Raw genomic sequence first — 57,671 nt, forward strand, 5'->3', positions numbered from 1 at the left:
TTGCCCTTCCCCTTTCATTTTCTCTTTGGTACTTTCGCCGTTAATGTCAGTAAGACGACCACGAACAATCGGATACCCTTCTGAGCGGTCTAGCTTTTCATTATCTAATTTTTGCAAATACTCTTGTTGCTCATAAGGGGCAATGTTCATCGCAAATACGTTTGGTGCATCTGGCGGAAGCGTTTGTTGCCAGTCACCCAATAAATCGGTTCTTACTAACCAAATCACCGCAACTAGCATCAACGAGCCAGACAACGCAGCCAATTGCATCATGCTGTTTTTTGGCGAACGCTTAATACGGCTAAGCGCTAATGTCATGGCAGGGCCCCATTTAAAGCGACCAAATAAATACACTAAACCATAACTAATGCCAGCGAGTAAGATAAACAACACCACTAAGCCGACAGAGACCATCCAGACTAAACTGTTAGTGCCATACATCAATAAAAAGGCAACGATTGGAACAGCAACAAGCCATAAACCCTTTTTAGAACGATTGGTTGTTTGAGATTGAAGAACCGCAATCGCAGGGGTATCTAATAAACGTAATAGAGGGATGCCCAATGCAGGTAAACCAATAAATAGCGCGACTACAGAGCCAAATACAAATGGTTGCCAACCGTAGCTTGGTAGGTTCTCAGGTAAGATCCCCGCCAATGGAATACGTAATAATAACTCTAGCCCAAGACCAATAAGAGAGCCCGCCACCACACCAGTAAAGAACATCAGCCCTACTTGGCTTAATAACCAACGCTTCAACCATTGCTTACTTGCACCCATGCTTTTTAACATGGCAACCGTATTGGCACGGCTGGTCGCATAATGTTGACACGTTAACACCAAGGTGACCGATGCCATTAATATCACCATCAAGATAGTCAGCGATAAATACTGCTTGGCTTTTTGCATTAAATCGGCGGTTCGACCTTGCGTTTCTTCGCTTATCCACCGCTCTCCTGCCGCTAATTCATAATCACTTTGCAATAAAGAAATCGCACTGTCGTCCCCTTTAAATAGAGTTCGATATTTCACACGACTCCCAAGTTGGATCGCGCCGGTTTTGTCTAAATCAGATTGATGAATAAACACACTTGGCATGGTTCTGAATGGGTTAAACGCTAACTCAGGTTCAGATTCAATTACACCACTGATTGGCAACTCTGCATCACCAATGGCTATCACATCTCCAATATTAAGTTCGAGTAATGATAAAAGACGATCTGCAATCCATACTTCACCTTGTTGAACGTGAGTATGTATTTCATTGTTAGCTCCATTCAATAAAAGCTCACCGCGAAGTGGGTAATTACTTTCAACGGCCTTTACACTGACCAATTGCATTCCTGTATCACTGAATGCCATGGTTTGAAAGCGCACTTGAGAAGATAAAACTAAATTTTGGTCATGCGCTTGTTGCAAAATAAACTCGGGGGTTGGGTTAGCCGAGCTGAATACTAAATCAGCCGCCATCATAGAACGACCTTGTTCTGTCATGACTTTTTCAACACGGATAGCCAAGGCTGACAAGGCAACCACACACGCAACAATTAAGGTTAACGCCGCCATCACCGGCCATAACTGACCTTGCCAAATCTCACGCCAACTCCAGCGTAACACCATTTTATTGCCTGATTTTTTTCCTTGCTGCGACGCTTGATTTATTCCCATTACGACACTTCCTTAATGCAACCTGCATTAATCGTTAATGTTCGGTCACATCGTTCTGCAAGTTTAGAGTCATGCGTGATTAAGACTAATGTTGTGCCGTGTTTCTGGTTCATATCAAACAACAACTCAATGACATTTTCAGCCGTTTGTTGATCTAGGTTTCCTGTTGGTTCATCCGCAAATAAAATACGAGGCTGAGTCATAAACGCACGAGCCAATGCTACACGTTGCTGCTCACCACCAGACAGTTGAGAAGGAAGATGGGTTTCTCTACCAGAAAGACCGACAGAATCTAATAGCTGTTTTGCTTTAATCATATCTTCCCCTTCACCGCGTAAAATTGCAGGTAACGTGACATTTTCAAGGGCGATTAACGAAGGGATAAGTAAAAAGCTTTGAAAAACAAAACCAATAGATTCACTGCGAATTTTCGCACGTTCTTCATCGTCTAACGTTGATAGCTTTTGGCCTAATAATTCAATTTCACCAGAGCTTGGGACATCAAGCCCAGCCAATAAGGTCATTAATGTCGATTTTCCTGCCCCTGAGGTGCCCACGATGGCAATACTTTGGCCAGAAAGGACATCAAAGGAAATGTCATTTAAAATAGTCAGTTCGGTCTCATTCGAAATAACGGATTTACTCACGCCGTTAACAGTAATTACTGATGTCATATTCATATCCTTTGAGTCTATTTTTATTATTTGAATGCTATGTTTGCATTGTATACCTAAGCACTCGACCGTGAGCAAACTCATTTACACTTCTTTAACCAAATGTTACTAAATTCTTTTTCTTTGCTTTACGCTTAAATAAAGGTTGCAAAGTGTCGCTAACTTTTTCATTGTTACCTTAATCCACCTTCATTATTTCAAGGATGACCATGCGCCGTTTTTTTACTTTCTGTTTCTTACTTATATCCAGTTTTCTACTACCTTTAAAGAGCGCCTATAGCCAAACGTTATTGATTTTAGGCGACAGCTTGAGCGCCGGTTATAACATGCCCATTGAGCAAAGTTGGCCTTCATTATTACCAACACAATTAGCGGTTTTAGAGAAAGACACCACAGTAATTAATGGCAGTATCTCTGGCGATACGACGGGCAATGGATTAGATCGACTTCCCGCGTTATTAACGCAACATAGCCCTGATGTCGTATTAATTGAATTAGGTGCAAACGATGGCTTACGTGGTTTTCCGCCACAAAAAATTAATTCAAATCTAGAGCAATTAATTAAACTGATTAACGCCTCAAATGCCCAACCGCTATTGATGCAAATCCAAGTACCGCCTAACTATGGTAAACGTTATAGCCAAGCGTTTGGTTCACTTTATCCTAAGATCAGTGAAAAACATGACATTCCTTTGGTTCCTTTTTTCTTAGAGCATGTCATCATTAAGCCAGAGTGGATAATGAAAGACGGCTTACACCCAACGCCAGAGGCTCAACCTTGGATTGCTGAATTCATGGCAAAAGAATTATCCCCTTACTTATAAGCAATAAAATAAAAAGTAACAGTTTTAGAATCTACGGAGAAAGTATTAATGGAACAGATCAATGTTAGCTTCATTGGCTTAGGCGTAATGGGCTACCCAATGGCTCGCCATCTAAAAAATGCAGGTTTCTCAACCACGGTTTATAACCGCACTGAAGCAAAAGCAAAACAGTGGGCAGAAGATAATCAAGGACAATCAGCAGCGACTCCACGAGAAGCCTCTCAAGGCTCAGACATCGTTTTTGTTTGTGTCGGTAATGATGACGATGTTCGCAGTGTCATTTATGGCGAAGATGGCGTATTAGCAGGCTTAAAGCCGGGCGCTATTTTAGTCGATAACACCACAACCTCTGCAACGCTAGCGGTTGAATTAGCAAAAGCCTGCGAAGCACAGGGCAATACGTTTATTGATGCTCCGGTTTCTGGTGGCCAAGCTGGCGCAGAAAACGGAGCATTAACGGTAATGTGTGGGGGAGATGAACATACCTTCGCTACCGCAAAACCTGTGATCCAAAGCTTTGCAAAATCAGTGACGTTACTGGGTGAAAATGGCCAAGGTCAACGTTGTAAGATGGCAAACCAAATCTGTATTGCTGGCGTATTGAAAGGGTTAAGTGAAGCCCTTATTCTTGCCGAAAAAGCCAATTTAGATATCGATTTAGTGGTTGATACTCTGAAACACGGCGCGGCAGGTTCATGGCAGATGGAAAATCGCGCAAGCACAATGGCACAAGATAAATTCGATTTTGGTTTTGCGATTGATTGGATGAGAAAAGATTTAGGCATTTGCTTAGATGAAGCAAAGACACACGGTATTTCACTTCCACTAACAGAAGAAGTAGATAAAGAATACCAAGGGTTACAAGAGCAAGGCTTAGGCCGAATGGATACCTCTGTATTAATCAAAGCGATTAAAGAAAGAGTATAACTTTGCGTCCAATCTCTGATGTTCACTAAGAGACAAACAATAAAAAGGAGATCTCATGATCTCCTTTTTTTATACCTAATAGTTAAAGCAAGTGTGTTACTTATACTTTAAAACGAGACAATGATTGTTGAAGTGTTGACGCCAATTGCGCTAATTCAACACTTGATTGCGCGGTTTGGTCAGCACCTAGTGCCACTTCACTTGCAGACAAACTCATGCTTTGAATGTTACGACCAAGCTCTTCGGTTACCGAATCTTGCTCACTACATGCACTTGCAATTTGAATACCCGTATCAGCAACTTTCATCATGGTTTCTTCAATCATTTGAATTGATTGACCCGTTTGAACACTTTGCTCTACACAGATACGAATTTTAGAACAGCTTTGATCCGTTGCGATCTTCGCGTGAGCAGCACTTGCTTGTAGCTTCTCAATGATATCGACAATTTCACTGGTTGATGCTTGAGTACGACCTGCAAGAGAACGAACTTCATCTGCAACAACAGCAAAACCACGCCCTTGCTCACCCGCACGCGCGGCTTCAATTGCGGCGTTTAATGCCAATAGGTTCGTTTGATCGGCAATTCCACGGATCACTTCAACCACAACACTGATGTTGTTTGATTCACGTTCTAACTCTTCAACCAATTCACCGGCTTGTTCAATATCACGAGATACAATTTGAATCTGCTCGATATTTGATTGAACGTCTTGGTTACCTTGTTTTGCTTCTTCCGATGCTTCTAATGCTGATGTAGACGCGGTTTCTGTGTTATTTGCCACTTCTGCAACCGTCGCTTTCATCTGCTCCATAGCTGCCGCTACCGTTGTAATATCAGATTGTTGTTGTTGCATGCCACGAGACGATTGCTCTGAAATCGCACTCATTTCTTCTACTGCTGCAGAAAGCTGAGTTACTGCAGAAATTGTGTCTTCAATAAGAATACGTAACTGGCTTTGCATTTCAATATTCGTATCGGCTAATGCACCCAATTCATCATTTCCAATTTCATTACGTTGAAGTTGGAATGTTAAATCACCAGAAGCAATTGCTTTTGATTGCTCTACAACAAGGTTCAATGGACGACAAATTTGACGCGCCAAGAAGAACGTAATAAAAATCATGAAGGCGATTAGTGCAGAGAAAGAGACTTTTGTAATGGTAGATACGTTCGCAATACTCCCCATCATAGATACGCGATTATCTGTAACAAACGTTAAGTTTAATTTCAATAATCCGTCCATTGCAACACCAACATCTTGAAACTCTTTGAATGAACCTAGTAAGTTCTTCTGTGCTTCCGCTCTGTTATCTGCACTGACTTGAGCAAGGAAAGGTTCAAGTGGAGCCATATAAGCTTTCCAGCTGTTGTTCACGCGGTCAAAAACTCTTTGTTCACCATCGCTAACAACCGTTGCGCCATACGCCGCAATTAATTTCTCAACATTTCTCTCTTGTTCTTTTAGAGAAGTAATCAGTCCCGGAAGTAGATTTTTAGGATAGGTTAGTGCTGCGTATTGATTTCGACGCAGCGTGTTCATTTCAAAATTAATATCTTCAACCGAAAGTAAACTTGGTACCGTAGAGTCCGTAAAGTTTACTACCGTATCTTCTACGTTTTTCAACTCTTGTAACAAGAAAATAGCAAACGCTATCATCACTAAACCAATTGCTGAAAATACAACGGCAATTTTGGTTCTTACTGCTAAATTTTTGTAACTCATGATGTTTTACAACCTTAAATAATGTTTATAACTCATCCATGAGTGCGTACGCCGAATTAATGTTTCTTGTAATTATGTTTATCGGCAGGATCGCGACAAAATAAAATAAAAAAGATCAAAAGTCATATATTTTAACACCACTCAAAATGTTAATGAACACGGTAAAATGTGAATAAAATTGCAATACATTTCATTACTTACATTTAAAGCGTAAAAAAAGTGGCTATTGAATTACTTATTATCGCAATTCAATAGCCACTTAATTTATAACATTGTTAAATCAGTCTTTAACGGGTTCAATCGTCAAAATAATACCGTCAACAGACACGACACAAACCATGGTTCCTTTTGAAATATTTTCAAAACTTTTTGCCGACCATGTCGTATCGCCTAGCTTAATTCGACAATTCCCGGCAAGCACATCGTCATCTAAACGTGTTATTTGTCCCAATAATTGTTTGTCTTTTTGATTCAACTGGCGTGTAGAGTCCGATTTAATGTCTTTTTTATGTTGATAACGCCACCATAACCACGTTGAAAACAGTGAAAAAACAGAAAAACTAACCCATTGTAACTGCCAACTCATTGGAATAAATGAATATAAAATACCAACCGTTACCGCAGATAAACCAATCCAAAGAAAGTAACCCGCCGTTCCTAGCAACTCACCAGCAAGCAGTAATAACCCTAACGTTAACCAATGCCAATGATTCATTTGTTCAAAAAATTCCATCATGAACTCCTATTTAGGACCCTCTTTGTCCACTTTAAACATCTCAGCAATACCCGCAATTGAGCCCATTAAACCTGACGCCTCTAAAGGCAGCATAATGATCTTACTGTTCTCAGCTTGCCCTATTGATTTTAGCGCCTCGGTGTATCCTTGAGCAATGAAGTAATTAACAGCTTGCATATCACCTTGAGAAATTGCCTCTGATACCATTCTTGTTGCATTAGCTTCTGCTTCTGCTGCACGCTCACGCGCCTCGGCTTGTAGAATAGCGGCTTGTTTGTCACCTTCAGCTTTTAAGATCTCACCTTGTTTGTGACCTTCTGCTTTTAAAATCTCAGCTTGACGCTTACCCTCAGCTTCTAGTACATCGGCACGCTTATGACGCTCGGCCTTCATTTGTGCATTCATTGCCGCCGTAAGATCCGCTGGTGGCTGAACATCTTTAATTTCGATACGAGTAACTTTGACACCCCAAGGGTTTGTTGCTGCATCAACAATGGCCAATAGTTTCACGTTAATCATGTCTCGTTGGCTTAGCATTTCATCTAATTCCATCGAACCTAGAACAGTACGCATATTGGTTAATGTTAAATTACGAATTGCGTGTTGCAAATCGCTCACTTCATAAGCCGCTTTTGCTGCATCGACGACTTGAACAAAACACACCGCATCAATAGTAACGTTTGCATTGTCTTTTGAGATCACTTCTTGAGCTGGAATATCAAGAACCTGCTCCATCATATTGATTCGTTGTCCAATGTTATCAATAAATGGGATGATTAAATTTAGGCCCGGTTGTAATGTTTGCGTGTATCGACCAAATCGTTCTACCGTCCAATTGTGGCCTTGAGGTACGGTTTTTACACCAAGTGCGATTAATACCAGAACTACAAAAACCAGTACACCAATGGTTATTAACGTGTCATATGCCATTATTTTCTTCCCTTTTTAATTGATAATTTTCTAAATATATCTATGTTTTATAAATAAAAATGGTTATTTTCAATCATACCTAATTATTAACATAAATGTATGGATGCACTAGGCAGTTATTAATAAAAAATAAGACTACTTCATCGAAATAGCCTTATTGATATTTGTATAACGTTAATAACCGTTAAATATTAATATTTCACTTGGTAATTCAGCGTATAAGTACGTCCTCTGCCTTTATAATCATAAGCCGCTGCATCGTAGTGACTAGAATATAAAATTTGAGCACGTTGTCCCCATGCCGTTGTATAGTCATTATTTAATAGGTTTTGAATACCAAATCCAAGACTACCCACGGGTAACTCATAACTGCCGACTAAATCCAGTACCGTGTAGCCAGACAATTTATTGTCTTTTGCATCTTCATAATCAAACATCGTTTGGCTTTGTACTTTAAGAGCAAGATCTGATTCATACCAACCAATCCACGAATTGGCTTTTGATGTACTTGCCTCGCCTGCGCTCAAATCATCCCACTTACCGTCTGTTTGTAATTCAGAAATAACATAATGACCTGACGCACCCACTTGAAGGTTATCCATTACCCAGTAAGACACCAACGCTTCTGCCCCATATACGCGTTTCTTATTATCGACATCTTCAATTAATAACGTATTTTTATTGTATTTAACCGACTTGTCCGATTGAGAATAATACGCGGCAGTTTGGAAGCTCAACGCATCTTGCTCTGTTCTAAAACCAATTTCATAGCTGTTGGTTTTTATCCCTGACATCTTAGAATCAGATACGTTAATGCTATTTTGAAGCGCATAATGCCCATTAGCATCTGCGGCGCCATAACTGCCTTGACCGTAATACTTTGCCGGATCAGCAAGATCGAAGCCTTGAGAGAAATTCGCCCATACTTGTGAATCAGAAGTCAGCTTATAAATGGTACCAAGGTTAAATAAACCCACAGAATAACTGGTTTCGCCACCCGGAACCGCATCAGCCGATGATCCCTTACCTGCTGCAATTTTCTTTTGAATTTTATAATCAACAAAATCATCGACCTTATTGTTCATGTGTTGGTAGCGGTAACCCCCTTCAATAGACCAATCCTCTGTGATATTGAAATCCGCTTGAATAAAACCGGCGACAGAACCAACCTCAACTCCCGGGTAACGACCTACTTCAGCGTACGTTTCATTCACTAAGTTACCCGAATTATTGGCTATTGTTGGATCAAATAAGGCCTGATTACTGTCAAACTTATCCATATAAGCATCCACACCATAAACCAAGTTCACTTTACCAAACGACTTAGCTAGAGCAGTTTTTAACGAGAATACGTCCGTCGTTTGTTGTGATGCACCTTGGTAATACGGAGTATAAGTTTGATCTTCTTTACGATACGACGCTTCTACCATTAGTTGCTGACCCAAAAACGCAGAATCATTATAAGCCGCACTTAACATGACCCGTTCTGTGCCGTGCTGACGATCAGATTCAAACCCTTTCCTTACATCAACAAAATCACCATTCACAATGTATAAACCATAAGGAGAGTCTTGTTGGCTGTCATAGTATTGCGCTAAGAAGTTAATGTTTTTAGTGTCCGATATCGTCACACCAACCGTACTTTGCAAATCGATAGTTTTGTTATATTGCAGAGAACCTTGGGATATATCAGGCGTAATAATGTCGCCATCTGCATCAAAATAGCCTTGAGTTTCGGTATAAACAGCAGAAACACGAGCGGATACATTGTCACTTCCTCCAGAAACAGATTGTGCAACTTTATAATCAAAGTCATCCCCTCCATTCAAACCAGAAGAACCGCTTACGTAACTTTCAAATTGCAATTCATCACTGTCTGCTTTCTTGGTAATAATATTAATCACCCCTCCCGTCGCCCCTGCGCCATAAATAGACGTAGAGCCGGAAAGAACCTCAATTCGTTCGATATTAAATGGGTCTATCGAATCCAATTGACGGCTAATAGGACGAGAGGATTGAAGCGATACCCCATCAATCATCACCAACATGGCACGGCCACGTAAATTTTGACCATAATTCGTTCTTGCGCCACTGCTCACATCCAAAGATGGAATGGTCGCAGATAAGATCTCGCCTAATGTTTTACCGCCACGGTATTCCTGTTCGATTTGCTCTGAATCCACAAACCAAACCGTTCCTGGAATTTCACTGATCGCCTTTGGTGTACGGCTCGACACCACCACCATAGTTTCTTCTGTTGAAGAATAGTCCTCAGCTTGAGCCGATAACGTAACAAACGTCGTTGCTGATGCCACTGCGATAGCAACCAATGTGAGCGGATAATTCCCTTTTTTAGCGTTCATTTCTGTTCTCTTTTTTATATTTATATTGCACTCAAATAAATACGAATGATAAAAATCCGTATTCAACTATTTATTTTTGATAAAAAAACACTTGGTTTAATGACTCAGCTACACTTCAACAAGATCATTAATAGTCGATGCTGAAATCCATTCAATCATTCCTTCACCCGATCGAATGTCGTATAACTCTTCTTCTGATAATCGATTAATAATACTGGCACTTCGCCACGCCATTAAACTGAGTTGAGGCTCTGCAATACCATGACTGTGCATACCGGCATTCACAGCAAATATTTTATTTGTGTTACTGCCTTTCCATTTCAATTCAAAATCAGGAGTCAATTGATAACGACCTTGATCATCTAACTCTAATAAAGGAAGTATTGAATTCAAACATGCAGGGTAAGGCGATTTAAACCCAGTCGCTAAAATCACAATATCGGCGTGATGAACTTCGGCTTGTTGGCTTAAGGCATTATGTATATCTAATGAGAATCCAGACGCGGTTTGCTGTAATTCATTCATCGTACGATGAGGCAATAAACGCACCCATTTGTCTTCTTTCATCACATCAAAACGATGGTATAACTCACGATAAATATCGAGCAACGCCAATTGCGTAATGCCATCGGATGTTAATTTTTGAGCCGTAATTTCAGAATGTTTCACTTGCGGGTTCAATTGCACAAAGGCGTTAACATAATCAGGCGTAAAGAACTCATTGGTGAATGACGCTTCATCTAATGGTTGAAAATTAGAACGACGTGATACCCAATCTAGTGACGATACTTTTCCCCATTTTTCACGTAACACATTTAAAAATATATCCGCACCACTTTGACCGCCCCCTACAATCATGACCCGCTTACCGGTAAAATCGCGATCTCTTAATCCCATTTCAGCGGCATGAAATACCTTAGGCCCAATATGAGGAATAGCACATTCAGGCACAAAAGGAACTTTGCCTGTGCCTATACATAAATTCTTAGCTTCATAGGTTCCGTTTGTGGTTTGTATCTCAAACGCATCCCCATTAAATTCAATATTTTCCACCGTCGTAGAAAACTGAACATTACTCAGTTGTTGTGCAACCCAAGATAAATAATCTGAAAATTCATGACGACTAATACAACCCAATTCTGCCGATAAAAAACGATAAAACTTTTTGTTTTTAACCAAGTAAGACAGAAAGGAATACGGACTTTCAGGGTAAACCGCACTGACTAAGTCTTTTAGATACATCGTTTGCATATTGGTGTTATCCAGTAATAAACCCGGATGCCACGCAAACGACGCTCGGCTTTCAAAAAACGTCGCTTTAATTTGTGTTTTTGGTTCTAAAAGCGACGCAACACTCAGGTTAAACGGACCAACGCCTATACCTGCCAAATCCAATTTGACGTTCATATTATTATTCTCCATTTAATATTATTGTTATTGATTAATAGCCAGGTATAACGGGTTATCGACTTTATCGTCCATATCTGGAAGCATACGAGAAGCGCTAGAATCCGTACTGTGTTTAAACTTGGCTAAATTAAGGCCGATACGTAAGATCCTTGGTTTAAACAGATCCAACCGTTCAAATCGGTCTTGGTATTCAGGGTTCGTTTGCATATACGCTTTTATACGTAATGCGAGTAACTGATAAAAATCCATTTCAGGTAGCCCTAGCTTTTCAACCAACGGCGAAATGAAACGCAACACGGTAACAAAATGCCCTGTTTGTAAGTCATGAATAATCAACTCTTCAGGCAATTTAACGGTCACATTTTTAACCATTTCATTGAGCGTTTCTTGCTCTGCAATATCACGGTCAACTAAACGCATATCTCCTTGAAAATCTTTTAACAAAATACGTTTAGGGTGTGAATTTTCCATTACTAATGTCACATTTTGTCCGTGAGCAATTAGCGACACCCCATATTTACAAAGCAAATGATAAAAAGGGATGACTACGGCATCAAATAACTTATTAAGCCACGCTTGTGTCGAAAGCCTTGAGGCGGTGATGTATTCAGAAATAAGAGGAACACCATCAACATCCGATTCCATGAGCGCAGCCATTAATATCGCCGTTTCACTTGTCGCAAGTTTAGATTGTGCGGACTCTCGCCATATCACACCTAATAATTCATGATAGCGATAAGGGGCATTGATTAAGGATTTATAATCGGCTTGAGCGACAAACCCAGCCGCCGGTTCTTGCAGTATTTCGGCATGTTTCTCGACAAATAACGGGTCTGTTTTGAATACAGAATCAAGCCAATCTGAGGCAATCGGCCCTGCTAATATATAACGCCCAGGAATACCTCGATAACATGAGGTATTCATTATAGTTAAAGGCAATTTAATGTCATAACTGTTCGGTCTTGTCATGTTGCTGAGTGTACGAATAGACAGCTGAGGCAAGAACTCATCGCCAAACTCACCTAAATAAATGAGGGTTTTCTCAGCCATTTCTCGAACAAAAAGAATCGACAACTTCTGATGCCACTGCCAAGGGTGAACAGGCACAAAAGTATAGTCACTGATATCAAGATTAAAAGACGATAATACCGCCTCCATATTATGCAATTCATTGTCACTTACCGCAGAAAGAACCAACTGCTTCCAATCCACTTCTTCACTTGTCGCTTTCTCTAAAATAGAATGATGCACCGCAACCCAATTAAGTTGAAATGATCGATCTGCTTCTGGCGCATACAAAACAAGATCATCACTCCCCCAACCTCGGCGACCTTTATTAAACGCAAATTTTGGGTGCCCATCAAAGAAAAGCTGTTGTTGTTCGCAAGACAAAAACGCCAACTCTTTGGCTGACCAATTTTCTTTACGTAAGGCCAATTTGCAATCACCCAATAACGTCGCGTTCAAATCTTCAAAATGCTCCGCTAACGCATCGTCGCTCATGCCAATCAAGCTCTGAACGTCACGCATAAATTGCGTCGCTAAAATATCAGAATCCAACCCATTTTCATCTTTACGAATTAATGAACTCGGCTCTATCACCACTTGTCCCCAAATATTGCGTTTACCTGAAAAATGGTAATGAATATTTTCGGTCAGTGTTAATGACAAATCAGTAGGATTCTCTTCAATCTTAAACGCCTGCTCGTAGGCTAATTCACTGATTAGTTTCGCCACCATTTTACGGTTTGCACTTGACCAATGAGAATGCAATGCTATTTGATCCATTACCATTGCTCCGTAAAAAAAGCGTCTCGTTCAAGCATCATTAATGCTGAACGTTTATGAGGGAAATTAAATTCAAAACACTTGCGGTAACCCACCTCTTGAATACGAGTAAATAAGCGTTGATTATCCGCTCTTGGCTCTAATACGATTCGTTGAGTTCTCGCATCATCAATAAACAGATAATGGCTGATCGCTCTCATCCAACAATTAAAATAATGCGCACCTCGAAACTCCGATTCGCCGACTAAAAGATGAATACCACGATCGTACGGTTGCACATCAAAATACGGACTTAATCTGTCTTCACTGACCCAATACGCTTCGACATAACCAAAAGGTTTGCCGTTAAACTCACCGATTAATGGCATAATATGATCATCATTAAGACGTTCTTGAGCAAAATCCGTCAGTTTTTCCTTACTCCACGCTTGCTCCCAGAAATGAGCAACTCTAGGATCATTCATCCACGTTGTGAGACGATCCATGTCTTTTTCAATATCAAACACTCTAAAGCTAATCTCAACATCAGCATCATGATCATAGCGTTGATACACTTTGCCTTTTGGCATTTCAGGACGTAAAGGATGATGGCGATATTGCGGCAACGACTGTACTTCCATCAATGGAAATAACGTTGATGCCGTGTGTAAATGCCAAGGCTTTGTGTATTGATAAAATCCTTGGCGTGATAAATGGCATTGATAGATAGCCGGTAAATACTGAGCTAACACATCAGGAACATCAGAGGCAATATGGAGTACATCAATCATTTTATGATGACTGAATACATGATCAATTTCTTGAAGGCATTGAGTAATAACCGATTGCTCTTCAATATCTTGTGTCGACAAGGTAAAACTCATTGTTGGCTTAAGATCTAGATTCAGAATTAACGTCGTATAATTAAACATTCATAGCATCCTTTACATGAACTAATGGATTAGGTAAATCAAAGTAGATCACAGCAGGATCAAGGATTGAATTCTCATTCATGTTCTGTAAATAACAGTAGAAATTTCCTTTACAACACAAGGCATCGCTGTCTAAAACATAATCTAAACACTGGGGATCGTTAACCCCCTTATCTCTCAATATTTCTAATTGTTTACGAAGCTCCTTCATTAATGTTTTTTCGCTCACGTCACAATAAGCCGCGATGGATGCGATCACATTAAAGGTCGAGTTTATAACTAAATAATACGCAAAATAACGTCGAACTTTCTCATCATTCCAATAGTTTTCAATATCTTGCTTAGTTTGATTTAGGGCTTCAGGAAAGCGTTCAAATGCAAGATCCGTATACCCTGTTCCTTGGCAATCTCGATAATACATTCCAATAGGAAACCCTTTTTTTAACTGCATAACAATATTCTGCTGATGAGCTAAAAAGACAACGCCATAATTCGCCTGAAGAGTAAACAAAGGCACCACTGCATATTGGCAATACGCACTGAACCATTCCTGAGCAACTAACGATAAGTTTAATTTACTCGACTCAGCGTATTGCTTTATTCTTTTTGCTAATAGGCTTTCACCACCATAAGGATTCTGCTGAGTTAACGTTGCCAGCACTACCGCTTCTTCTTCAGGCTTAGCACTTAATGGATTTTCACGAAACGCCACAAGACTCTCGTCTATCACTTGCCCTTCTTTAGTCATTAACCCTAAATAACTTGGCTCTTGCATCACTTGAAAGCCTTGCTTATTGCCTAATTCTTTACTTATGTCGGTGTCATTAAATAACTGATTTAACCGTGTTCCACGAACCACTTCTTTAAGAGATAAATTACGAATTGAATTTGTCAGCTTAACGCTGAGTGAAAACTTAAGCATATAAGGAAGTGACGGAGAATAAAGAGAACGCGTCGATGAGGTTGGATACCACGTCGAGCCAAAAGCGCCTAGCTCTCGAATTAAGCCTTCATTTAAATACGCCTGAATATCCCCTCTCTCTTGCAGAACCTTCCATTGCCATGGATGAACAGGAAAGACAGTTTCTTCTTTTTTCAGCGCACAACTAAGATCGATGAATAGCGCTCGATCTTGAAAGACTAATTCATCTAATCGCTCTTGAGCGGTTTGCTCCCCAGATGAACCAGAGATAAGAATGGATTGATTTACCGCCAACCAACACAGTTGAAATTGACCACCAAGTTCTGGTGAATAGGTTTTTGCATCCTCATCCGTAAATTGCTCTCTGCTTTTAGGCGCAGGATGGAATGAATGGCCGATAAGTAAACCTTGCTCTGCTTGCTGAAAATTAAGTGATTGGGAAAATAACCTCTCCGCATAAGGGCTTCTGCTCACCCCAACGTACGTATTTGTATAACTCTCTGTCACCCGCTCTAAAAAGATCGCTTTTTGTTCTTTAGAAATAATACCAACCAATGCAGGTTGCTCTAAGACTCGTAACAATACTTGCTCAAAGCCTAACGTAGTCGCTTCATCTCCATACAAAACAGCAGGAAAACAATATTCATGCAAACCAACTGAAGAGACATAATTAAGTGGTATTTGAATTTCATGCCCACCACTTAGGGGGATAAGATAATAAGCATCATATTGATCCTCTACAATTTGAATTGCCGAGCATTCTCTTGCTAAAGAATTCAGGAAACATGCCGCAGGCACATCATTACCACTGTTTATTATACTGTCCAATTCACCATTAGTTTTCATAACATTTCCATTGTTTTTAAATAACAAATACGAATGCTAATGATTCTCAATTAAGAGATCAACTACTTTTTACTGAATTTATAAAATAAAAACTTCTTTTATAGAACTAAATGTCCTAGCATTTAAAAATGTACCTAAAGAAAATAAATATGTTATTTATCAATAAGTAAGTAAAATTCGTTATTTCCTCATAAGATACAAGAAATACGCCCCACCAATTAACGATGCCAATAACCCCGCCGGGAACTGCCATGGAAACCACACCGTTCTTCCCACCCAATCAGCAAAAACCAGTAAACTGCCACCGATTAAACTGGCAGTTAACAATTGGTGAGACGCTCGATATTGATGAAGTGAACGTGCCATATGAGGTGCCAATAAACCAATAAAACTGAGTGGTCCAATAATGATCGTACATAAGGTCGTCAATGCCGCAACAAGGAGCAATAAATACAACCTAACTCGCCGACAAGACAAACCGACGCTGCGTGATGTTGTCTCTCCTAGGCTAATAATATCTAACCATCGATGGCTGCACAGTGCTAACAGACCGAATATGACAACCCCCGTCCCCAGTAGAAACACATCCCCCATACTCACTAAATACGTCGACCCTGAAAGCCATGTTAATAGCGCCATTATATTATCTTGCCCGGATGACATTGCGATACGTAAAAAGGCATCTAAACCGGCGCTAAGCGCAATGCCAGTTAATAGCATTTGTGTAGGGGCAAAATTTTGTTTTCGTCCCATCAACCAGATAATAGCCGTCACTGATGCGGCGCCAAGCGTACCTAGTAACATTTGCTCGTGTCTTTCTACGGCAATACCAAATACCGCCCCTAACACTAAAGCTAATGCCGCCCCAGAACTGATGCCTAAAATTTCAGGGCTTGCCATTGGGTTGGTCGAAACACGTTGAATCACCGTCCCCGCAATCGCCAGACCTATCCCGGCAAGAAAAGACACCAACACTCGTGGAAGTCGAAGCTCTAAAACCGAAGGGTTCAACGACAATAGCCACCCGTTTTGTCCTTTTCCCAGCAATAAAGCGACAAAAAACAACACAACAATAAAAAAGCAAAGTGGCATCAACACGGAGTATAGCGTTCTATGTTGATAATTAATTTGAGTACTTTCTCTGGCTTTCATATCAGATTGAAATGCATTTTTGTTTAATAACCAAAGAAGAAACGGAGCCCCAAGCAAGGCGGTCATTGCGCCTGTCGGTAATAGCTCCCCACCAACGCCAGAAAAAGGTTGAATGATCAAATCAGAAAACAACAACATGACACTTCCGACGGCCCCACTACTCAAGATTTGAGCCGTTAACTTACGAGCACCAAACATACGAGCAATCGCCGGTGCGACAATACCAACAAAGCCAATCAATCCGACTTCACTGACCACCGCTGCGGTAATAAATATCGCCAACGTCAGTGAAATAACCTTTATATGCTTAACATTCACGCCAATTGAAGACGCCACACTGTCTCCTAATTGAAGCGTCGATAATGGCTTAGAAAGTACTAATATCGCAATAATAGGGACAGTAATAAGGGGGATTAGTGCCGTTACACTCGACCAATCATTTTGATTTAGCGTCCCTGCTCCCCAAACAAAAACACTGGCTAACTGTTGCTCATTTAACAGTAATAACATGGTATTTAAAGAACCAAAAAACAGGCTTATTACCATTCCCGCCAGAACCATATGAACCGGAGAAAAGCCGCGTCTGGCTGACAATAAAAAAACAATACAAGTCGCAATTCCTCCTCCTAAAAACGCAGGAATAAACCCATTAATGGCACTGTTAACGGGAAGAAATAAAATACCCAATACCATCCCGAGTTCAGCCCCCGCCGCAACACCCAGTGTGGTGGGTGAAGCAATAGGATTACGCAAGACAAACTGCATAACACAACCAGCCACAGCTAAAGAAAAACCGCATAACACAGCAATAACAAGACGTGGAAGATAAGTAAGATGGGTAATTAAATGTTGGTAATTAGCAGAATCATAATGCGCGCTCGTTTGCCACAATAAATTCAAACCTTGTGAATAAGGCGCGGTCCATTGCAACAACCCTAAAACAACAACCACCACAACAAAAATAAAAAGGCTGAGACGTAATACTATCCCTTGTGGTTTTTCAACCTCATTAACGACCATTATTGAGTTAACTGCTGAGTAATATGATCACTGAAACGTTGAGCTGAAATCAAGCCACCAAACGTCCAAATAGCAGGCAATTCATAAACCGAATCGGTACGAGTAAATGCCATCGCTTGCCATAATGCAGAGTGAGTTAATTGTTTTCTTTCCGTCTCTTTTAGAGGTCCAAAAATCAACACATTGGATTGTTGATACTGCGCTAACTTTTCGACACCTGTGGTGGTAAATCCCCACATATTAGTCGGTTCATGCCATGCGTTAACTAACCCCATCGCATCAATCGTATCTTGGGTCAGCGATCCCTCACTGTGAATTCGAACCGTTTTATCATTAACAAAACGGAGAAACAAAAACGGTTTACTGTTAGATTGAAGACGATGAACGTTATCTCCATTAGCAAGCAATCGTTGTTCTGTTGCTGCTATCACTTTAGCCGACTGCTTTTCTTTATTAAACAAGACGCCCAATTGAGTCGTAATGTCTTTTGCTGAAGACAACGGTGCCTTCTTATCATTGTAAATGGTGTACACCAATGTAGGCGCAATGGCATTTAATTTCTCATACATCGCAGACATATGTTGGTTTATCAAAATCACATCAGGGTTTAATTCCGTCATTAATTCTAAATTAGGCTCTCTTCTTGATCCTACATCCATAACAGATTGATTGAGCTTTGGTTCCATCACCCACGTTTGGTAGCCTTCTACATCGGCAGCACCTAACGGGACAATCCCTAAGCTAAGTACGGTTTCCGTTAATGCCCAATCTAACACCACCACTTTTTTAGGCGTTTCCGTAAATTGAGTCGTACCCAGTTCATGCTTGATTTCCATCGCTTGAACGGAAGAAATAAAAAATAGAATGATAAAGCCAATGAATTTGTTCATGTTGCTTTCCTTGCGGTTCTTTTTATATTGTTGGAACTTAAGGGATATAACTGATCGGTTGACCTGTTTCAGGATGTGAAAATAACGCCAACTCCATGCCATAGATCCGCTGCAATGTTTCACTGGTCATTAACGCATCAGGAGAACCTTGCGCGATGACTTTACCCGAATGTAATGCAATTAAATGATCGCTAAATTTGGCCGCCATATTGACATCATGTAAAACCATGATCACAGTTAAGCCTAATGTCGTATTCAATTCTCGGATCAACGCTAACAGTTCATATTGATGGGCAACATCCAACGCAGAGGTGGGTTCATCCAATAAAATACAATGACTCTGTTGAGCCAATAACATCGCAACCCACGCTCTTTGGCGCTCTCCACCAGACAATGTGGCAACAAAACGATCGTTGAATGAAGTGAGGCTCACTTTCTCGATGGCTTCATCAACCAACTGGTAGTCAGCTTTGGTGTAACGACCAAATGCGCCTTTCCATGGATAACGGCCAAAGCACACAAGCTCACGCACTGTTACACCATCGGTGATTGGAGGGTGCTGAGGAAGATAAGCGACATTAAGCGCAAACTCTTGGGGAGAGAAATGACTCGCGGCTTTTTCATCAAATAACACCGTTCCTGTCGTCGGGTTATGGTGACGGCTAAGTAGCTTAATCAAAGTAGATTTACCACAGCCATTATGACCCAGTAAGGTGGTCACTTTGCCTTTAGGAAAAAGCAAATTCGTGGGGTAAAGGATAGTTTTTCCGTCAATTTCAAACGACGCATCGACAAGTTGATACATGAGATGAGCTAGATAATCGGTCCATGAATGATGGAAAGAACTTTAACACAAAGAAATAGTAATGATAATTGTTTTTATTCGCATGAAATGTACGTAGGATGTGAACCACTCGTAAATTAAAGCCGGAAATTAGAATGCCTCTTTTTAACAAAAGAAAACAAACCCCCCTCCAACTCACGATGATTGGCTTAATTGCCGCCTTGATGGGAATTGGCCAAAATGGATTACTCGTTTCTTTGCCTTTTTTAGTTACGCATTCCGCTTTTTCTCTACCAACCTGGTCTATTGTTATTGCTATTGGTAGTTTTCTTTTCTTACCCGCCGCCCCATTTTGGGGACGATACAGCGATAAAAATGGCCCTAAAGGCGTTGTATTTCAAGCGCTCGCAGGAATGAGTATCAGCTTTCTACTTCTACTTACTTTCGCCTTTTTAAGTAATGGTTACCCTGACTTGGCTCACTACTGGTTAATTGGTCTCATTGTCGCTCGACTTATCTATGGTTGTACCGTGGCAGGAATGGTACCAGCAAGTCAACATTGGGCCATCCTTTTATGCGGACAAAACAACCGATTAAAAGCCATTACCTCCGTCAGTATAGGATTGAGTTTAGGGCGACTGGTTGGCCCTATATTATCGATTATTTTATTAAAAACGGGGCCTTTTGCTCCGCTTGTCATGATGGTTATATTCCCCTTTCTCGCACTATTAGGCGCGTTGTGGTTACCAACCCCTCATCGAGAAAATAAACCAGAAGGCACGCTCACAACAAAACGTCCGTTAATTCCAAGCCTCACTCTTGCTCCGTATTTACTCACCGGTTTATCTCTTTGCTTAACCATTGCTTTATTGCAATACAGCTTTTCTCCTTTGATAAAAAGCATTACCGATTGGCCAACAGATAAAATCAGTGACGCCATTGGCCTATTACTTACCATCAGTGCCGCTATCACGTTAATCACACAGATATTAGTCATCAAAAAGAAGAAGCTTCAGCTTTCAACAATGTATCGGTTGGGATCTTTATTTTTGTTGGCAGGATTTTTCACCTTCTTAATCTCCAACCTTTGGACATTGGGATTCGCGATGGCACTCAGTGCCTGTGGTGCAGCCTTATTAGTGCCCGCATACACATCTAAAGCCACATCGATGGATCCAAGCAATCCAGGCGCGGTTGCTGGTTACATTTCCATGTCACATACATTGGGCTATGGCTTTGCTTCGCTACTGGCTTATACATCGACACTGTCGCCACTGTATCCTATTTATATTTGTGTTTTATTTTCAGGAGGGATAATGGCCATTGCTTTTATGAAACCTCAAATAGCTGAAGTCACAAAATCGTCCTATTAGCGTTTATTATTTGGGTGACGAGGACAATCTTCACATAATTTACGACCCTCGCATTTGTAGACAAGGCAACAACTCGTACGTACTAATTTTAATTGATTTGTTAGTAAGTCTACTTTCAAGCTCGCCAAATGCTTACTTGGTAATCCAAACGCATTTAACCATAACAACGCTTGTGCTAATAAATACTCATTGGATAGTGTTGGTTGATGTACTTGAAGTTTGGTAATGCAATTGAGTAAACCATCGGCAATAAGGTGATTTGTAAAGCCGGGGCGAATACGAGTCCATTCAGACATACTTTCACGATATGACGTAAATAATGAGCTTAATTGTGTTCCTATTAACGGGATGATCTCATCACTCGAACCAAACGTAAGATCCACGTTATGAAAAGTAAATCCCGCAATAAAATCAGACTGGACCGATTGGCTCATGTTTTTGAAATCAGGAATAGCATTAAGTTGATAAACAGAAATGAAAGCAAGGTAGATAGGTTGCCAACACAATAAATCCCACGTGCGCGTTAACCAATAGGCATTACCGGCTTCTTTTGAGCTTTGTGATAAACGATCATAAAGCGCTTTAATAACCTCACTATTATCATGAGAAATATGAATATCGGTGTTGCTGTCTGATAACACGATATCCGCTACTTGGCCTGATAAATAAGGCGTAACTTGCTTAGAAAGGGTAAACAGTGATTCGAAATATTCATTATTCTGCATAGCGGAACTACATAACACCAACTAACTTAGGGGCAGGTAGAATAATCACCCAATAACAATAATGCAAACGATTATCAATTAGATTTAATTATAGCATCACACTTTACACAATCTCGTCCCGATTTTTTAGCGTCATACAATCGGTCATCGGCAATACTAAGGAGTTCAGATATAGTGACTTTAGGATCTGTGATCGTACTTATGCCCATGCTGCACGTCATACTTAATTCGATATTTTCAATTGGCACCGCAATCTTGCGGATCACAGCTTGCAGCTTTTGAGCAACAAAATGCGCCTGCTCATGACTTTGTTCTGGAAGCAAAATGACAAATTCATCGCCACCAAAACGGCCTAAAATATCAGAATCACGCAAGTTAGCTAAACACGCTTCAGCAAATGAGGTGATCATCGTATCCCCCACTTCATGGCCGTACTTATCGTTGTATTCTTTAAAATTATCAATATCACACATAATAATTGAAAATGGTTTTCGATTACGGCGATAAGTCGCAAGCACTTGAGAACCCTTTAGGTCAAACGAGCGGCGATTATTCACCCCTGTCAGGTAATCGTTATACGCTAACTCGGAGTATTTTTCTTTTTGTTCTTTTGTTCGTTTCACATAATGTAAATTAAACATAAGAAGCGCAATAATGACGAAAAAACAGCCCACAATACTCAGCAACGATAAAGACACAATGGTTCGCCAATAATCTTGCTGCTTGGTGACCACAATAATGAAAGGCAAATCTTTAATTTTACGAGCATAAATCGTATCAATAGTGCCATCGTTGTATATGTCAGAACTGAACACCACTTCGCCATTTTTATACAGCGTTTCAAACACCTCTGGTTTGATTTTTGACACATTAAGCCTTTTCCCAATAATTTCACTTCCTTTTGGCACTGCTGACAACAACTTAAGATTAGAACTTAAAATCGCAAGCCCTGTTGATGAAGGCAATTCCAAATGACGGATGGTCGAATTAAAGAAGCTCAAATTAGTAGAGATCCCTACCATACCCAAAAAGTCTTTATTTTTGTTGGTAATTTTATGACCTTGAATCACCACATCTCGGCCAGCCAGATCGACTAAAGGCAGAGTAACAACCTCGGTTCTTTCTTTGTTTTTCTTAAAAACCCGGCAATACTCGCGTCGAGAAACATCAACGCCACTCAGTGTTTTACTGTGCGTTAATATACAATTCTCATCAATAATAAAAGCTAAAATAGCGTTAGGGAGTGCATCTTCTTTTTCTCTAAGGTAATCAAGTTCTTGCTGATATTTTTCATTATTTCGATCAGCAGAATGAAGCCCTCCAGAAGAAAGGTCCTCAACCATATCCTTTAAGACTAAAGACGAATCATGGAAAGATTTAGTCAGCCACAAATCAACAAAACTGGCATTAAATTGCAAACGATCAATCACTCGGTTGCGGTCACTTTGATACGCGCTATAAATATAGGATGCAGAAAGGAAAAAAATAAGAAATCCAATGATCAATGAGCTATAAAAAAATGCACTTCTCTTCCTCATACCTTTCCTATTTTTGTGACAGCCATTCCATTTCAAGCGGGAATATAACATAGGATAATAATTTGTAAAATCAATGGCCAAATTTTAAGCCTTTCTAAAGTAATGAATCTTATACAGTTGATTTTTTTATAGCGACATAAAATGTGATCTCCCTTGCTTTTTAGCCCTCTTCTTATTACTCTCCCATCCACTAGGTAATTATTACTTTACCCCTACTTGTTTTATAGGAAATCACCTTGAACCAAACATCTTTCTCATCACTTAATCTGAACCCATCTCTTCTGCAAAACCTAGACACTTTAGGCTATACAGAGATGACCCCAATTCAAGCTCAAAGCTTACCATTCATGTTGGAAGGGAAAGATGTCATTGCCCAAGGAAAAACAGGGTCAGGTAAAACAGCAGCATTTGGTCTTGGCTTACTTGCGAACTTAGACGTAAAGCGTTTTCGTGTTCAATCATTAGTATTATGTCCAACACGTGAATTGGCTGACCAAGTTGCGGTAGAAATCCGAAAACTTGCTCGTTCTATCCATAACATTAAAGTACTGACTTTATGTGGTGGTGTTCCATTTGGTCCACAAATTGGATCGCTTGAGCACGGTGCACACATTATTGTGGGTACCCCTGGTCGTGTTGAAGAGCATCTTCGTAAAGGTTACTTAAACCTAGACAATCTAAATACGTTCGTATTGGATGAAGCGGACCGCATGCTAGAAATGGGCTTCCAAGACGCGATTGACCTAGTATTGGATCACGCACCAGCTAAACGTCAAAACTTATTGTTCAGTGCAACGTTCCCACCGCAAATTAAATCAATTGCCGATCGCATCATGAATAACCCAATCATGACGAAAGCAGAAGATAAAACGGAAGAAACGTCGATTACACAGCACTTCTACAAAGTCGACGATTTTGAAGACCGTTTAAAAGCACTTCAAATCTTATTGCTTAAGCACCGTCCTGAATCAACGGTTATCTTCTGTAATACAAAACGTGTTACTCAAGAAGTCGCTGATGAGCTTCGTCATTTCGATTTCAGTGTGACAGCACTTCACGGTGATTTAGAGCAACGTGATCGTGATAAAGCATTGGTTCGTTTTGCTAATAAGAGTACCTCTATCCTAGTTGCAACCGACGTTGCGGCTCGTGGTCTTGATATTGACTCTCTAGATGCGGTGATCAACTTTGAGTTGTCTCGTGATCCTGAAGTTCACGTTCACCGTATTGGTCGTACTGGCCGTGCTGGTAAAAAAGGCATCGCATTAAGCTTGTTCAACAATAAAGAAACAAACAGCTTTGCTCAAATCGAAGATTACATGAGCTTAACTCTTAATGATGAGCCATTACCTAGCGAAGATCACCTAAGCGAACAACCTCATTTCCCTGAAATGATCACGCTTTGGATCGACGGCGGTAAGAAAAACAAATTACGCCCAGGCGACATTCTTGGTGCACTTACCGGTAAAGACGGTGTTGATGGCAAGCAAGTAGGTAAAATCAATGTATTTGATTTCCATGCTTATGTTGCTGTTCATACTTCAATTGCAAAGGCTGCACTACAGAAGCTAGAAACAGGCAAAATGAAAGGCCGTACGTTCCGTGTAAGCCGCATGCGCGGTTAATGCCACATACAAATAAAGAGTAACATCAGCTAACGTGATAAATCGCTTAGCTGACGTTACATACAAAAAAGGCCGAGTAGATACTATCTACTCGGCCTTTTTTATTACTGTCTATTTAACGATTAAGTTTTATACCGCTAATGGCATTTCGCTTGATGGTGGTGTTGAGTGTACTTTTCTCAAACCATAAATCGCTAATAACGACATCAAGAACATAATCAACCCCACAGGCATTTGACTGTTGGCAGGGATCATTGATGCTGCCATTGTTGTCAAACCTGCGCCTAGGTTTTGCATACCCCCTAATAACGCACCAGCCGTTCCTGCATGATGTGGAAAAGGAGATAAAGCCCCTGTTGTCGCAGCAGGAAATAAAATACCCGCGCCTAAGAAATACAGCACAGCGCCACCAACTAAAGTGAGTGCCGTGGTTAACCCCATTATCCCAGGGATCAAGACAATCGCAGAACCAAAGACGATAGACACCAAACCAACGTCTAATGATTTTTTCTCAGACCAACGTTTTGCAATCACCGTCGATAAACCCGCGCCCGCTAAATAGCCAGGAATAGGTAAAATAAACAAAATACTCACGGTGGTTGCTGGTAATTTTAATTTACCGCCCAGTAACACCCCTGCAGCGGCTTCAAACACGGCAACACCCGCAAACGTAGCCACTAAACAAATTAAATACCCCTGAAAGCGATGTTCTGAAAATACATGACGGTAGCTTTTTAATACTGGTTCTTTACGACGAACTTCAAGAGGCAATGTCTCTTTCATTGACGTTGTCATAATGATCATCACAGCAATACTAAACAAAGCTAAAAATAAATAGCTTGAACGCCAACCAAACGCTTCCGTTAAATAACCGCCTAACACTGGTGCCATTAACGGAGAGAACATCATGCACATACTGATTAAACTGTTCGCTTTGTGTAATTCAGCGCCAGAGAAACAATCTCTTGGCACAGTACGACACATCACACCCGCCGAGCCGATACCTAAACCTTGAATAAAACTACCAACAAGGAAATAAGTATAGTCATGCGCAAATAATGCTAATAGTGCACCAACAATGTACAGAGCAAGACCCGATAAGATAACAAATCGACGCCCTAAACGATCAGATAATGGCCCATAAAAAAACTGAGATAATCCATAAGGGATCAAGTAAACGGCCATTACTGCTTGTAATGATGCTGGACTTACTTTGAATTCACTTGCCATGTACCCAATTGAAGGTACATACATAGTTTGAGTCATTTGACCAACAGCAACAAGGATTACGATCAGAAAGCTGAAGGTACCAAGTGAATAAGATTTTTGCATGACTGCTCTCCAGAAAAAACAGTAATAGATAAGAAAAAAGAATAAGTTAAATTGGTTTGTGACAAATTATTTAAATAAACGGTTTGTTATTATCACGACCCTAATGGCGCGAGATAATAGTCTTATTCAGTAAACCTAGCAATTTAAATTCATGTAATTTCAGGAGAGTTTTTTTACGCATTTGGATTAGTTTTTCTAATGAAATAATTCTCGTATTAACCGCAATTAAATAGGCTATCTTTGATACAAAAAAAGCCAGATAAATATATTTACCTGGCTTATATCAACAAATGAAGATCAAGTCCTCAAAACAACACGGTTACGACCTTGTTTTTTCGCTTGATAAAGTGCTTTATCTGCCCTTTCTAACCACTTAGCAATTGACTCGTTAGGCGAACGTACCTCTGAAATTCCAATACTGCTCGATACCGATATTGATCCTAATGGTGTTTCAACGCGTATCGCTCTTATCTTATCTAACAGCTCATTAATACATTTCGTGGCTTGTTGCCCATTTTGGTTTGGTAAAAGCATGACAAACTCATCACCACCGAGTCTCGCAAACACATCGCAGTGAGTGATGTGTGCTTGGCATATTTGAGTAAAGCTTCGTAATACTTCATCCCCTTTATCATGCCCATAGGTATCATTGATCTGTTTAAAATAATCAATATCAAACAAGATCGAAGCAATTGATGTTGGATTTGATTTTGCCAACTCAAGTACCTGTTTGGCATTTTTTTCAAATCCTCGACGATTTAAAATCCCCGTTAATTCATCATGCAATGCGAGCTTAAAGTAATGATCATTTTGAGAAAGTAATTTGGATAACAAAAAGGTATTTTTCATTAATAACGCAATCACTAACGAAATCACTAAAATAAAAGAAATAATAGAAATATAGGCATAATCAGCCCAAAAATACTTAGGCTTCGATACGATTAAAATAAAAGGGTAACCCGGTACTTTTTTTGCAAACACCATTTGATTAAAACCGTGATGCTTTCTTATCGCTTCAAAAAACACCTCTTGATTGTCAGCCAATCCTTGAAGTATTTCAGTCGACTCTTGACTAATCACAGGACGGCTACCGATCTTAAGTAATTCAGTTCTATTGGTCGCCAATACCATAAGATCAGAGCTTAAAATTGACACCGACGATTTTGTCGATATATCCAAGGTACTTAAAGCACTAGAGAAAAAATCTAACCCGCTTAAAATACCAACCATACCAATAAATTTATCTGATTTATTGGTGATTCTAACCCCTTGAGCAACAACCGTTTTACCCACTAAATCTACAAATGGGTCAGTAAAAATAGTATGTTCATTACTCTCTTGTATTTGTTTGCAATACTCACGAGAAGAGAGATCAGCACCTACATCAGAAGTTGCATTAACTAAGATACATCGGTTATTAATAGCAAATATATTCGATGCATTAACAAGCATCTCCGCTTCTATATTGAGTAATTTTTTTTGCTCATTTAATACCGTAGGATCCAAAGGAACAGTCAATAAATGATTGTTATGAAGATCCGTTGCCATTCCTTCTAAAACGTTATTTGAATGCTTGTATACTAAATTTAACCACGTAGAAATAAAGTTTGCATTAAACCTTAATTCACTTTCCAATCTTTTATTATGCTGCTGATAATTATTTGAAATAGTAATGATTAATACCGTAGAGATTAAAATCACAAATAACATAGAGCTATAAAAAACCGTTGTCCTCTCTTTCATGTAAAAAACCAACTAAATAACACTTATGGATAACGCTACACTAATAACAGTTACATCAACAAGAGAATCTTTACTTTAATTTTCCATGTGTATAGTTTACGAAACATGCACTCTCAATAAAGAAACATAAATGGATTATCTGACGACGACGCCATTTCGACCACTTCTTTTTACTTGATAAAGTGCTTTATCCGCGCGCTCTAATAAAACAGAAAAATCATCGTTCTTTGTTTTACTTTGTGTAATACCAATGCTGCTCGATATCTTCAATTCACCCTTTGAAGTCTTAACTGATAATCTTCGAATTTCATGTAACAGCTCAGTCATAATAAGTGCCGCTTCTTGGCTTGTTTTGTTTGCCATTATCATCACAAACTCATCCCCACCTAAACGGGCAAAAATATCCTCTGGTGACATCACACTAGAACACGTTTTACTGAATACCCTAAGAACTTCATCACCCCTATCATGCCCATACGTATCATTAATCTCTTTGAAAAAATCGATATCAAAAATTACTAACGAAAATACGACGCCTTCATCTTTATATTTCTCTATAAAAGATGACATGACCTTTTCAAAACAACGACGATTGCATACCCCAGTTAATTCATCATAAAGCGCTAATTTAGAATAATGCTCAGCTTGATATAGTAGTGTCTGAAAATAATACGCATTTTTAAAAAGAAGAAAAGATAAGAGGATCATTAGCACAGACACAATAAAAACAGTGATATAAAGAGGAGTAAACCAATAATACTTTGCTTTAGTCACCAATATCATAAAAGGTAAATCCGATACCTTTCTCACTAAAACACCTTGATGCTCACCATTATATGTTTTAGCGGAATCAAACATGACTTTTTGATCGTATTTTAATCCTTTGATTTTATTTTTAGGGATATAAGAAAAATCTATTTTTTCGCCAATAGGTAAATATTGCGGTGCTGAAGAGGCTAATACCGTGAAATCACTGCTCAAAATAGAAATTGTTGAATTCTCTGATAATTTAACACTTTTTAGAGACTGATTAAAAAAAGTGAAATCCGTTAATATCCCAACAACACCTGCAAAGTTATTATTTTCATCCGTGATTTTAACCCCTTGAACTATCACATTACGATTCAAGATGTCTTTGAAAGGGGAAGTAATGACTGATTCAATATTTTCATCATTTTGCTTTAATGTTTGACAATACTCTCGAGAAGAAAGATCAACGCCACCAATCGTTTTTGTATTCAATAAAATACAATTTTTATTAACCACAAAAACATGAATTGCATTAATCAGCGTTTCATACTGAAACTCAAACACTCCACTTTGTTCTTGATAAGATTTAGCAGACAAAGGCAACGTTGCAAACCCATCTTGCTCTAATGTATCCGAGAGTTGATGTAGTACATCATTTGAATGATAAAATGCGGTTTTAAGCCAAACAGAAACAAAATTGGCGTTAAACTCTAAATCACTTTCTATTAGTTTACTTTGTTTATTGTGACTTTTAACCACATAAGTAACAGAACAAGCTAGAGCCACGCCAAGCAATAATAGCGACCCTACTGAAACAATATTTTTTACCCTCATTATCACCTACAAACATTCACAACCACGAACAATGTTAACAAGGTACATTAATAACATTTACATCAACATGAATCATTTACCCGTTTAATGCCCGTATCAAAAATGATACACATTCTTAATGTGAATAAAATTTATTTATAAAATATGACTCACATCACACTAATTAGAGGCATTGGTTTAATAAATAGACACCGCATGGTGATCTATAAATATCAAGGTGACATATTGAGTTATTCAAAACAAAAAAAACCAGCTAACGTATTAGCTGGTTTTTTGAATCAGGCATTATCTGTTAGATAATTATTGAGCTACTGGCTTACGTGCAGGGCGTGGACCTTGACGACGCGGTTTTGTCGCATCTGATTTTGGTTTACCACTACCAAAGTTACTGCCATTACCGCGGTTTTCACCATTGCCTTTCGATCTAGGTTTACCACCATCAGTAGGACGTTTCTTAGCATTACCGCCCTCTTTCTTAGCAGCGCCACCTTCTTTATTCTCAGTGTTACGTCTTGGAGCCGGTTTAGCGCCTTGCTTATGGCCACTGCGGTTTTCACCTGAACGTTGACCATCTTTATGCTCTACACGTGGCGCCTGTGTTTTCTTTGGTTTTTTCGCTTTTATTGGGCGAGAATCCAATCTTGACTCAGGTACTTTCATTTCAGGTTCAAAACCTTCAAGAACATGACGAGGTAAGATTTTTTGAATTAGACGTTCAATCGCGAACAATTCACTTGCTTCATCTTCACTCACAAAAGAGATTGCTTTACCCGTTGCGCCAGCACGACCAGTACGGCCAATACGGTGAACGTAATCTTCAGGCACTTTTGGTAAGTCAACGTTGATAACTTGTGGTAATTGCTCGATATCCAAACCACGAGCAGCAATGTCTGTCGCTACTAATACACGAACTTGACCGCTTTTGAAGTTAGCTAATGCTTTCGTACGTGCACCTTGGCTCTTATTGCCATGGATAGCCGCAGAGCTAATGCCTTTCTCTTCAAGAGTCTTCGCTAAACGATTTGCACCATGTTTAGTTTTGCTGAAAACCAAGACTTGTTTCCAGTCATTGTCTTTAATTAGCTTAGTAAGAACACGCGCTTTTTTCGTTTTATCAACAACGTAAACTGATTGTTCAACCGTTTCTGCCGTTGTGTTACGCGTTGCTACTGAGATCTCAACGGGGTTATTTACAAGCCCTTTTGCTAACTGACGGATCTCATCAGAGAACGTCGCAGAGAAAAGTAGATTTTGACGGTTCTTAGGTAATTTATTTAAGATCTTTTTAATGTCGTGAATAAAGCCCATATCTAACATACGGTCAGCTTCATCCAATACTAAAATTTCCAGTTGATCGAATTTAATTGCGTTTTGATTCGCAAGATCCAACAAACGGCCAGGGGTTGCAACCAATACATCAACACCTTTACGAAGGCGTTGCATTTGTGGGTTTGCTTTAACGCCACCAAATACGACATCAGAAGTCAGTGGAAGATTCACACTGTATTTTTCAACACTTTCATGCACTTGCGCTGCAAGCTCACGAGTTGGTGTTAAGATTAATGCACGAACTTGGTTAAACTTAAGTTTTTGACCTTTTGATAAACGCTCAAGAAGAGGAAGTGTAAAGCCTGCTGTTTTACCTGTTCCTGTTTGAGCCGCCGCCATAACGTCCTTCCCTTCAATTACCGCTGGAATCGCTTGTAATTGGATTGGTGAAGGCGTGCTGTAACCTTGAGCTTCTACAGCTTTTAAAATAGGGGCAGATAAGCCCAGAGAGGTAAAACCCATACTAAAATTTTCTCTAATAATGATCATTAAGCGCAAAACTGCGAGCGCTGTAGGATACAGTAACTGAGAGATTACTCAATCTTTGATTACTGTAACCAATAAAACCTTAATTTATTCAAACCGTATAATTGGCTGAATAAATTAAGGCTATAAAAAAACCGAGTACTTCTACTCGGTTTTTATGAGGCTAATTGAGCAGTGTCAATTAATCTTCTAATTCCGCGTTATGATAAACTTGTTGAACGTCATCACAATCGTCTAATAGATCTAAGAATTTTTGGAATTTCTCAGCATCTTCACCCGTTATTTCCATTGGGTTTTGAGGAACAAACGTAATTTCTTCCACATCTACCACTAGATCAGGGTATTCAGCAGCCAGTGCTGTTTTCACTTTAAAGAACTCAGTGTTTGGTGCAAATACGGTGATCACGCCATCTTCAAGTTCAATGTCAGTGACATCAACATCTTGCATCATTAATGCTTCAAGTACTGCTTCTTCATCTTCACCTTTAAACTGGAATACAGCTTGGTGATCAAACATGTGAGAACTTGTACCAGGGCTACCAATTTTAGCGCCTGTTTTAACAAAACATTGACGAACGTCTTGGAAAGTACGGTTGCCATTGTCTGTTAAACAATCAACGATTACGCTTGCGCCGCCTGGCGCAAAACCTTCATAACGTGCGTGTTGGTAATCTTCACCACCACCGCCATTTGCTTTGTCGATTGCTTTATCAATAATGTGTGTAGGAACCTGATCTTTTTTCGCTTTCGAAATAAGATGTTTTAGAGACAAGTTCATGTCTGGATCAGGACCGCCATTCTTAGCACACATGTAAATTTCTTTACCGTATTTAGAATAAACTTTGATTTTTGCGCCTTGTGTTTTAGCCATTGAAGACTTGCGCACTTCAAAACTTCTTCCCATCGGAGTTCTCTCTTTTTTGTTTATGGACTTTAAATTATGGCGGGATTCTACCAAATTACAGATATGGTGCGCTACTAAAGATCAAGGAACCTTTACGCTACGCCCATTTTTGACTTGTATTTTTCAATAGATTGCTGAAAAAATAGACGTTCTGACTCATCTTCAAGCTTACCCGCCTCGGTTACCCAAAGGTCAGGACCTGCTTTTGCATTTTTTACCTTCCAAACAAAGAACGCAGCTTGCTTATCTAATTCGATTTTATTTTTTTCTTTTGGAGGCAACAACGACAGGTTTTTCATAACAAGCTCATTTAATTAATCACCGCCTAAGTTTAATCTCTTGCCTTACTATTTTCTAGCATTAAAAAATCATCCGTAATCAACACGTTAAAATTGTCTCATTTGCGCGTAATTCCTGCAATTATTTAGGATACTTATAAAGTTAATGTGTATTTTATCAACTAATGATATAAAATCAGCACCCTACCTGCGATTAATGCAGGTCGATATGTTTGCAATTTACATCAATTTTTATATAACCATTACATAGCTAATACTAAATATACATTTAGGTTAATGAGTCGCTCTTTTATGAAAAACAATAAAAAATTCACTTCTACAGAGTTAATCATTGTAGTTATTACTTTAGTGATACTAGGTCTTGCTGCCACGCCTTTCTTACTCAATATTCAACACAATGCAAAACTAAGAGTCATTAATGGCGTTAAAGACGCTACAGAGCACGCAGATAAAATTGCACATGAACAATACAATCAAGGATATGCGGTACAAATTGGCACGACTGACCGTTACTTTTTAGATTTAAATCAAAACGGGTTACAAGACATCAATGAGCCAATATTAGTGTTAGGTCATTTAGACAGTACGTCAGTGGTAACCTCACTGAATCTTCAAGGTAAATTGCTCGTTTCAGAGTCAAAAAATACGAATAACGACGCATTATATATTGGCTTTGCAAACTCGATTGATGAGATTGAGAGCTCACAATGTTATTTCCGTTATGAGCAAGCAACACCGTCTACTCCAACGCCAAGCTTTACTATTGAGAGCAGTGGGTGCTAATAACGACACAATAAAAATGCGCTCCAATTAAAATTGGTGCGCATTAATGATAAAACAATGAAGGTATGAAGGTAGAAATCAAAAATTAATGAATAAGGCCTAAGTCTTTCGCTTCTGCAAGCGTAAGACCACTCTCTCGAATTTCTCGCATTGCTTCAATGCGACGACGTGCTGCTGTTTTTTTCTGACACTCTGTAATATTTGTTACTACTTCATCGGCAATATCGTAATCATACTTGCCTTTCATTTCGGTGATATCACCGTGATCAATAGAATTAATAGACATAATAACCTCCTAAATCCATACCTTTCAGTCGTATGTTTAGCAAAGGAGTGTCTGCTTGGTAAGTCTGTTTATTCTATTTTGTGAGCTAACCATTATTTGTGATTTCTTTTATAAAAAAGACTATCTTTAATAGTATCAGTTGGACTACATTTAAAGTTCTACCCTTGATAAAAAGACACGCGTTTTCTCTCATTTTTCCGCTGCCAATCTTCGACCATTTCAGCAATTCTTACTCCTTGTTGATTTAATTATTCGCGGTGTTTTCTTTTTATTATTCGTGATATCGGTCTTGGTGAGTTACCCTAGTCACAATATTGCTTACAATCACGATAATTATGACCATCAACTCAATCGACATTACTGTTCTAACTGAATCTTCTCCTACAGAATCTCTATTAACTACAGCATCATTAAATACAGGATCTGGTATTACTTGTGAAAATTGCCAAGCTTGTTGTTGTAAGTTAGAGGTGATGATCATTACAGACACTGGCGTACCAGAAGCCTACATAGACCGTGATGAATGGGGAAGTGAAGTGATGTTACGCTCAGAAGATGGTTGGTGTGCCGCTGTCGATCGCGACACCCTAATGTGTACTATTTATGAAAACCGACCGTGGATATGCCGTGAGTTTGAAATGGCCTCTTACGAATGCGAAGAAGAGCGCAAAGAACAGGGCATCGATAAATAGACGCTATATCGTTTCTAAATAAGTTAAATACAAACGCGCATCAAACTCTAATTGATGATACTCAGGCTCCATATGACAACACAGCGCGTAAAAGGCTTTGTTGTGGGCTTTCTCTTTGATGTGCGCTAATTCATGAACCACAAGCATACGTAGCAATGGTTCAGGCGCCTTACGGAACACACTTGAGATGCGTATTTCATTTTTTGCTTTCAGCTTATTACCGTGAATGCGAGAAACAAACGTATGCAAACCCAACGCATTATTGACAATGTGTATTTTAGGATCGTACACCACTTTACTTAAGGGTGATGATTTCTTAATGTACTTGTTTTTGAACGCTTGAGTGTATTCAAATAAGGCTTTCTCTGAGGTAATGTCATGCATCGTCGGGTATTTATTTTTTACCCACTCGGCTAACTTCCCGTTATCTATCATCAGCTCAATCTGTGCCAGAATATGTTCAGGATACCCTTTTAAATATCGCAATTTAGTCATGGTTTGTACTCATGATCTCATTTTACTAATAATAGCCTATTGTACCCTACTTTCTTTGTCGCTACTCTACCCCTCAACGTTCTTGCCCTTGTCATTATTAATCAAAGAGATCTTATGAGTTTTCGTCGTTCCGTTACTAATACCCTCACTCAAATCAAAACGGCTATTGGTGAAGTCATTGAATTTCAATCACGAATTTGGATCATTAACATTCATGAAGGCACTCTAAATGATGAATCTTTTGTTATTAATGAAGATAACTTTGAAGAACCAATGCAATGGATGGTAAAAAGAAAATACAGCGCGGAAATGATAGAAAAAGTGGATATAATGAAACGTTCACAAGTGATTGTTTTAATGCTTAATAACGTCGAGCATCGACTGATTCGAGTAAAATAACCCCTCATCTTTTGCCCTGCACAACCAATGAATCTCTTTTATTCGTCGGGATGTGAATATGTGCTTACTTACATAACAAAGGGCCTCCATGGTTAGAAAGCCCTTAAATTAATACTCTTTACTTATTTAAGATTGCTCTTTGTATTTCGTCATTCTATCCAGTAATCGATTTTTTCGGATAAAGTGATGATGGCAAGCCGCTGCAACATGAATAATCACACTCAAGCCTAATAAAGCACACCCAGCTCGATGAATCATAAAAAAGAATTGATTAATGGCAAGATTTTCAACCACATTATTGACATCAAATAACCAGAAAAATGTGTACGGATGTTCTAACATCAAAAAGCCAGAAACAAAAACAACAAACATTAAGAAATACAACAATGCATGCATAAAACCAGCAACATTCGCTTCTATTGCGCTCTTATGATCGACTTCTTTTATTGCTGGCCGGAAATAAGACCAAAACCATCGAATAATAAACAGTAGGGTTCCAATCGTTGCCAATGACATATTAATGATTGATAACACATAAAAAACGACTGGATAATTATTAATAACTAAATGCATCACATAGCCTGCAATTGTGGCGTAAATGATGATGGTAGCCATTACCCAATGCAATATTTGGCTAAAACGATCATAAGAAGTTGGTAAGTTCATATAACCTCTTTGAAAAATTAGCCATACCAAACGATATGGCCAATTAATTTACAGACTTTGGTTAGATTTTATCCCAAGCCATTGGCCAATCAGAGCCAACACCTGGTGCAAAATTCGTCGCAGTTTCTGTCCACTGAACACAGTAGCCAGAATATGGGAATGGTTTACATTGGTAGATAGCACCGTCTTCAGCTAATACTTTAGTACCTGCTGTGTAGTTTTTTACATTTTCAGGGAACACAAACTCATAATCACCCGCTGGAGGTGGTGTTTGCGCTTCCATCAGATGGAAATCAGCCGTAGTTTGCTCGATTAACTCACCTTCCGTATTTTTGATACGAGAAACAAGCATGTGATGACCTTCTTCTGACTTAGACAACGTCATAACTACCGGCTCAACATCACCGTCTTTCATATCAACCACGGTATTCGCTAGCGCTTCTTTCGCATGGTTATATACCGTTAGTTCCACATTCATATCACCAGTAGCCGCAAGCGTAAGATCTAACTCTGTCGCTTCTTCACCAATCGTATACATAGGTTCTAAGCCTTGAACATTTAGCTCATAGCTTGGTTCCGGCGCTTCAATTTGGTAACCAATTTCTACGTTATTTAAACCGCTGCCTGATTTCAAATACACTGGATTTGGACCAAAACTAGGTGAGAATTCACCTTTATCATTCAATTGACCGGCACCAATGTTTTCTTGCTCTTTATTGATCTTAGTTGCTAACGCATAAGTCCAATTATTTGCTTGACCTTGTGTTGCGTTATCAATAACCAAACGTGTTGATAATGCAGAGTTCTCACCTGATGTATCAAATACACGTGTGTAAACCTCATCACCGACGTTTAAATCACGAGTTGGGTTAATTTGACCACCTTGAGTCCAAGTTGGATCAACCACACCACCGTCGCCATTAAATTTCACATCAATCACGTTATAAAATGCTTTTGATGTATCACCAACATCCCAAACCGCTAAGATAACTTGATAACCTTCACGCTCAGGAACCACACACTCATGAGAAAAGGTTTCTGGAGCAAGTGGTGGTTGGTTCATGTTATAACCAAGTTCACAAAATGGCGTCAGATCAAAAGAGTCACGCGTTAACACGGCATTTTGATTCCAGTTCTGCTTTGTCATGTAATACGTCCACGTTTTTGTTACGTGGTTTGCTCTAAATGTCCATTCAAACGTTTGTTTCCCAGCAGTAATCGGTCGCTTTACCCAACGATCAGACGTTTGTTCATTTAATTCTGAAAACTGCGATAGACCCGCACTTGCAATTTGGCCATCAGCAGGACCGGATTCAGGGAAGCCCTCATCGCCTTCAACACTTTGTGGTTCCCACTGAACAGAACCACAGTTTGTGTTTTTTTCTTGAGTATCAGACGTCGGATACTTACATAGCGCAGCACGAGATCCCGCAATACCATCATTTGTTTCTGATACGTAACCATGAGCAGCAACACCTGAACTAGCAGCAATCAATGACAGTGCAAGTAGTGTTTTCGTTGAGCATTTATTCATCATTTATTCCTTAAAATTATAATTATATTGTTCATATCACACAGCTAAGGATGAACATTGTTCAATATTCATACAAATCAAACCGAATCCATTTACCACAACCAGAAACGTAAAATAAGGCATTGTTATTTAATATTTATATCAACAAGCCTACTGCGTGAGTGATGGAATGTAGTCTAAAGTCCAAATCAACACGATAAACATCGATATAAAATGGAAGTCAAATCACAAAAGAAATAAATGTAACTCATTGTAAATAAAGAAAAAATCCAATATTCACATCAATACCAAATTCAACATACATTAAAAAAACCAATCAATAACAATTAATTATTCAACGATTAACAATGTGACTCAATACCTAGACGTCAAGTACCAAGGTTGATACAGGACTAAATTTGTTACCTTTATTAACAAATTTACAGTTAACATAAAAGCAACAACCTTGTACCTAATTGTGTTTAAAATGTGAATAAAAGCATACTTATGAAATTACAGAAACGATCAAAACGACAAACCCCATAACCTCCTATTTACTAAGGTTACTATTCTGTGACAATAGCAGCCAAAGTTAGTCAATAACTATCGATCTAGAAACTGTGCTCATCAGGGAATTCTTGGTCACCAGAAACAATTCATCGTCAGAATGGAGCTCAACATGCACAAAAACGAAAACATACCTTTACCCACCAATACCACGGAATGGTTCCTGAATAAAAACAGTCTGATCATTCTCTTCGACGTTATTCTTTTTGCTCTTCTCTATAATTTCTTACCTTTCGAACGAGAGGTTGTGCTTGGATTAAGCATCTTAGTCTTTGTCGCTATTCTATGGCTCACAGAAGCACTGCATGTGAGTATTACCGCCCTTCTTGTCCCTGTACTTGCCGTGGCTTTTGGGATCTTTGATACAGGCAAAGCCTTGAGTAATTTTTCGAACCCAATTATCTTTTTATTCTTAGGCGGGTTCGCTCTTGCAGCCGCATTACACAGACAAGAATTAGATAAAGCCATTGCAGATAAAGTTCTTGTATTAGCAAAGGGGAAAATGAGCACCGCCGTCTTTATGCTGTTTGGGGTAACGGCCGGTTTATCGATGTGGATAAGCAACACTGCAACCACCGCCATGATGCTGCCACTCGTGTTGGGTGTATTGAATAAAGTAAATTCTAAAACAGGTCACAATACGTATGTGTTCGTTCTGCTTGGTATCGCTTATTGTGCCAGTATCGGTGGCATTGCAACCATCGTTGGTAGCCCACCAAACGCGATTGCCGCGGCAGAAGTGGGGTTAAGTTTTACGGAATGGATGGCCTTTGGTGTGCCAGTCACGCTGGTTCTATTACCTATCACAGTTGGTCTGTTGTACTTTCTATTAAAACCAAACCTAAACGAAGTGTTCCAACTAAACCATGCTCCAATCGCTTGGGATAAAGGCAAAGTAGTGACATTAATGATTTTCTCATTAACCGTTATCCTTTGGGTATTTAGTAAACCAATCAACGCCATGCTCGGTGGTTTTGCAAAGTTCGATACGTTAGTCGCTTTATTAGCGATAATTTTGGTCGGTTTTGCTCGCGTTGTAGAATGGAAAGACATTGAGAAAACAACCGATTGGGGCGTATTGTTGTTATTTGGAGGTGGTATTTGTTTAAGTAACATCCTAAAAGCAACAGGAACCAGTGCTTTCTTAGCTCATAGCTTAAGTGACATTTTATCTCAAGCGGGTATCTTTTTTACTATTTTAACGGTTGCCGCGTTTGTGGTGTTCTTAACTGAATTTGCCAGTAATACGGCCAGTGCTGCGCTCTTAATTCCCGTGTTTTCAGGTGTCGCTGAAGTCCTTGGTATTTCACCTGTCGTGCTTTCTGCGATGATTGCTATATCAGCGTCTTGTGCCTTTATGCTGCCCGTTGCCACTCCTCCCAATGCCATCGTATTTGGCTCTGGTCATATAAAACAATCTGAAATGATGCGTGTGGGTATTTATCTCAACCTTGTTTGTATTGTTGTGTTAACGGCATTTGCCTCCATATTTTGGGCATAGTTTACGTTTCATCGGTTAAGTAATACAGATGGCCTCTGCTAAAAACAGAGGCCATGTTGTTTTAACGATTTACGTATTCATTCCAAAGCTCGGCATTTGGGTCATTATCTTGAATCCACTGAGTATTCGCTCTCGCATTCAAATAAAGTTGTAAACCATCAAACAAAGCAAAGGCCATTGGCCCACCTAAATGTTCAAACTCATCAAAAAATTCATCTTCTTGCTCAATCAATAGAGCCAAACTGACGCAGTTATTTTTAATCGCCCATTCAATCGCCTCGGGCTGTGCGATTGATCCATCAACAGAAACAGGCACTAAAGGTAATGTGTGTGTGGTTTGTTTTAGCTGCTCTAACTCTTGAATATCAAGCTTATCTTGCTCTTGGGTTAAAATTTCATTAATGATGGTGTTACGATCTCGACTTGAGATCTCTCGGTTAAATTTCGCTATTTTTAATGCGTAACCAAAACGATCAGACCCCACTATTTCAACAAGCGTCTCTAATAACACCAAATCCAAAGACAATGCTTTTACGTGATGCTCAATACAGGTTTGAATGCTTAAATAGCGGATACCATCAAACTCATAGCCACTGCTTTCGTCATAGCCATCTAATGCTTCATTATCAATGGTAAGATCCCAACCAGTGTACTCTACTCGCGCTTTGGCAATTTCATACATAGGCCATGCACTTTTACCAAAGCCTTCTAGAATTGCCCCATCAAATTCTGATTCCGCCAATTCTGCCTCTGTCCACTGTAAGCCAATACCTAAATGCTTCGCGTATTTGTTCATAAGATCATGTTTTATCTTATCTCTAAACGACCAAATAGATTCAGACACCCCCGCCGCCGGCAGTGATAAGCATTCTTTACATGCAGGAAGCTCTATCCCTTGATGGGTAATTTGACGGATCTGATGCGTCGCTTTTGGAAAAGAAAGTAAATCGAATGAAGGCTCCCCACAAAACCAACAGACATGTCTGAGGTTAAAAGGAATATCAATAAGAGAGTAATGAGACATGGGTTTCCTAAATAGAGCAACATCGTATAGGCGCTAAGTGTATAAGACCTAGCTGATGAACACACTCAATTTTGAATCCATTTTAAAAGGAACGAAGCCATTTACGGTTACTAAAAATAAATTAACAATAAATGGCCCGATAAAACAAGAACGCTATTCTTTTTCTCTCAATGTACGGAACGTATTTATTGCCATAGGAATTAACACAATGGCTAACCCAACAATTAAACATTCCATAAACACCATAAAAATGCTTTGACTCCCAAACATATGAATCCCTTGTCTATTTAGCCGTGTCACCTAGCGCTCATTGGTACTTTGTGTACCTATTTATTATTTGAGCTTATTATTGTAAACCAGTTGATAAACTAATTTCTTAACTGGTCCATTATGTAGCATTTCATACGTAAAATGAATGGTGCCAAAGCTAAATATTTACAATGCATATCACACTTTGCATTTTACTGTTAACTTAATAACATAATTAACTACAGTTAGTTTTGTGATTAGAAGGGCATATGTAAGAAAGGGATTACGTTTATACAGAAGAATAAAAAGTAGCCTTCTAGGGATTAAAGGCCATTATTGTGATTTACCATTCTCTAACTAACAAGCGACTTTGAACGCCTTTAATTTGGAATCCCATGGCGTCGAATACTGCCTCAAAATCTCTACATTGGGGAGGAATATTTGGTAATGAAAGAGCCGCTTCATTAAAAAAACGTTGTTGTTCATTTGGGTTTTTCCACGCCATTTGCCACCAATCAAGAATGGTAGTTTTCGATTTTTCGAGTCTATTTAACGAAGGAACTCTATCGCTTTTCTTTAAATTTAACGCTTTACTCGAAGGCAACAAATTCCAATGATCATTATTTGGCCAATACGAAAAAGGTAAACAGTGATCTACGTGATATTCGTCATTAATCTTAGTTTGACCCCAAACACATTGAATCAAATGACCTTGTGCTTTTAAATCCTCTATTTTCGAACGAATTCGATTCGTATCATGCTTTTGATCTAACCAAACTAAACAATCATGATACGTTTGTAGCGTTATATTATTCTCTCTGTTTGCTTCAAATCGTTGCATTTCAGAGATCCACTGATTCACGACTAATGGTTCAATCCACGAATAATAAAGACGGAAGCACTCCCAAAGATTTTGCTTTAAAACAAATGAACCAAAGCTCTCAAAAAAAGCAGAATCTAACACAATAGTTGACTCTATTTTTCGTCTTTTTGATGGTGCTACTGTTGAAAATTCTTGGTTATTATCTTTTAAAGACCCTGAATAAATAAACTTAATAGGACCCTCTTTCATGGCTTTAATCGTCGCTTGCATTGTTTTTTGCAATGCTTTGGCTTCTTCACCATAAAATACAGCACCGATAGCTAAATCATCCGCAGACAGGTGCTTTAGCTGCTCCCATCCATCTTTGCTTATAAATGCTAAACCTTTTTTGGTATTACTGTTTTGCTGAATGTTTCCGACATCAATTAATCGCTTATACGCTTTAATCCAATAAAGCGCTACTAACCCTAATGGAATTGAGACTTCACCATCAGTGCGATCCATAACACAGCCTGAATGAGCATCGGCAATACGCAATAACACACGTAATAGTGCTAATTTGTAGGTTGAACTTTTACTGTCATTAACAATAATATGACGAACTTTATTAAGATCACCAGAGCCATCATCAGGTAAACTCATGACGACGGTTTGCCATTGAACGTCACCACGCTTTAATGCATCAGACTCAACTTCGGTAACTAACCGTGTATGTAAACAGGCATCTTTTGAAAATTGAGCTAATTCATCAGTTGAACATGAATACGAACTTCGACCATCATTAAAATTGCCATGGCGTAAACTGATAACCAAGCGGCCATTTGGAGCAAGAAGATTAGATAACTTTCTAAAAGCACGAGCACGTGAGCTTACTGGAATATGCATCCAAACCGCGCTAACTAAAATTATATCAAAGCGTATACCTAAGCCTATAGTGTGGCTCAACTCAGGTAATGAGTCATCAAGCCACTGAACTTCATTACCCGTATATCTCTGACCTAACGCCCTCATTTCTTGAGCAGGTTCCAATGCTATAACGGTACACTTTTGCTCTGAAAACCATTTAGCATCTCGACCAATGCCTGCACCAACATCTAGAACCTTATCACCTGAACATGGCCAAAATGGTTTCCAACTAGCATGAACGTCTTCAAACGTTACTGATATGTAATTTTGAAGTAGATCTTCTGAGTGCTGATTATAGAATTTAATATTCTTCATGATCTGCTGTGTACTGCCTTATCAACCTATCGAAAGTTTCGCTGTATCATGCCACATGTAAGCAGGCATTGGATGCTTTAGTTTCCATGTAATGTTCACAAATACTATAATACATAATTTCGTTCCAAGCCCATGCTCTAAAATAATTCATAATACTACTCGAAAGAACAGTGCTTATAGCCCTATTCATGCTATATTGATTTGGCCAATTTAAAGTAAACTAACTTTTAAAGTTAGTTCTAAAAGCCACCTTGTGTGGCTTTTTTTTATTTAATTTTTGAAAATATCTCCTGAGTCAAATTACTTAGCTTCTCACCTTTAACATAAACTTCTAAAAGAATTATTGGGTCTTGGTAGTGGCAATAAATTGGAGAGTAGTCAAGAAGCGCATCCGAAGGAGATAACATAGTAATATCACGTTCAGTGACATAAGCGGCTTTCAAATGTTGTTGTTGACCAGGGAATATAAAATGGTTGGAAATTTTGGCATTTCGACCTTCTAACTGACATAACGCTTTTTGATAAAAAAATTGTTTAACCAGATCTGACCAACCAGGTGCAGTATTCGGCGAGATTGCCCAATAGTATTTCGCATCAATTACAGCAAACTGACTATGTTTACCTCTTTTCAATACGGTATCTGTTCTTTGTGATTTCCGTGCCACAGGAATAAAACTATTATTTTCTGTTTGATATACAGGTACAGGAAGTCTATTGTTTACTTCATATTTCCCAACTAAACACTGATCAAGCATTGCTTCCCATAAATTATGGAACTTACGTACTCCTATTAAGACACAATTAGTCTCATTTCCCTTTTTTTCTCTCAGGTATTTAATTAAAGCTTTTATCAAAAACATATCTCTTTCAGAATAACTAAGCTGCAATTGCCGTTCAAGATATGCAAACTTAGCTTCAATGCTCCTTATAGAGCTAACAAGAGACTCTACTTTCAAATCAAAATGAGAAAAAACACCAAACCATAAAGTTCCATAATCTGACAGTAATTCTTTGATAATTTCTGCATGTATCTTTGCTGTTTCACAATATGTAAGATACCTAGCACGAGATGATTGCAATTCTAAATAAACAGAACCACTAGAAGCAGGATAAGATGAACTACGAGAAATAGTGCGGGACCAATTAACTTTACCAGAGTTAACAGTATTCTCTTTCATTCGACGAACATATAACCCATTAGTTCGGTAATCATCGAGTAGAGAAATAGCTAAAGAGAACTGCCTGCCGCCGATAACCTCATCGCTATTCTCTTGTGCATAAACACCACTATCTTTATCTTGATAGTATTTAAGTAAAGCTTGAAGAAGATAGTAACCTGCGATGCCACCATCTTTAATTGAAGCAAGATGGTTACGAGGTAAAAATACAGCTAAACCATCGCTGTAAGATATTACACCGCAATAATGTACCTTCTTCATATCTGGAGCAATAAGCCCTTGGTCGTGTAATGCATCAATAACTGAGCTCGGTATGGATGTATCAGTAAGAGAAATACGATCCGATAAGTAGAGAATTTTATTCTGTGGCATCTTTTACAATCTCAGTAATTCCTAATTTTTGACCTTTCTCAGCGATTTTCTCTTCTATCAGTGAATTAAAGACTGCAGTATTTTTCCTAAAAGCACTCGATAACTTCCCAAACGTTTTGTATTGAGCTGAGAAAATTTTCTTTGGACCGATATGACGTAAAACATCATCCCATAAGTAAACAAACAACTTGCCATTCAAGGTTTCTTTTGCTGTCAGGCTATCTTTCATCTCCTTTTCAGTTAAGAAGAATGGGCCAATAAGTCGGTCTTCTGCCACGTTGCAGTCAACTAAAGCATCATTAATAATCTTAGCTAGCTCTGCCCAAAAAATGCCATATTCACCATCGCTGGTAGCAATCTGAAAGTTATGATTAGGCACGTCAGGGTTAGAAAAGTCTATGTCAATATACTGAAAGCTCCAACGACGTTTAAACGCTGCATCCATTGGCATGACCGCTTGATCACTACTGTTCATTGTGGCGAGTATTGATAGGTTAGCTGGTATTTCTAGCTGCAATAATTCAGGCGCACCTACTGAACGAAGTTGTTCATTAATATGCACAAGCATATCTGGGTCAGACGCATCTATTTTATAAGTACTTTGACCATTCTTATCCCTATCTAAAAGTTGGAACAACTCGCCAAATACAGCTGCGGCAGGAGCCCGATTGATCTCTTCAATAATTAAGCAGATATGTTTACTTGGATGGGATTTTGCTTCTATTAATGCCTTAGTAAACGGACCTTGGCGGAATTGATAAGCTACGTAGGATTTACCGTTTTCGTCTGTTGCCATGTTAGGTTTAAGTGCACCGACAAAATCACTGTATTGAGTGTCTGGATGAAAGACTGTTACGATTGTGTCGGCTCCTTCACACTCTACATTATGAATGTGGTGGCTCTTACCTGTTCCAGGTGCACCATAAAAGATTTTATTGGTTGCACCTGTAAATGCAGGAGCTTTAGAGTCAATGCTAAGAGAGGATTTAAAGAAAAACGCCTCATCATCTTTCTGAATGGACATGTTATCCCACAGCTCAGAGATAAGCTCAGAGACACTTGCTCTTAGTTCATCAGTATCAAGTAAGCCTGTTTTAACATATACATATTGGTGTGAGGGGGTATGATAATGAATAGGCTCTTCAACATATCCTGCGTTACCCGATATAGAAGTAGGTCTAAACAAGAATGCTTTATCAATTGAACCCCAATCAGCAAATCCTGATGAGGATGGGCTTAATTCAGCATCCAATTTACCTTGCCACCCCAGCGTAGACAAAATCATAAAGATTAGCTCATTCCCACTTGTTGACTTAAATAAATATGGAATAGCTGGAGAGTAGTTGTCTACAAGAGCTTGGTAAGCTGATGGCGATTTTGAAAATGCATAGAGCAAATCACCAAGCACGCCAGAGCTGGCATCTGGGACAGGTAAGGCTTTCAACAAAATTGAATTCATAAAACTGTCTGGCGTGCGATATTTTTTCCCTTTAGCTTTGTCATCATTAATAATGTCTTTTCCACCTAGTCGATTATCTTTTGAACGGAATACGCTAAAAAAATTATCTCTACTATATGTGTCTAATGAAGCTAATACAGGATTTGACGGTGAAGTGTTATTTATCAAGTTGTGAAAATTAACAGCTGTCTTTACCGAACTCTTCACTTGGTCAAATACAGTCATGTAATTACTAAGCAAAGATACTAAAGGTTGGAGCTTTAGTGCATACAAGAAGTAGTGGCTAGGAATATAACAGTGATTTTTTGTGATATTAATTCGAGCTGAGTGATCGAATATCTCAAGATCCAAATCTAGCTGACTAAAAGCATGCTTGGCTTCTTCTGTAAACAAGAACTCATCAAAGTGCCAGCTTGACTCCGGCTCACTCTTATACCATTCACCGACAGTGTTTATTTTTGAAAGCATTACTTTCTTGTCCCTAAATTCAATTACAACTACCCGTAGGCAGCTGTATAGAGGTTAATCGTGCTTAATCCAAAGGCTACGCGAGATCTCTTGGCGTAGATTTTCAATCAACTTTTTGTTGGTATCTGAAAACTGACCGTTCTCAAACTCACCCATAAAAAACAGACATTCAGCCAAAGGCCTTGATTGCTCTTCTGACAGGTTACGCATAAGGGGGTGTTCATTATTAAGCGTGATAAAATGCTCATCGTCATACCCCGGTTCCCATAGCGAACCATCACTTGTTTTAGCCAGACGAACATCAATATCTTCGATCAGAGGAGCGACTATTCTGTAGTTACTCAAATGCTCTCCTCGACCAGAACAAAGGATACGAAAATCCAGTAACCCATTAAAAATAGCGACTAAAGCGTCACCAAATCCAGCTCTATAAATACCGTAGCGATCCGCAATAATATTGCCAAACATATCCGTATTAGCTGTACCAACCCTCTCGCAATCAGGAATCAAAGCGTAATGCGCTTTTACCGCTTCAGGCATAAAAATACGAGCATATTTTTTACCTTGGTGTTGAAGTGCCTCAGCAACTTTTTCAGTTGAGAAGGTGAACGCATCAAGCCCTAAGATGTCCGCTATTTCATAAGCCATACGAGTAATTTCAGAGCGTTCTGGTAATTGCTCATTGAGCCAAGCTAGCAAGACGGAGTGTTTTTTCTTTAAGTCTCCCTTAGGGAGGTCGGTCACTGCAACCTCAAAGGTACTTTCAAATTGCTCTTGATGGCTAAATGCCACAGCACTTGCCGCTAGCTGGTAAATGTAATCAGTAACGATATGATCTGATTCATTAAAAATTCGGTTGAACAAATCTATGGGGATAGGAATTGTCGTCTTCCAAAAAATCAGGCCATCCACTCGATACTTCGGGTTTTTATCATTCAAATAACGTTTAAAATCGTATAAATCATATTGGTAACTCATTCATCTTCCTCCACATCAGGTAGCTCTATACTTAAATGGCGCAGTGTTTGACTTACCTTTTGGCGAAATCCATTCAACGTATGCTTGTTAGCATCAGAGAACTCACCGTGCTCAGCATTTGATAAACTCCACAGCAGCATATCCAAGGCTTTCATGGCCTCGACATTATCTTTACAGACGTTATACATCTTATGGAAGTAAGGGTGTGACTTGCCAAGGGTGACGCATGTATTTCCTTCGTCATCACATGAAGGCTCCCATAAGCAATCACCCAGTAATGAATCTTCCTCATGCACACGAACGGCTTTGTCATCATAGACACGAATTCCCTCAATCACGGTCGGTTTCATCTGATTTTGATTGCGGATCGTTACCGTGTCACCATCAACTTTAATTTCAGAGTTCTTGGTGTGCTTTTTATGTTTATCAATCGCTTTATCGGCAGGGCCGTGCGCACGCTTAGTATTTGCAGAAGTTAAGCGTTCTTGCCCTTTAGTCAACTCTTGACGCCAAGGAGAAATGAGCTGCTGTAACTCTTTTCTGATTTCGGCAGGAATAATGACACGACTCTTGCGAAAGTCGATGCTGAACACATCATCCAATTCGTGGCTGAAATTCAGCTCAACTCGAAGACGTGTGATCTTACTTTCTTTTTTATACATACGATGTGGCCAGCCATCGTGCCATATAAGGCGACCTTCTCGATAGATGTATAACCCTTGATTATCTAGGTTATAACGGACATATTTTTGTTCATCTACATCAAGTTCGTTTAGAGAGGGGATAACCCCTCCTTTTACAGTAAAGTGAAGCTTTGTATTATCAACTTCAATTTCTACGGGTCTCTCTTTCAGTATTCGAGGCCGCACACCGTCCTTAGTCACAAATTTAGAACAGAGAGGATCCCAACCTTTTAAATTAACAGCAGGGCTGTCTCCAACTTTCATTGATATTGTTACTTCACCTGATTCTAAGAACTTAAAGAATACAGCGCTTAGTTCTAAAGAGAGCTCTTTACCAAGAGATTGAATTTGCGCCTGTACTTGCCTCTCACTGCCTCTTTTTATTAAGCGGTCGATATTTTCCCAAATGATCATGGTACCGCTAGTTTCAGAGAAATCGTTGAGTGCATCAAAGTAATCGTAATACTCATCTTCATCTGGGGTTTCTAGTTCCCAACGGTCTGAAATGATAATTTTGTCGATATCCCACGCTCGCCCGACATTGCTGCCATTCTGGTGAGATAACACGACAAGGCGGCGACAGAACGCGGTAGAAGCAGTTTTAAGCCCCATGCCGAATTTACCCAGTGATTTAGGGTTATCACGGCGTGGCGAGCCATAACGCATAGCATTACGAAGCTGCTCTTCTGACATACCATCACCATTATCACTAATGATGACTCTAAACTCTCCGAACATATACTGAAGTTCAACTTCAATTTGAGTTGCATTGGCCGCTATTGAATTGTCAATAATATCCGCAAATGCAGCTTCTTTGCTATAGCCGGTATCACGTAAACTCTCGACTAATCGAGCCGCTGACGGGCGAAAATCATCTTCTTCTGGTAATTCTATTTTTTGACTCATGAGCCTAACGTTTCCAAATACGCAAGCATGATCTGCTTGTCTGTTTCTTTATCATCGGTAACTGAGACAACACGTTCACTAAGTTGCTGCTTCAGACGAATTCGTTCATCGATTTTTTCTTCAATTGTGTCGGCATAGTACATGTAATAAACATTAACTATGGATTTTTGACCATTTCGCCAAGCCCTTGCTGTAGCTTGTTCTTCAAGCGCAGGGTTCCACTGGCGGCAGTAATGAATTACATTAGTTGCGGCTGTAATATTCAGCCCCATCCCTGCTGTTCTTGGATGCAATAATAAAACATCAAAGCCTTGTGATGAAGAAAAAGCATCAATGAGTGGTTGACGTTCTTCATTTGGTGTTCGACCATCAATAACCCCTGCCAATATACCATACCGCTCACTTATCGCTCCTTGTATTAAATCAATTATCTTTTTGAAAGTAGCAAAAATAATAACCTTCTCGCCGACTTGTACTATCTTATCGAATTGGAGCATAAGTAACTCGAACTTAGCACTGTGCTTAATAAGAGAATTAACATCATGAGTAAGGGTTGGGTCGATAAGAGCTGGATGAGCCGTAAATTGCTGCAGTTTATTAATCAATGGTAAGATCCCTCCACCACCATTTTTACTATCACATTGCATCTCATCAATCAGTGAATCATATTTTTCTTTTTCTTTTTCACCTAAAGACACAGCTGTGTGGATATCAAGCTTTTCTGGTAATTGCTTTAGTACATCTTTTTTCATTCTCCGCAACATAACTTGTCGAAGGCTATTTTCAAGCTCCTCTAAATTCTTATTAAGAGTCTCTGACAAGTCAGAATGAACATAGCAATTCTTAAAGCTATCTTGAGCACCTAAGAAACCTTTAAACACTAGGTCCGTTAATGCCCAAGCATCCATTAAGCTATTTTCAACTGGGGTTCCAGACATAGCAACTGTTACGCCAAGATTCAAGCGCCGAGCAGACAGGGAGCGACTCGATTTAGGGTTTTTTAACATACTCGCCTCATCAAACAGAGCGAGATCAAAATAAACATCTTCAAGCATCGTAATGTCCGAAGACATCGTTGTGTAGGGAGTGATAACAACATTGTGTTCATCAAAAGCAGAAGCAACACCGCGTCTATGTTTCCCATAGTGAAGGTATGGGACAATACTTGGTGCAAAAAATTCAAACTCTCTAACCCAGTTATCAATTAGTGGATTCGGCACAACAATGAGAATTTTACTATTTGGGTTTTTCTCCAAAACATCACAACATAAAGCAATAACTTGAGCTGTTTTTCCTAACCCCATATCATCAGCAAGAATAGTTCCAACACCACTTTCCGCGCAAAAACTTAGCCAGTTGACTCCTTCTTCCTGATATGGATACAGTGATTGCACAAATAATTTTTCATGATGAGATTGTTTTTTCTGGTTTTCTCTAAGCAGCTCAATCAGGTGACTAGGAAACTCACTAATCAAACCCTCTAAGTACAAGGAACGAAGAAGTTTCATCAATCTTGGCAGCTGTAAATCTCCAAAAGCGATAGTTAAGTACTCATAAATACGAGAGCTAACAAAATTTACCCTTCTTCCATCAGATATAAAGTAGCCATGCTTAACTAATGCATGTGTTTGCTCCTCATCTAATAATTTACCACGAAAGAACAAAGTAAAATTAGGTGTTGGTTCCACTTCAAATTCAAAATCAACTTGAGCTGGACGTTTTGAAATAATCAAATTAACTTCTACACCATTAGAGGTAGCAGATATTTTACCAAGCTTAAATAAAACCTCAGCTTTAACACAGTAACTATCTTGCTCGACAATTCCATTACATATTGTATAAGTCATTTTCACCTCTTTATTACAGGGTTAAAAACAGGATAACCACTTGCATTCTTTCATGTTTAAATATACAGTGTCGACCAATAACCAGGGCACAAACCGGATACTTTAAAAAACATGGTGCACAAATTGAATACTTCCAACTATATCAAAGAATTACGAATTAAACTTAGTTTAGGTCAACGTGAATTGGCAAATTTGATAGGACTAGGAAAGGATGGCGAACGAACAATTAGAGGTTGGGAAGCCGGAGAGCATAAACCTTCACCATTAAAATGGGGGAAAATTGTCGATCTCGAGAATGAAATGCAGAAATACTACGATAATGCTCCTTTAAAACAAGGAAAAGTAGAAGACGCTACTTTTCAATTTATCGACCTTTTTGCAGGTATCGGTGGCATTCGTTATCCATTTCAGAAGCTAGGTGGCCACTGTGTATTCACTTCTGAGTGGGATAAATTCGCCCAAAAAACTTACCTAGCTAACTACGGTGACATGCCAAATGGTGACATAACCAAGATAACGGCAAGAGACATACCAGATCATGACATTCTTCTTGGTGGGTTTCCATGTCAAACGTTTTCTCAAGCTGGTTTAAAACAGGGATTTAGTGACACACGAGGAACCATGTTCTTTGAAGTTCAGAAAATTTTAGCTGTAAAAAGACCAAAAGCTTTTCTACTAGAAAATGTTAAGCAACTAAGAGGTCATGATAAAGGCCGAACACTCAAAACAATCATGAATATCTTACAAGGAAAACATGATCAACAAATCCCAGAAGATATTCCAATGAGCGAAGAAGCTCGTCATGCTTTGCAGCATAAATTGAACTACTGGGTCGATGTACGCGTATTGAGGGCTGGTGATTTTGGTGCCCCTCAAAATAGAGAACGAGTATTTATCATCGGTTTTAATAAAGATGAATACCCAAATATTGATTTTGATAAAGCTTTCACTTGGCCTGAACCACCAAAGACAGCAACACGTGTCGGAGATATTCTACAAACAGAAGTAGAGTTAAAAGCAGATCAGCAAGAATATGGTAAGGATCGTTTCACTATTTCAAATAGATTGTGGGAAGGCCACCAAAAACGCAAAGCTGAACATAAAACCAAAGGAAACGGTTTTGGTTATTCATTATTTAATGCTGATAGTATCTATACTAATACTATTAGTGCTCGATACTATAAAGATGGTTCTGAAATTCTAATAGATCAAAGTCAATTAAATAAAAACCCTCGAAAACTAACACCACGTGAGTGCGCAAGATTACAAGGATTCCCAGAAAACTTTAAAGTTGACGCTGTTTCACAAAACCAAATTTATCAACAGTTCGGTAATTCAGTCTGCATGAATGTCATTCATGCGGTAGCAGAACAGATCGTTGATACGTTGACTAATAAGCAGATACAAGCAGGCTAACTTGGTAAGAATCAGCCCCATTTGGGGCTGAAATAAATGAAAATTTAGATAATCAGCTCAACCCAAAAATTATCAGACGTATCCACACCTAATACTAATGTACTGTTTTCTTTAGCAAGGTTCATTACTTCATTTGTTTGGAAGTAAAGTCGATACTCAGAGCGAGTTGCATGATTCACTCGAGCATCATACCAAGTCACACCAGACTCAATATAGCCATCTTGCCCTCGAATAGAGAACCGAGCGGTAAAAGATTGCTTTGCAGTACCTAAAATATCTTTTAATTGAATAACACCATTCAGTTCGTGCTGATTAGAGCGGTTAGGTAAAGCTTCAACTGCAGACAGCGTTTTTACGCATGATGGACTTAAATTCAGAGCACCTTTCATATTATAGATCCTATGTTTACGACTAATATGAATATATACACCATATCAAGTAGATAAATAAATCATAGATAAAACTTGTGATTTAAAGCACCTTTAACTCATTACTTATGTAGCATATATAATTTGATAAACACCAACATTAAACAAACTTCGTCTCTCTTAAGGCTGAAAATATTTTTCTACCGCTCTCCCCAGCCCTGATTCTGACCCGTAGGGACAAGACACAGCAAAGCGTTTTGTGGCTTGGTTGAGCCATTGGGGCTTGCGAAGAATGAGCAGCACCAATTCGCGAGATAAAGCAGGTTGCCCGAAGGGTGCTTAAATTACGTTGTTTAGGTTGCACTGTTGAACCAAATGAATAAAGAGGCACTCTCGGTATGAATATAAGACATGCCTCACTATAAATCTACTTCATCATCGGGTACGTAAAAAACACCAGATGGAAAAAATTGAACAAGAAGTGGAATAACACGGCAACCCACAAGCGTGAGCTGTAATGGAAAGCTAAGCCGTAACCAACACCCGCTAGCGTAGCAAAAGCAACCAAGAGTAAACCGCCGCCAATGTGAGCTAAGCCAAACAAAACACTGGCGATGGCGATGCCAACTATCCAACCAAAACGCTTACTTAATGATTGTTGAACAAAGCCACGGAAGAAGGCTTCTTCTGCAACGCAGGTGAGTAATAAATTGTTTAACGCAAATAACCACCACCAACTTGGCAGGCTGAATTCAGGCTTTAATGCACCTAATCCCCATGCCATTGGTAACAAACTAAATAATGGGATAGCGGTAAGTAGAATCGCTTTTTTATTGAACGTTGCTTTGCTTCCCAATATTGCAGGATAAGCTAATAACAAACCAAAGAAGATAAACGGCTTATCAAGGTTCAAATACATCGTAAATGGAATGCTTAGTGGTCCAGAAACAACCGCGTCTAAAACTTTTGCGTTCGTAAACCCTGGGATTAAGTGCAGAAAAAGAGCCACACACCAAACAAAGATAAAAGCATACGCACCAATCTGCCATTTACGCTCTAAGCTTGGGGCCCTGTAGGCAACAAACAAACCAACAAGCATACCGACTAATCCAGATACGGTTAATCGTTGTTCTATAAGTGCACCAACTAAGGTTAATCCGAGTAACCCTAAACTGACTTTTGTTTGCTGAATAAAAGCCAATGCAATCGCCAACGCAAGTGGCAGCCAAATCCACATCGATAAATCTAAAATCATAACAAATCCTTTAAAATAATAATGACGTCTAAACGCGTCTTAAAAGTGAAACGAAGATTACTCATATGTTGCAGCAATGGACAGCAAAATACGCTTATTCGTCATTATTTTTCAACCTTTGCGCCGGCTAATAGCAGAAGTGCTCTATATACCTATCACTTTAATGAGTAAACGTTTATTATTGAGTGGGTTGCGACACTTCCATTTCGTCCAAACTTCCTCCGTTATACACCTGAGTAAACCCTGCTTTTTTTAAATAACTCATCGCTTGACCTGAACGGTTTCCGCTACGGCAATAAACAACAATTGGCGTTTGTTTGTCTATATCAGAAAAGGCTGTATTGATGGTATCTAAAGGAAGGTTTGCTGCCCCATCTAAATGTCCTTGATTAAATTCGCTAGGGGTTCGAACATCGATCAATAACGCCCCCTGCTCTACCAGATCCCAAGCTAATTCACCACGCTCTGATGCCCAACTGGTAAAAGAGATCATCACCAATAATAAGTACAACCCTGCCTTTATTCTCATGCCTTCATCCTTTTTATATATTAAGTGACTCATCTTTGAGTCAATACCAAACAATATACTTTTCACTTGATGGATATGCCATTATTTTAATCCAGATTAAAGAACTGTATCCATATTGTCGTTATATTCACGCTGTCTCATCAAATATCACAAAAATGAACAAGAAAAGAACAGCCATGATGAAAAATAACGATTTAAAGAGGATTCCACTTGAGCACTTTGTTTACTGAAACCCATATTGGCAACATGACATTAAAAAACCGTTTTATAAGAAGCGCGACGTGGGAAAATATGGCAACAGAAGATGGGCACATGACAGATAAGTTATACGCCATCTACGAGGAACTCGCTAAAGGCGACGTTGGGTTAATTGTCACCGGCTATGCCAATATCGTCGAAGAAGAAAAGCCAAATGCAGGCATGATGGGAATGTACAATGATTCTTTTATTGAGGGATATAAAGTACTGACCGAATTAGTGCATAGCCATGATTCAAAAATCGTTATGCAGCTTGCTTATGGCGGCACAAAAACGACCTACAATGTCGGTGAAAGAGTCATTTTCGCACCCAGTGAGGTGTGCGAAAGAGGCACTCTAACCTTAGGTAAAGCAATGACAAAGGATGAGATCGGTTACATCGTAAACGCCTTTGCTCAAGCAAGTCGAAGAGCGCAAGAATCTGGCTTTGATGGCGTTGAAATTCATGCTGCACACACCTATTTAATCAATCAGTTTTTAAGCCCATACTATAATCGTAGAGAAGATGAATACGGCGGCAGCTTAGACAATCGCATGAGATTCTTGCTAGACATTTATACTGAGATAAGAAAGCGGGTTGGCAATGACTTCCCTATTTTAGTGAAGCTCACTGCCTCTGAGTTTTTTGAAGGCGGTTTGACCTTCGACGAAACACGCCTCATTTGTAAAAAACTGGAAGAAATTGGCGTCGATGCCATTATCATTTCAGGCAACATTCATGGTAATGCAAGCGCTATGATTGGGGAGTCATTTGATGGTTATACCTTGCAAGAAGAAGGCTACTTCCATGAATATGGTGATGTGATCAGTAAAGACGTGACTGTTCCGGTAATTACCGTAGGTGGGTTGACTGATATTGACGCAATCGAAGCGATGGCGGCGAACACCAATATTCAATATTTTGCTTTATCACGCCCTTTGCTTGCTGAGCCTCAACTCATAAAGCGTTGGAAAGAAGGCAATAGAGCCGCTGTCGATTGTGAACGATGCTCAAAATGCCGAACCAGACGTGGCAATTTTTGTGTGGTGTACAAAAAAAGAAAGCCGAAAAAATCTCAAGACTAATCAATAAATAAATAGCAAAAAGGGTTGGCACAATGGCCAACCCTTCTTTCATCGTTATTTACGTGATGGTGTGTTACTCATATTCTGATGAATACGTCTCTTCGTAGGTGTGTGAGTAAAGCTCAAATAAGTTGCCAAATGGGTCTTCTAAATACACCATTTTAGATGGGTTGTTATCGTCTTCTGGATGGTAGCGCATAATATCCATGCGTACTTTACCGCCAAATTTTTCAGTACGCTCAATCACACCATGAAAATCATCCGTTTGAAGACAAAAATGGAAGATACCGATGCGAGAGAAATCAACCTCGTGGCGTTCTTGACGTTCTTTCATTTCGAACAATTCAAACCCAATACCATCTTTTGTAATGAGATGTGCAATATTGAACCCTTTAAACCCCTCGCCAAAAACAGCAACACACATTCTTCCGATGGCCGTTTCACGCTCTTCTTCTACTTTGGTATTGCCCATAACAACATTAAGACCAAGCGCTTTAGTATAAAACTCAACCGCTTTATCCATATCACCTACCATAATTCCAACATGATTCATTTTCATAATGCGCTCCAAATCCAAATAATATATGCGTTGTTCGTTTTGATGGAATGAGTATATGACTCGACATAGATTACATCAAATTATCAATAATTATAAAAATGATAATTAATATTTATGATTATTTAAGAGATGAATATACCTATTCCTTCATCTAGTAAGTACAACTCTAGTTCGTTATTTCAAAACATTCGACATATAGGAAAGCATGGCAGTGTATTTAGCCAATCATTACTCACTACATAAAAGAAAGACTTTAGATAGCGTGTTCATTTTTAACAAATAGAACCGAGCATAAATAATAATTCGTACTCAAATTATTATTTCAAATTAGCCTCATCCAAAAACATTCGTACAACAAAGCAAGCAATCCTTTATATTTCACATTAGTTATATTCACCCGTTAATCTCACGCTAAAAGCAAGAGTCAAAAATAATAAAAATCAACACCTTACATAGATGAAGTAGTCATTTTACCACAAAGAAAACATCACTATAAATTAACATCTCATTCTCCACAAAATCCGCCTCTCTTGATTATTTTCATAAAATTACTTATAGTACTAACCAATTTATTAATAACCCTACTTTACAAAGGACTTTAAAATGAATCCCATACTGGAAGTTAAGGGACTGTACAAAGTGTTTGGAGAGGATACTGACCGCGCATTTTCAATGATTGATGAGGGCGCCGACAAAGACGAAGTATTTGAGAAAACAGGATTAACGATAGGTGTTAATGATGTCTCTCTTAGCATTCAAGAAGGCGAAATTTTTGTCATTATGGGCCTCTCTGGTTCAGGTAAATCTACTCTTGTTCGTCTTCTCAATCGACTTATCGAACCAACCAAAGGCAGTGTTTTCCTAAGAGGTAAAGACATTGCACACATCTCCGAAGAAGAACTTCTGCAAGTTCGCCGCAATAACATTTCAATGGTTTTCCAAAACTTCGCATTAATGCCACACATGACGGTGATTGAAAACGCCGCCTTCGGCTTAGAGCTGGCTGGCGTAGATCAAGAAAAACGCAAAAAATGCGCATTAAGTGCATTAGAGAGAGTTGGACTCGATGTTTATTCAGAATCATACCCTGACGAATTATCCGGTGGTATGAAACAACGGGTTGGTCTAGCAAGAGCCTTAGCCTGTGATCCTGACATCCTGTTAATGGATGAAGCATTCTCTGCACTTGATCCTCTGATCAGAGCTGAAATGCAAGATGAACTAATACGACTGCAAAACGATGACAAACGTACCATCGTTTTTATATCGCACGATTTAGATGAAGCAATGCGAATTGGCGACAGAATTGCCATTATGCAAAATGGCGATGTCGTTCAAGTCGGTACACCCGATGATATTCTCAACAACCCTGCAAATGATTACGTCGAAGCCTTTTTCCGCGGCGTTAACATCGCAAGCGTCTTGACGGCCAAAGACATTGCCCGTAAAAAACCAGCCGCTATGTTCAAAAAATCAGAACATGATGGCCCAGCGTCAGCACTCCAATACTTAATGGATAACGACAGAGAATATGGCATCGTCGTAGATAAAAGCAGCCTCTATTCTGGCATCGTTTCCGTCGATTCATTACGTGAAGCACAC

47 protein-coding genes (2 of these 47 cut by a window edge) are annotated in these 57,671 nt (G+C 39.2%); 11 read left to right on the forward strand and 36 right to left on the reverse strand.

The features are described from left to right. Both AACV33_RS05310 and AACV33_RS05315 read right to left on the reverse strand, forming a co-directional pair. Positions 1-1,668 carry the 5' portion of an ABC transporter permease gene (locus tag AACV33_RS05310; RefSeq protein WP_182699132.1) on the reverse strand. It extends 780 nt beyond the left edge of the window, so only the first 1,668 of its 2,448 coding nucleotides appear in the window; it begins with the start codon at positions 1,666-1,668; its stop codon lies beyond the left edge, outside the window. Then, positions 1,668-2,342 (reverse strand): ABC transporter ATP-binding protein, encoded by a 675-nt coding sequence (locus tag AACV33_RS05315; protein ID WP_182699133.1) that lies wholly within the window; start codon positions 2,340-2,342, stop codon positions 1,668-1,670. The genes AACV33_RS05310 and AACV33_RS05315 overlap by 1 nt, the downstream gene beginning before the upstream one ends. 209 nt (positions 2,343-2,551) lie before the next feature. On the opposite strand from AACV33_RS05315, the gene tesA reads away from it, so the two are divergent. Continuing rightward, positions 2,552-3,166 (forward strand): multifunctional acyl-CoA thioesterase I/protease I/lysophospholipase L1, encoded by a 615-nt coding sequence (gene tesA, locus AACV33_RS05320; RefSeq protein ID WP_182699134.1) that lies wholly within the window; start codon positions 2,552-2,554, stop codon positions 3,164-3,166. A gap of 48 nt (positions 3,167-3,214) precedes the next feature. After that, positions 3,215-4,093, forward strand: a complete 879-nt coding sequence (locus AACV33_RS05325; RefSeq protein WP_017023532.1) for an NAD(P)-dependent oxidoreductase — start codon at positions 3,215-3,217, stop codon at positions 4,091-4,093. A gap of 100 nt (positions 4,094-4,193) precedes the next feature. Here the strand turns inward: AACV33_RS05325 and AACV33_RS05330 are convergent, their stop codons facing one another. The 11 genes from AACV33_RS05330 to AACV33_RS05380 form a co-directional block, all read right to left on the reverse strand. Beyond that, on the reverse strand, positions 4,194-5,819 hold the full coding sequence (locus tag AACV33_RS05330; RefSeq protein WP_023602641.1) for a methyl-accepting chemotaxis protein: 1,626 nt from the start codon (positions 5,817-5,819) through the stop codon (positions 4,194-4,196). Between the two features lie 280 nt (positions 5,820-6,099). Further along, positions 6,100-6,552, reverse strand: coding sequence for an NfeD family protein (locus AACV33_RS05335; RefSeq protein WP_012551643.1), 453 nt, complete (start codon positions 6,550-6,552; stop codon positions 6,100-6,102). Positions 6,553-6,561: 9 nt separating this feature from the next. Then, positions 6,562-7,485, reverse strand: coding sequence for an SPFH domain-containing protein (locus AACV33_RS05340; protein WP_023602643.1), 924 nt, complete (start codon positions 7,483-7,485; stop codon positions 6,562-6,564). A gap of 191 nt (positions 7,486-7,676) precedes the next feature. After that, complete coding sequence (locus tag AACV33_RS05345) at positions 7,677-9,848, reverse strand: TonB-dependent receptor (protein ID WP_182699135.1); 2,172 nt, start codon at positions 9,846-9,848, stop codon at positions 7,677-7,679. A gap of 108 nt (positions 9,849-9,956) precedes the next feature. Next, positions 9,957-11,270, reverse strand: coding sequence for a lysine N(6)-hydroxylase/L-ornithine N(5)-oxygenase family protein (locus tag AACV33_RS05350; protein ID WP_182699136.1), 1,314 nt, complete (start codon positions 11,268-11,270; stop codon positions 9,957-9,959). 12 nt (positions 11,271-11,282) lie between these two features. Continuing rightward, the gene (locus AACV33_RS05355) at positions 11,283-13,046 is read right to left on the reverse strand and encodes an IucA/IucC family protein (protein WP_182699137.1); all 1,764 of its coding nucleotides are present in this window, start codon (positions 13,044-13,046) and stop codon (positions 11,283-11,285) included. Continuing rightward, the gene (locus AACV33_RS05360; protein WP_182699138.1) at positions 13,046-13,957 is read right to left on the reverse strand and encodes a GNAT family N-acetyltransferase; all 912 of its coding nucleotides are present in this window, start codon (positions 13,955-13,957) and stop codon (positions 13,046-13,048) included. Before AACV33_RS05360 ends, AACV33_RS05355 begins: the two co-directional genes overlap by 1 nt. Next, on the reverse strand, positions 13,950-15,725 hold the full coding sequence (locus AACV33_RS05365; RefSeq protein ID WP_017023525.1) for an IucA/IucC family protein: 1,776 nt from the start codon (positions 15,723-15,725) through the stop codon (positions 13,950-13,952). Before AACV33_RS05365 ends, AACV33_RS05360 begins: the two co-directional genes overlap by 8 nt. A gap of 180 nt (positions 15,726-15,905) precedes the next feature. After that, entirely contained in the window at positions 15,906-17,897 is a 1,992-nt protein-coding gene (fhuB, locus tag AACV33_RS05370) for a Fe(3+)-hydroxamate ABC transporter permease FhuB (protein WP_182699139.1), read from the reverse strand. Continuing rightward, positions 17,897-18,787: an ABC transporter substrate-binding protein gene (locus tag AACV33_RS05375; RefSeq protein ID WP_182699140.1), complete on the reverse strand. Its 891-nt coding sequence runs from the start codon at positions 18,785-18,787 to the stop codon at positions 17,897-17,899. The genes fhuB and AACV33_RS05375 overlap by 1 nt, the downstream gene beginning before the upstream one ends. A gap of 37 nt (positions 18,788-18,824) precedes the next feature. After that, complete coding sequence (locus AACV33_RS05380; RefSeq protein ID WP_017023522.1) at positions 18,825-19,592, reverse strand: ABC transporter ATP-binding protein; 768 nt, start codon at positions 19,590-19,592, stop codon at positions 18,825-18,827. Between the two features lie 134 nt (positions 19,593-19,726). Between AACV33_RS05380 and AACV33_RS05385 the strand changes: the two genes are divergently transcribed. Next, positions 19,727-20,944 (forward strand): MFS transporter, encoded by a 1,218-nt coding sequence (locus tag AACV33_RS05385; protein WP_182699141.1) that lies wholly within the window; start codon positions 19,727-19,729, stop codon positions 20,942-20,944. Here AACV33_RS05385 and AACV33_RS05390 read toward each other — a convergent pair. Both AACV33_RS05390 and AACV33_RS05395 read right to left on the reverse strand, forming a co-directional pair. After that, positions 20,941-21,669 carry a siderophore ferric iron reductase gene (locus tag AACV33_RS05390; protein WP_017023520.1) on the reverse strand — a complete coding sequence of 243 codons (729 nt, stop codon included), beginning with the start codon at positions 21,667-21,669 and terminating at the stop codon, positions 20,941-20,943. The genes AACV33_RS05385 and AACV33_RS05390 overlap by 4 nt on opposite strands. Before the next feature lie 74 nt (positions 21,670-21,743). After that, positions 21,744-23,207 carry a sensor domain-containing diguanylate cyclase gene (locus AACV33_RS05395; RefSeq protein ID WP_182699142.1) on the reverse strand — a complete coding sequence of 488 codons (1,464 nt, stop codon included), beginning with the start codon at positions 23,205-23,207 and terminating at the stop codon, positions 21,744-21,746. 236 nt (positions 23,208-23,443) lie between these two features. Here AACV33_RS05395 and dbpA point away from each other — a divergent pair, with 236 nt between their 5' ends. Continuing rightward, complete coding sequence (gene dbpA / locus AACV33_RS05400; RefSeq protein WP_017023519.1) at positions 23,444-24,832, forward strand: ATP-dependent RNA helicase DbpA; 1,389 nt, start codon at positions 23,444-23,446, stop codon at positions 24,830-24,832. 129 nt (positions 24,833-24,961) lie between these two features. Here dbpA and emrD read toward each other — a convergent pair whose 3' ends face one another. The 6 genes from emrD to AACV33_RS05430 form a co-directional block, all read right to left on the reverse strand. After that, positions 24,962-26,164: a multidrug efflux MFS transporter EmrD gene (gene emrD / locus AACV33_RS05405; RefSeq protein WP_023602653.1), complete on the reverse strand. Its 1,203-nt coding sequence runs from the start codon at positions 26,162-26,164 to the stop codon at positions 24,962-24,964. A gap of 297 nt (positions 26,165-26,461) precedes the next feature. Then, complete coding sequence (locus AACV33_RS05410) at positions 26,462-27,907, reverse strand: sensor domain-containing diguanylate cyclase (RefSeq protein WP_182699143.1); 1,446 nt, start codon at positions 27,905-27,907, stop codon at positions 26,462-26,464. A gap of 135 nt (positions 27,908-28,042) precedes the next feature. Then, complete coding sequence (locus AACV33_RS05415) at positions 28,043-29,491, reverse strand: sensor domain-containing diguanylate cyclase (protein ID WP_182699144.1); 1,449 nt, start codon at positions 29,489-29,491, stop codon at positions 28,043-28,045. A gap of 300 nt (positions 29,492-29,791) precedes the next feature. After that, complete coding sequence (locus tag AACV33_RS05420; protein ID WP_017022624.1) at positions 29,792-31,282, reverse strand: DEAD/DEAH box helicase; 1,491 nt, start codon at positions 31,280-31,282, stop codon at positions 29,792-29,794. 205 nt (positions 31,283-31,487) lie between these two features. Then, positions 31,488-32,210 carry a YebC/PmpR family DNA-binding transcriptional regulator gene (locus tag AACV33_RS05425; protein ID WP_012551547.1) on the reverse strand — a complete coding sequence of 241 codons (723 nt, stop codon included), beginning with the start codon at positions 32,208-32,210 and terminating at the stop codon, positions 31,488-31,490. A 92-nt stretch (positions 32,211-32,302) separates the two neighbouring features. Further along, positions 32,303-32,509 carry a DUF3283 family protein gene (locus AACV33_RS05430; protein WP_012551546.1) on the reverse strand — a complete coding sequence of 69 codons (207 nt, stop codon included), beginning with the start codon at positions 32,507-32,509 and terminating at the stop codon, positions 32,303-32,305. Between the two features lie 291 nt (positions 32,510-32,800). Between AACV33_RS05430 and AACV33_RS05435 the strand changes: the two genes are divergently transcribed. Beyond that, the gene (locus AACV33_RS05435; RefSeq protein ID WP_017022623.1) at positions 32,801-33,292 is read left to right on the forward strand and encodes a hypothetical protein; all 492 of its coding nucleotides are present in this window, start codon (positions 32,801-32,803) and stop codon (positions 33,290-33,292) included. An 85-nt stretch (positions 33,293-33,377) separates the two neighbouring features. Here the strand turns inward: AACV33_RS05435 and AACV33_RS05440 are convergent, their stop codons facing one another. After that, positions 33,378-33,578, reverse strand: coding sequence for a hypothetical protein (locus tag AACV33_RS05440; RefSeq protein ID WP_017022622.1), 201 nt, complete (start codon positions 33,576-33,578; stop codon positions 33,378-33,380). 335 nt (positions 33,579-33,913) lie between these two features. On the opposite strand from AACV33_RS05440, the gene AACV33_RS05445 reads away from it, so the two are divergent. After that, positions 33,914-34,270 carry a YkgJ family cysteine cluster protein gene (locus AACV33_RS05445; protein ID WP_017022621.1) on the forward strand — a complete coding sequence of 119 codons (357 nt, stop codon included), beginning with the start codon at positions 33,914-33,916 and terminating at the stop codon, positions 34,268-34,270. A gap of 3 nt (positions 34,271-34,273) precedes the next feature. Here the strand turns inward: AACV33_RS05445 and AACV33_RS05450 are convergent, their stop codons facing one another. Then, a complete protein-coding gene (locus AACV33_RS05450; protein WP_012551542.1) occupies positions 34,274-34,765 on the reverse strand; it encodes a M48 metallopeptidase family protein in 492 nt (163 codons plus the stop codon). A gap of 114 nt (positions 34,766-34,879) precedes the next feature. Here AACV33_RS05450 and AACV33_RS05455 point away from each other — a divergent pair, with 114 nt between their 5' ends. Next, positions 34,880-35,164, forward strand: a complete 285-nt coding sequence (locus AACV33_RS05455; RefSeq protein ID WP_017022620.1) for a hypothetical protein — start codon at positions 34,880-34,882, stop codon at positions 35,162-35,164. Between the two features lie 126 nt (positions 35,165-35,290). On the opposite strand, the gene AACV33_RS05460 is transcribed toward AACV33_RS05455, so the two are convergent. Further along, positions 35,291-35,830 (reverse strand): cytochrome b, encoded by a 540-nt coding sequence (locus tag AACV33_RS05460; protein WP_065611145.1) that lies wholly within the window; start codon positions 35,828-35,830, stop codon positions 35,291-35,293. A 61-nt stretch (positions 35,831-35,891) separates the two neighbouring features. After that, a complete protein-coding gene (gene gbpA / locus AACV33_RS05465; protein ID WP_182699217.1) occupies positions 35,892-37,364 on the reverse strand; it encodes an N-acetylglucosamine-binding protein GbpA in 1,473 nt (490 codons plus the stop codon). 658 nt (positions 37,365-38,022) lie between these two features. On the opposite strand from gbpA, the gene AACV33_RS05470 reads away from it, so the two are divergent. Beyond that, a complete protein-coding gene (locus AACV33_RS05470) occupies positions 38,023-39,411 on the forward strand; it encodes an SLC13 family permease (protein WP_017022617.1) in 1,389 nt (462 codons plus the stop codon). Between the two features lie 61 nt (positions 39,412-39,472). Here the strand turns inward: AACV33_RS05470 and AACV33_RS05475 are convergent, their stop codons facing one another. From AACV33_RS05475 to AACV33_RS05505, 7 genes are all read right to left on the reverse strand, one after another. Further along, a complete protein-coding gene (locus AACV33_RS05475; protein WP_182699145.1) occupies positions 39,473-40,435 on the reverse strand; it encodes a hypothetical protein in 963 nt (320 codons plus the stop codon). A gap of 592 nt (positions 40,436-41,027) precedes the next feature. Then, positions 41,028-42,731: a methyltransferase domain-containing protein gene (locus AACV33_RS05480; RefSeq protein WP_182699218.1), complete on the reverse strand. Its 1,704-nt coding sequence runs from the start codon at positions 42,729-42,731 to the stop codon at positions 41,028-41,030. Between the two features lie 263 nt (positions 42,732-42,994). Beyond that, positions 42,995-44,278 (reverse strand): LlaJI family restriction endonuclease, encoded by a 1,284-nt coding sequence (locus AACV33_RS05485; RefSeq protein WP_182699146.1) that lies wholly within the window; start codon positions 44,276-44,278, stop codon positions 42,995-42,997. Continuing rightward, positions 44,265-46,205: an AAA family ATPase gene (locus AACV33_RS05490; protein WP_182699147.1), complete on the reverse strand. Its 1,941-nt coding sequence runs from the start codon at positions 46,203-46,205 to the stop codon at positions 44,265-44,267. Before AACV33_RS05490 ends, AACV33_RS05485 begins: the two co-directional genes overlap by 14 nt. A 54-nt stretch (positions 46,206-46,259) precedes the next feature. After that, entirely contained in the window at positions 46,260-47,183 is a 924-nt protein-coding gene (locus tag AACV33_RS05495) for a hypothetical protein (protein ID WP_182699148.1), read from the reverse strand. Further along, on the reverse strand, positions 47,180-48,772 hold the full coding sequence (locus AACV33_RS05500; protein WP_182699149.1) for an ATP-binding protein: 1,593 nt from the start codon (positions 48,770-48,772) through the stop codon (positions 47,180-47,182). Before AACV33_RS05500 ends, AACV33_RS05495 begins: the two co-directional genes overlap by 4 nt. Continuing rightward, entirely contained in the window at positions 48,769-50,619 is a 1,851-nt protein-coding gene (locus AACV33_RS05505; protein ID WP_182699150.1) for a DEAD/DEAH box helicase, read from the reverse strand. Before AACV33_RS05505 ends, AACV33_RS05500 begins: the two co-directional genes overlap by 4 nt. Before the next feature lie 111 nt (positions 50,620-50,730). On the opposite strand from AACV33_RS05505, the gene dcm reads away from it, so the two are divergent. Then, a complete protein-coding gene (gene dcm, locus AACV33_RS05510) occupies positions 50,731-52,035 on the forward strand; it encodes a DNA (cytosine-5-)-methyltransferase (protein ID WP_182699151.1) in 1,305 nt (434 codons plus the stop codon). 44 nt (positions 52,036-52,079) lie between these two features. On the opposite strand, the gene AACV33_RS05515 is transcribed toward dcm, so the two are convergent. From AACV33_RS05515 to AACV33_RS05525, 3 genes are all read right to left on the reverse strand, one after another. Next, on the reverse strand, positions 52,080-52,424 hold the full coding sequence (locus tag AACV33_RS05515) for a type II restriction endonuclease (RefSeq protein WP_155674117.1): 345 nt from the start codon (positions 52,422-52,424) through the stop codon (positions 52,080-52,082). A gap of 406 nt (positions 52,425-52,830) precedes the next feature. Continuing rightward, positions 52,831-53,658 (reverse strand): CPBP family intramembrane glutamic endopeptidase, encoded by an 828-nt coding sequence (locus AACV33_RS05520; RefSeq protein ID WP_017022611.1) that lies wholly within the window; start codon positions 53,656-53,658, stop codon positions 52,831-52,833. 178 nt (positions 53,659-53,836) lie between these two features. Continuing rightward, entirely contained in the window at positions 53,837-54,187 is a 351-nt protein-coding gene (locus AACV33_RS05525; protein ID WP_023602665.1) for a rhodanese-like domain-containing protein, read from the reverse strand. Between the two features lie 210 nt (positions 54,188-54,397). Here AACV33_RS05525 and AACV33_RS05530 point away from each other — a divergent pair, with 210 nt between their 5' ends. Beyond that, positions 54,398-55,510 (forward strand): NADH:flavin oxidoreductase, encoded by a 1,113-nt coding sequence (locus tag AACV33_RS05530; protein WP_023602666.1) that lies wholly within the window; start codon positions 54,398-54,400, stop codon positions 55,508-55,510. Positions 55,511-55,583: 73 nt separating this feature from the next. Here the strand turns inward: AACV33_RS05530 and AACV33_RS05535 are convergent, their stop codons facing one another. Further along, a complete protein-coding gene (locus tag AACV33_RS05535; protein WP_017022609.1) occupies positions 55,584-56,069 on the reverse strand; it encodes a VOC family protein in 486 nt (161 codons plus the stop codon). A gap of 603 nt (positions 56,070-56,672) precedes the next feature. On the opposite strand from AACV33_RS05535, the gene proV reads away from it, so the two are divergent. Then, positions 56,673-57,671: the 5' portion of a glycine betaine/L-proline ABC transporter ATP-binding protein ProV gene (gene proV / locus AACV33_RS05540; protein WP_017022608.1), read on the forward strand. Its footprint extends 189 nt past the window's final position; the window shows 999 of its 1,188 coding nt (coding positions 1-999); it begins with the start codon at positions 56,673-56,675; its stop codon lies off the right edge, out of view.

The organism is Aliivibrio sp. SR45-2 (assembly GCF_963890165.1).
Taxonomy (GTDB): Bacteria; Pseudomonadota; Gammaproteobacteria; order Enterobacterales; family Vibrionaceae; genus Aliivibrio; species Aliivibrio salmonicida.

Excerpts from the sequence above, each read along its gene's own strand:
- AACV33_RS05425 (WP_012551547.1), bottom strand. The coding sequence starts at position 32,210 with ATGGGAAGAAGTTTTGAAGTGCGCAAGTCTTCAATGGCTAAAACACAA.
- AACV33_RS05315 (WP_182699133.1), bottom strand. The coding sequence starts at position 2,342 with ATGACATCAGTAATTACTGTTAACGGCGTGAGTAAATCCGTTATTTCG.
- AACV33_RS05325 (WP_017023532.1), top strand. The coding sequence starts at position 3,215 with ATGGAACAGATCAATGTTAGCTTCATTGGCTTAGGCGTAATGGGCTAC.
- AACV33_RS05485 (WP_182699146.1), bottom strand. The coding sequence starts at position 44,278 with ATGCCACAGAATAAAATTCTCTACTTATCGGATCGTATTTCTCTTACT.
- AACV33_RS05410 (WP_182699143.1), bottom strand. The coding sequence starts at position 27,907 with ATGAAAGAGAGGACAACGGTTTTTTATAGCTCTATGTTATTTGTGATT.
- AACV33_RS05415 (WP_182699144.1), bottom strand. The coding sequence starts at position 29,491 with ATGAGGGTAAAAAATATTGTTTCAGTAGGGTCGCTATTATTGCTTGGC.
- AACV33_RS05350 (WP_182699136.1), bottom strand. The coding sequence starts at position 11,270 with ATGGAGAATAATAATATGAACGTCAAATTGGATTTGGCAGGTATAGGC.
- gbpA (WP_182699217.1), bottom strand. The coding sequence starts at position 37,364 with ATGAATAAATGCTCAACGAAAACACTACTTGCACTGTCATTGATTGCT.
- AACV33_RS05375 (WP_182699140.1), bottom strand. The coding sequence starts at position 18,787 with ATGAACAAATTCATTGGCTTTATCATTCTATTTTTTATTTCTTCCGTT.
- fhuB (WP_182699139.1), bottom strand. The coding sequence starts at position 17,897 with ATGGTCGTTAATGAGGTTGAAAAACCACAAGGGATAGTATTACGTCTC.
- AACV33_RS05360 (WP_182699138.1), bottom strand. The coding sequence starts at position 13,957 with ATGTTTAATTATACGACGTTAATTCTGAATCTAGATCTTAAGCCAACA.
- AACV33_RS05345 (WP_182699135.1), bottom strand. The coding sequence starts at position 9,848 with ATGAACGCTAAAAAAGGGAATTATCCGCTCACATTGGTTGCTATCGCA.
- tesA (WP_182699134.1), top strand. The coding sequence starts at position 2,552 with ATGCGCCGTTTTTTTACTTTCTGTTTCTTACTTATATCCAGTTTTCTA.
- AACV33_RS05475 (WP_182699145.1), bottom strand. The coding sequence starts at position 40,435 with ATGTCTCATTACTCTCTTATTGATATTCCTTTTAACCTCAGACATGTC.
- AACV33_RS05355 (WP_182699137.1), bottom strand. The coding sequence starts at position 13,046 with ATGGATCAAATAGCATTGCATTCTCATTGGTCAAGTGCAAACCGTAAA.
- dcm (WP_182699151.1), top strand. The coding sequence starts at position 50,731 with ATGGTGCACAAATTGAATACTTCCAACTATATCAAAGAATTACGAATT.
- AACV33_RS05515 (WP_155674117.1), bottom strand. The coding sequence starts at position 52,424 with ATGAAAGGTGCTCTGAATTTAAGTCCATCATGCGTAAAAACGCTGTCT.
- AACV33_RS05460 (WP_065611145.1), bottom strand. The coding sequence starts at position 35,830 with ATGAACTTACCAACTTCTTATGATCGTTTTAGCCAAATATTGCATTGG.
- AACV33_RS05365 (WP_017023525.1), bottom strand. The coding sequence starts at position 15,725 with ATGAAAACTAATGGTGAATTGGACAGTATAATAAACAGTGGTAATGAT.
- AACV33_RS05330 (WP_023602641.1), bottom strand. The coding sequence starts at position 5,819 with ATGAGTTACAAAAATTTAGCAGTAAGAACCAAAATTGCCGTTGTATTT.
- AACV33_RS05390 (WP_017023520.1), bottom strand. The coding sequence starts at position 21,669 with ATGCAGAATAATGAATATTTCGAATCACTGTTTACCCTTTCTAAGCAA.
- AACV33_RS05470 (WP_017022617.1), top strand. The coding sequence starts at position 38,023 with ATGCACAAAAACGAAAACATACCTTTACCCACCAATACCACGGAATGG.
- AACV33_RS05440 (WP_017022622.1), bottom strand. The coding sequence starts at position 33,578 with ATGTCTATTAATTCTATTGATCACGGTGATATCACCGAAATGAAAGGC.
- AACV33_RS05335 (WP_012551643.1), bottom strand. The coding sequence starts at position 6,552 with ATGGAATTTTTTGAACAAATGAATCATTGGCATTGGTTAACGTTAGGG.
- AACV33_RS05430 (WP_012551546.1), bottom strand. The coding sequence starts at position 32,509 with ATGAAAAACCTGTCGTTGTTGCCTCCAAAAGAAAAAAATAAAATCGAA.
- AACV33_RS05380 (WP_017023522.1), bottom strand. The coding sequence starts at position 19,592 with ATGTATCAACTTGTCGATGCGTCGTTTGAAATTGACGGAAAAACTATC.
- AACV33_RS05505 (WP_182699150.1), bottom strand. The coding sequence starts at position 50,619 with ATGACTTATACAATATGTAATGGAATTGTCGAGCAAGATAGTTACTGT.
- AACV33_RS05495 (WP_182699148.1), bottom strand. The coding sequence starts at position 47,183 with ATGAGTTACCAATATGATTTATACGATTTTAAACGTTATTTGAATGAT.
- AACV33_RS05500 (WP_182699149.1), bottom strand. The coding sequence starts at position 48,772 with ATGAGTCAAAAAATAGAATTACCAGAAGAAGATGATTTTCGCCCGTCA.
- emrD (WP_023602653.1), bottom strand. The coding sequence starts at position 26,164 with ATGCAAAAATCTTATTCACTTGGTACCTTCAGCTTTCTGATCGTAATC.
- AACV33_RS05340 (WP_023602643.1), bottom strand. The coding sequence starts at position 7,485 with ATGGCATATGACACGTTAATAACCATTGGTGTACTGGTTTTTGTAGTT.
- AACV33_RS05420 (WP_017022624.1), bottom strand. The coding sequence starts at position 31,282 with ATGGGTTTTACCTCTCTGGGCTTATCTGCCCCTATTTTAAAAGCTGTA.
- AACV33_RS05535 (WP_017022609.1), bottom strand. The coding sequence starts at position 56,069 with ATGAAAATGAATCATGTTGGAATTATGGTAGGTGATATGGATAAAGCG.
- AACV33_RS05525 (WP_023602665.1), bottom strand. The coding sequence starts at position 54,187 with ATGAGAATAAAGGCAGGGTTGTACTTATTATTGGTGATGATCTCTTTT.
- AACV33_RS05395 (WP_182699142.1), bottom strand. The coding sequence starts at position 23,207 with ATGAGGAAGAGAAGTGCATTTTTTTATAGCTCATTGATCATTGGATTT.
- AACV33_RS05435 (WP_017022623.1), top strand. The coding sequence starts at position 32,801 with ATGAAAAACAATAAAAAATTCACTTCTACAGAGTTAATCATTGTAGTT.
- AACV33_RS05450 (WP_012551542.1), bottom strand. The coding sequence starts at position 34,765 with ATGACTAAATTGCGATATTTAAAAGGGTATCCTGAACATATTCTGGCA.
- AACV33_RS05385 (WP_182699141.1), top strand. The coding sequence starts at position 19,727 with ATGCCTCTTTTTAACAAAAGAAAACAAACCCCCCTCCAACTCACGATG.
- AACV33_RS05520 (WP_017022611.1), bottom strand. The coding sequence starts at position 53,658 with ATGATTTTAGATTTATCGATGTGGATTTGGCTGCCACTTGCGTTGGCG.
- AACV33_RS05490 (WP_182699147.1), bottom strand. The coding sequence starts at position 46,205 with ATGCTTTCAAAAATAAACACTGTCGGTGAATGGTATAAGAGTGAGCCG.
- AACV33_RS05455 (WP_017022620.1), top strand. The coding sequence starts at position 34,880 with ATGAGTTTTCGTCGTTCCGTTACTAATACCCTCACTCAAATCAAAACG.
- AACV33_RS05445 (WP_017022621.1), top strand. The coding sequence starts at position 33,914 with ATGACCATCAACTCAATCGACATTACTGTTCTAACTGAATCTTCTCCT.